This is a genomic window from Empedobacter sp. R132-2, from assembly GCF_030324375.1.
GTDB lineage: Bacteria > Bacteroidota > Bacteroidia > Flavobacteriales > Weeksellaceae > Empedobacter > Empedobacter falsenii_B.
Genome location: NZ_JACAGG010000017.1, coordinates 1 through 57,671, shown reverse-complemented (window position 1 = coordinate 57,671; position 57,671 = coordinate 1). Strand labels below are relative to the sequence as shown.

Genomic DNA, 57,671 nt, shown 5'->3' with positions numbered 1-57,671 from the left:
TAACATTGCAAAATAATCATCCGTTGCAATCGCACCATCAATATCAAGAGAAGGTTCGTCTGTAAAAGTTGGAAGATAATTTGTAAAATCCTTTACTCTATTTTTTGGATCATAGGTTGTTGCTCCAAACAAAACACCATATTCTAAATTTGGACTTGATCTATCTTTTAAGAATTTAAAGAAATCACGAATCGCAATAGGATCTTGACTTCCAGAAGAAAAATCGTTGTAAACTTGTTCCGTTGTTACAACTGCAACATTTATCTTATCATGTTCTTTTCTAAAATTCGCCAAGCGAGTAGCTTGATCCAAATATTTTGGATGCGTGACAATTATATAATTAATATCGGTTAAACTACGAATATCTTGATTTGCTACTTTCCCTACATATTTTGCATCTGTAAAAGCATTTTCATCCTTGAATGCGACAAACTGATTCAGATGATTTGTGCTAAACTTATACAAATTACTTTGCGGAACAATTGAAGAAATTAAATGAATATCAGAAACATTCCAAACAGAAACATTTGCAGCATTATTCAATGAAAAAGCATTCACACTTCCATTATTAATATCTTCTAAAAACTGAAAAGTGAATTGCTCATTGCTATATGTTAAACCATCTTTGAAACGCAATTGTAAATAATCCAAATAAGCTAATCCAGAAGGATTGGTTCCGCTAGAAGAAACCGCAATATCGATAGAATTTGAACCTAATGAAACTGTTTTATCTTGAATATTTCTATCAAATAAAGAGTTTCCTAAAGAATGAGTAAAAGTTTGTCCATTTAAATTAACGCTATATGATGTATTGTTTGCATTTTTTCCAACCACCGCATAACGCAAATATGCTTCTCCACCATTTACAGCATTCGCTTTGAACGATTTCTTGAAACCTCCATTTAAACCAATATTTTCTCCAACCCAAATTTGCCCAAGACCATTTAAGTTAATCGAATCTTTTTCATGAAATTGTAAATTATCAAAAGTAGAAAAAGTTTTTATAGGACTTGCTGTAAGCGCCTGTTCTCCTACTCTTTTGCCATCTTCTCCATTAAAACTGATAAAATAATAAGCAAAATCATCATACAAATTATAGCGAACTTTTGCATCTTTCAACGTTGTCGTATTATTTCTGTACCACTGATGCGGACCTTTCGCATAAAACAACGCGTAATCATTACTATCAAAACTTCCATCTTCACCTCCAACAAATTTTATTGGAATTTCATTCAAAGCTCCAGTTCTATCTTCCGTTAAATTCTCCATCAAACGCCCTTCTCCATTTCCATAGATTTTTAGCGATTTTGGGTTAAAATTGGTCGGAATTCCATTTTTAGTAAAGAAACTTTTATCTAATTTAAAAACTCCATCTTTCGAGACTTTTATTTTGTACCAATCTCCCGTTTTCAAAACACTTGTAGTCGAATTATCAATTAATTTTCGAGAAGATATTTTTCGAGATTGCGCTGATTTCGGAACAATTGAAAAAGATTCTATTTTTAAAATTTTATTATTTTGTTTGACAAATGGCACAACTTTAACAATTAATTTTTGCTGACCATTTTTATCGATAATATTGTATGAAGAAAAATTAATTTTATCTGTAATCGAAAAGGTGTTCAAATCAGCCAATTCGTTCTGTACTTCTTTAAATTGCACATTTGACAATTCAACTTCTTGATTTGTAGAATTTAACTCAACGACAAATTCTGGAAGAAAATATCCTCCAACAAAATAATTGTCTTTATTCGAGAAAAACGGCACATTTACCGTATTTCCATTCGTTAAAGAAATTGTTTGATTATTCTCCCAATTTATTTTGTAATTTTGACTAAACAATTGAGGAAATTGAAGCAAGGTTGCAACTAAAATAAAATATTTCTTCATGTCTGAATAACGCTATTTTGACAAATATATTTTCAATCGTAAAATAAAAAAATAATTCTTACGTTTGATACAAGAAATAAAGCATTTTTTCGTTGTAAGATTAATGTCAAATGCTTTTATTTGCATTAAATTTAATTTTCGAAAACCAGAAATATTCTATGAAAATGAATAAAGGACGTATTTTTTCTCTTGCTCTTGCAGCTGTTACTATGAGTGTATTCATGGGTTGTGCAAGCAGTTCAGGAAAGAAAAAAGGAGGTGGAACAAAAAATTTCACAAGTCGTACAGGATGGAAACCAAACGATAGTAAAGGTTGGTTTTTTTCAGGTAAAAAGAAAGAAAACATCAAAGCTTGGCCTGGAATGGTTTTCATCGAAGGTGGATCTTTTACGATGGGAATTACGAAAGATGACGTGTTACACGATTGGAATAATTCTCCTGTTCGTATGCAAGTGAAATCTTTCTTTATTGGTGAAACTGAGGTTACAAACTACGAATATAGAGAATATTTAACTTGGTTAAAAGTTGTTTTCCCACCAGAAGACACACAATACAGGGATATTTATAATGGAGCATTACCAGATGAAACGGTTTTCAATAATCAATTATCTCGTGATGACTTCTCTACAGAAAATTATTTATTTTCACCAGAATTCAGCTATTATCCAGTAGTTGGTATTTCTTGGTTACAAGCTGTTAACTATTGTGATTGGTTAACAGACCGCGCAAACGAAAAAGCCTTGATGAACAAAGGAATCTTATCAAAAGATTACTATGCTAATGAAGAATATAATTACGGAAATAAGACATTTAGTGCTGAGCAATATAAGTTAGGTGATACAAATGTAAACGAAGCGATTGATTCGACGAAAATTATGAGAACGAATCAAATCAAAACACAAAATACCCGTATCTTAAAAGCGAATCGCGCTACTAGTTCTTTAGAAGTGCAACCTTTCCGTTTACCTACAGAAGCTGAGTGGGAATACGCAGCATTAGCTTTACCTGGAAATCGTGAATACAACGAATACAAAGGAAAAGATGTTGCTCAAAACAACTTAAGAGTTACAAAAGGTGCTCAAAGAGGACAATATTTAGACAACTTCAAACAAGGACGTGGAGATTACTCTGGAATTGGTGGATTTGGTAACGATGGTTCTGCAATTACAAGTGATGTTCGTAAATATCCTTCAAATGATTTTGGTCTTTACGGAATGTTAGGAAATGTTGCTGAATGGGTTTCTGATGTTTATCGTCCAATTATTGATGAAGAAGCAAACGATTTCAACTACTACCGTGGAAATATTTTAAAAACAAAAATTGACAATGGCGCAGGTGGTTTTGAAAAATATGACGAAACAAATGTTGAATATGATACATTAGACAACGGACGTTTAGTTTATAGAGGATTACCAGGCGCTTACAAAAAACAAATAGAATACGATTTAACAAATTATCGTGATGGTGACCCTAATTCTTCTTTATCACCACGTATAGAGGAAGGTAAATCTGCTGATCAAGCAACAGAAGACATGTACAACGCTCCTCAACGTAAATTTAGAGTAGATGAAAAAGGTCGAGTAATCTTAGAAAAAGATTCTTCTAAACGTACTTCTGACATCTCTGATGAAACACGTGTTGTAAAAGGTGGTTCTTGGAAAGACCCTATTTACTGGATAGATCCAGGACAAAGACGTTACTTACACCAAGCAAGTGCAACAAACTGGATTGGTTTCCGTGTGGCACAAGAATACTCTGGTAGTTTCGAATCAAAACGTAAACGTAGAGGATAAAAATCTTTCTTAATAAAAAAAAACTCGGTACTATAGTATCGAGTTTTTATTTGTTAATTAAATTCTTTCTGTTCTCAAGATTGGATCAATGACCAATACACAAATTCTTTGTATTCAAAAATCTTTTCAAAACCAAGCTTTTTCAATAAATTAATCGATTTGACATTATCTGAAAAAGATTTGGCTGTTATTTCTTTTACTATTTCTTGAGAAAATGCCCATTTTATAAGACCTCTACACGCCTCTTCTGCAAATCCTTTTCTTCTTTCTTTACGGATGATTCCATAACCAATGTCTACACTTTGTTCCTCCGCATTATACCCTTTAAATCCTACATCACCTATTATTTCTTTCGTATCCTTTCTTATAATCATCCAGGATTCGAAGCCTGTCACGTAATTATGAATTAATAATTTCTGAATAATTTTAGGCACTGTATCCATCATATCTTTATCCGGCCAGTCTTTGCTTTTTACAAAACCTTTGTCATACAACATATTAAAATCATTATACAGCATATTTTCACAAATATCAATCGTAAAAGGAACAAGAATCAATCGTTCAGTTTCTAATTCGTTAATGGTAATTTCTTTTATTTTCATACTTTTATCAAAGTCCTAGAGATATTTTTTTAATATAATAAATAAAATAGAGAAACTTGTGCTACCAAGATTAATCTCATCTAATTTATTTGCAATTATCGTAAATTACTTCGTTAAATGTCAAAAATAGAATCATAAAATTTTATATTTGTACGAAATAAAAAGAATAATTTCTTTCTATTTTTTTTAAAACAGAATCTCATCTATTTTATTTAGATAACATGAATACAACAGAAATATTCGAAAAATTTCTTAAATCGAAAATCGTTACGACTGATACACGCAACATCTCACAAAATTGTATCTTTTTTGCTTTAAAAGGAGCTAATTTCAACGGAAATACTTTCGCTCAAAAAGCAATCAATCAAGGAGCTGCAATGGCAATTGTTGACGAAAAAGAATTTGAAAATACATCTCAAAATATTTTTTTGGTTAGTGATGCTTTAGAAGCTCTACAAGATTTAGCGAAAACTTATCGTAATTATCTTAAAATACCATTTATTGGATTGACTGGTTCCAATGGTAAAACAACGACAAAAGAATTGATTTCAGCTGTTTTAAAAGAGAAATTCAAAACGCATTATACTTTCGGAAATCTGAATAATCACATCGGAGTTCCTTTGACAATTCTTTCTATTCCAGAAAACACAGAAATTGCCGTGATAGAAATGGGTGCTAATCATCAAAAAGAAATCGAGTTATTAGCTTCAATTTCTCAACCAGATTATGGGTATATCACCAATTTTGGTAAAGCACATTTAGAAGGTTTCAGAGGAATTGAAGGTGTGATTAAAGGAAAATCTGAATTGTATGATTTTTTGAGAGCAAATAACAGAACTGCTTTTGTCAATTTTAATGATCCAATTCAAGTTGAAAAAACTGAAGATATTAATCGAATTACATTTTCTGATCAACATAATGCAGATGTTCAAATCGAATTGATAGAAAATGAAACTGAATATTTGGCGGTTAAATACCAAGATTTAAAAATTCAATCTCATTTAACAGGAAACTATAATTTTAGCAATATTTCGTGTGCAATTGCAATTGGACAACATTTCGGGATTAATGCTAAAACTATTCAACAAGGAATCGAAAATTATTTTCCATCAAATAATCGTTCACAAATTATCAATAAAGAAAATTACAAAATTGTGATGGATGCTTACAACGCAAACCCAAGTAGTATGGAAGCTTCGTTAAATAATTTTGCAAAATTTGAAGGTTCTAAAACAGTTATTATTGGTGATATGTTCGAGCTTGGAGAAGAATCAAAATCTGAGCATCAACGTATTTTAGATTTAGCTGAAAGTTTAGATTTTGATCAAATTTTTATTCTAGGACATAATTTTGGTGAAACAATTACGAATAATCCAAAAGTACAAAAATTTGAAAACCGTGTTGCCTTTGAAGAATGTTTGAAAGAAAATCCAATCAAAACTCAAAATATTTTGATAAAAGGTTCTCATGGGATGAGACTTGATTTGTTAGAAAACATTTAAAATCAACACCCTGATTATCTGATGAATAAATCAATATTCTTTTTTATAATTACTCTTTTCTGTTATCATTCTCTTCAAGCTCAATCTGTAATTGAATGGAAAAAAGATATGAAGCTTAATTACAAAAACTTCAAAAAGAAACCTATTCAAACAAAGGTTCCTCAAGGATTTTTAGATTCAAAATTAGGTTGGCAAATTGCAGAATCTACAGGAGAACTTCCTGAACTTTGGGTTACCAATAAATTTGATGAAAGTAATTCGTGGCTATCTATGCAACATACAGAAATTTTAAAAGAAATGCAGTTGCAATTTGACTTGTCTGAATTATATGCACGAAAAATTAGAAAAGATTTTAAAGATTTACAAGCCAAAAAAGTCATGAATAAAGATTCTTATCGAGCAAAATTTTTGTTAGGTTCTAAGAATTTTCAGAAAAAATTGAAATCGATAGCTGGAGTTTCTTTAAATCAACCTGACTTATACAAATTATTAAATAAACAAATTCAAGATTCATTGGTGATTTATCAAAATTACAGTAAATAATTTAACAATTAGTAAACTTTAAATTTCATAAATTTATACAAAGTACAAGCTGTGGAAATCACAGCTTTTTTTAGCTAAATTGTTTATGAAAAAAATTTTATGTTCTTTATCTATATTTACAGTAAGTGTTTTAGCGTCAGCGCAAGCACCAAGTAACTATTACGACACTGCAACTGGTAGCAGCTTTACCTTAAAAACACAGCTATATGAAATAATAAAAAACCATACAGATTTAACATATGGCGGATTATGGACACTTTATAATAGAACAGATTCTGATAATGGTTTTTTAGATAAATATGATGAAAAAGATAATTCTATTTATGATATTTATTCAGAGATACCGAAAAAAATTGATCCTTATAATTTTATAAAATCTTCAGATCAATGTGGCAGTTCTGGTTATAAAAATGAAGGAGACTGCTACAACAGAGAGCATATTATTCCTCAAAGTGTTTTTAATAAAAACTCTCCTATGGTTGCAGATGCATTCCATATCTGGCCAACTGATGGTTATGTTAATAATAAAAGAGATAATTTTCCTTATGGAGTTGTTGAAAGTGCAACATACACTTCTTTAAATGGCTCTAAATTAGGAAGTAATAAAAACTCTGGATACTCTGCGGGATTTTCTGGAACAGTTTTCGAACCAATTGATGAGTTTAAAGGTGATATAGCTCGTGCTTATTTTTATTTTGCTACTCGTTATCAAGAAAATGGTATTCAGAGTTGGTCTTATGCTATGTTTAATAAAACAAAAGATAAAGTTTTTACAGACACTTTCTTGAAAATATTAATGACTTGGCATTTAAATGATCCTGTTTCTGATCGTGAAAAAGATATTAATAATTTAGTCTACAGATACCAAAAAAACAGAAACCCATTTATTGATCATCCTGAATATGCAGAAAAAATTTGGGGTTCAAATTTAGGAACTGGAGATTTCGAATATCAAAAGCGTGATGATGTTTCAGTTTACAATGTAACAAATCGTTCGATTAAAGTTAAACTTGAAAATAATTCGAAATCAATTCAGAAAGTTTCTGTTTTTAATTTCAATGGACAATTAATTAATGAAGTTTCAAATTCGTCAAATCAAAAAGAAGTTGAAGTTAATTTCAAAAACCCAGGTATTTATATCATCAAAGTTGTTGGAAAACAAATGGAAATCAACAAAAGAGTTGTAATAAAATAATCATTAATCAAACCATCATAAAAAAATCCTTCGCTCATACAAGTGAAGGATTTTTTAATTTAGTAAATGGAAAAAATTATTAGTCATTATTGATATTTTTCTTAAAAAATGTGCTTCCATAAAGAAACATGATTAATAAAAAAGGGATACCAAGCGTGACTGATAATAAAATAAATGTTTTTAACATACTAATAAAAAATATTTTAGTTTCTAATACTTTTATCAATTTACAATTAATAATTTTATATTATTCATAATAAAACATCTTTTTTTATTTATTAACACTATTTTTATCAACTTGATAATTAAAAGCTTTTCATTAATATAAATTCATAAAAAAAGTCGCTTAAAATTAAGCGACTCATATATAGAAAATTCTATTCAATTTATTGATTTCCTTTAGCGTAATCAGCTAAGAATTGTGCTAATCCAGAATCTGTTAATGGGTGTTTTAACAATCCTAAGATTGATGATAAAGGTCCTGTCATAACATCAGCACCAATTTTTGCACAATTAACAATATGCATTGTATTACGAACTGAAGCAGCTAAAATTTGAGTTTCGTACAAATAGTTATCATAAACCAAACGAATTTCTTCGATTAAGTTTAAACCATCTGTCGAAATATCGTCTAAACGTCCGATAAATGGAGAAACGTAAGTTGCACCAGCTTTTGCAGCTAATAATGCTTGTCCTACAGAGAAAACTAAAGTTACGTTAGTTCTAATTCCTTTTGTAGAAAAGTATTTACACGCTTTTACACCATCTTTCGTCATAGGAATTTTAACTACGATTTGAGGATTTAAAGCTGCTAAAGCTTCTCCTTCTTTTACCATTCCTTCGAAATCAGTAGAAATTACCTCAGCAGAAACATCTCCGTCAACTAATTCGCAAATTGCTTTATAGTGATTCAAAATATTTTCTTGACCTGTAATTCCTTCTTTTGCCATTAAAGATGGATTTGTTGTTACACCATCTAAAACTCCTAAATCTTGGGCTTCTTTAATGTCAGCTAAGTTAGCTGTATCGATAAAAAATTTCATTGTTTGTTTGTATTTCGTTCAGGCAAAATTAAGGATTAAATTATAGAAAACCATTTAATCTTAAAGATTCGATCAAAAATATTTTAAACCGCTGTATATCCACCATCAACAAGGTAATAACCTCCTGTCATAAAGGATGCTTTGTCCGAACTTAAGAATAAAACTAATTCTGCAACTTCTTCTGGCTGCCCCAAACGACCCATTGGATGTTTTGTAACAAGCAATTCTAAATGATCTGCACTCAAATTATTCGATAATAAAGGCGTCATAATATAACCTGGCCCAACTGCATTACATCTTATATTTTTTGGTCCATATTCTGCACCAATATTTTTCGTCAAACCTACAACTCCATGCTTTGCAGAAGTATAAGCCGAACTCATTGGCGCAGCAACAGTCCCATGAATAGAAGCCATATTAACAATAGAACCTCCTCCATTTTTTTCCATTGCTTGCAATTGATATTTACATCCGTAAAAAACACCATTAAAATTAATATCTATTACTTTTTTCCAACCATCTAACGGATAATTTTCTGTCATCTCAGCAGGACCTCCAATTCCAGCATTGTTACAAGCAATATCAAGTTTTCCATAAACTTCAAGTGTTTTATTTACTAACGCTTCATTATCTTCTGGCAATGAAGTATCCGCTTTAAAAAATATCGCTTCTCCTCCATTCTTTTTGATGATTTCCACCACTTCATTTCCGCCTTCTTCATTAATATCCGAAACGACAACTTTTGCTCCTTCTTTGGCATATAATTCAGCAACAGCTTTTCCAATTCCAGAACTAGCACCAGTTACAATCGCAACTTTATCTTTTAAACTTGACATAATTTTATGATTTTAATTTAAATAAAGTTAATCATTTATAATCAGATCTATAAATCATTTCTTACAAATAATATTATTTTAAATGATTCAATTTTATTAACTAGTTTGGAATGAAAAATTCAGCATAACAAATATATTTAGGTTAAAACAATTCTATTTTTTTATATTTGATACAAATAACTTTTTAAATGAAAAATTTAATAGCTGCTATACTTTTATGTAGTTTTTCTACGATAAATGCACAAGAAACAAGTGATTATAAGTACATCAATATTCCTGAAAAATTTTCTAGTTTTGATAAAGATGAATATCAATTAAATAATCGATTAAGATATATTTTGACGCAGAAAAAATACGAAGTTTTACCTTCTGATAAATCTGCTTGGCCACAAGAAGTTGTGCAAAATCCTTGTTTAGCTTTGAATGCGGATATTTTAAAAGTTAAAAGTTTTTTGAATAATAAATTAGAGGTAAGTTTTACAGATTGTTCTAATAAAAATATTGAAAAATTTGAAGGAACTTCTAAGATTAAAGAATATGACAAAGGTTACCAAGAAGCAATAAAATTAGCTTTAAATCCTTTGAAATCTCAAAATGCAAAGGCCTCCGTTCCAATGGTGAAATTAGAAAAACCCCAAACAGAAACAACAGCTGCATATATGCCAGAACCAAAAGGAAATCAGGTCACTGCTACGAATTTATTGACAGATGGAACAACTACTTATCAAAAAATTGAACTACAAAATGGTGGTTTTATGTTGATGTCCGAAAATGGAAATCAAGTTGTTGCAAAATTTGAACCGACCCTAAAAAATGGAATTTACAGAGTAATTGTTACAAAAGGAAATTCGAATTATTTTTCGGTAGGATACATCAGTGGAAATACGATTTCCTATGAGGTTTCTGAAAATAATAGTTGGAAAGAAGTTAAATTATCGGCTAAATAATCTTGCTATGAAAATTATATTATCAAGTTTATTTCTTATTGCTTTATCGTCATTACAAGCACAAAATGTAGCTGATTACAAATATGTTATCATTCCTCAACTATTTAAAGATTTCGTAAAAGAAGATTATCAATTGAATACAGGATTGAAAACTGCTTTGAGAAAAAAAGAATATGAAATAGTAAATGAAAATTCTATTCCGTTAGATGTGCAAATCAATCCTTGTTTAGCTACAAAAGCAAATATTGAAAATACTTCTGTTGCTTTTAAAAATAAATTAAAAGTAACGTTTACAGACTGTAATAATAATGTGATTTCAACTTATGAAGGTTCGTCAAAGGAAAAAGATTTTACAAAAGGTTATCAAGAAGCCTTAACATTTGCTATGAATCAGGTTGGAAAACAAAATGCGAAAGATTTACCTATAACTAAAACAGAAAATACAACAACTACAACCGTTAAAGAAACAACGAATAAAGTCGTTACGCAAGTGTCAAATAAAACTGTAGAAAACAAAAACGTCTACAAATCAAACGGAAAAAATTACACTACAGCAAGTACAAATAACAACGAATTTGTCTTAATAGATCAAGAAAATTCACAAGTTATTGCACAATTTTATCCAGCTGCTCAACAAAATATTTTCCATGTGACAGTGATTTCTCAAAACGGAAATTACCAAACAATTGGCTATTTGAACGAAAATAATATCATCATCGAATATAAAACAGGTGATAAATCTTGGTCAACTACAACTTATTCAAAGTAAGTTTTTATAGTACATTTGCACCTTAAATTTTAGAAAATGCAAGCACCTATTGCGAAAAAAATAGAACAAAAATTAGAAAAACACGGAGATATCCGCATCGATAATTATTATTGGTTGAATGATCGTGAAAACTCTGAAGTTATCAATTATTTGAACCAAGAAAACGAATACACAAAAGCTATTCTACAACCAACAGAAGCTTTACAAACCAAACTTTTTGAGGAAATGAAAGCGCGAATCAAAGAAGATGATTCGTCTGTTCCGTACAAATTGAATGGTTATTGGTATTTGACGGAATATCAAAAAGGAAAAGAATATCCAATTCACAAACGTCGAAAAGATAGTTTAGAGAATCCAGATGAAATTCTTTTTGATGTCAACACAATGGCTGAAGGTCATTCGTACTATCAATTGGGTGGAATTTCGATGGCACCAAATAATCAATTGGTTTCCTTTGGGGTTGACAATGTTTCGCGAAGAATTTATACGATTCAAATCAAAGATTTAACAACTGGAGAAATTCTTTCTGATAAAATAGAGAATACAACTGGAGGTTCTGTTTGGGCCGCTGATAATAAAACCTTGTTTTATACAAGAAAAGATGAAACATTGCGTGCTTATCAAATTTGGAAACACAAATTAGGTACAAAACAAGAAGATGATATTTTAGTTTTTGAAGAAGTAGATGATACGTTCAATGCGTTTGTTTACAAATCAAAATCAAGAGATTACATCATTATTGGATCTTCAAGTACTGTTTCTGACGAGTTTAGATATATTCCTTCTAATCAACCAGATGCTGAGTTTAAAATCTTTCAAAAAAGAGAACGTGATTTAGAATATTCAATCGAACATTTTGGTGATTCATTTTATATTCAAACCAATAAAGATGATGCTTTTAACTTCAAATTAATGAAAACTTCTGTCGAAAAAACAGAACAAGAAAATTGGATTGATGTAATTCCTCATCGCGAAGAAACATTGATTGAAGGTTTCGAAATTTTCAAGAATTATTTGGTTATCGAAGAGCGCACAAATGGTTTATTGCAGATGAATATCAAAGCATGGGATAATTCAACTGATTATTATTTGCCATTTAACGAAGAAACCTATACAGCAAATGTTGGCACAAATCCAGATTTTGATACTGACATTTTGCGTTACGGATATACATCGTTGACAACTCCTTCTTCTGTGATTGATTTTAACATGAATGATAAAACATTCGAAATCAAAAAAGAGCAAGTTGTTATAGGTGATTTTGATAAAGAAAATTATATTTCTGAACGTATTTGGGCAGAAGCTCGCGATGGAGAAATGGTTCCAATCTCATTAGTTCGTCGAAAAGATACACCTCTTTCTGCCGAAACCCCTCTTCTACTTTACGCCTATGGTTCATATGGTTACACGATCGAGCCTTATTTTAGTTCGGTTCGATTAAGTCTTTTGGATAGAGGTTTTATCTATGCGATTGCGCATATTCGTGGTGGTCAATATCTTGGTCGCGAATGGTATGAAGATGGAAAAATGTTAGAAAAGAAAAATACATTTTTTGATTATATTGATGCAGCAAAATATTTGATTCAACAAAATTATACTTCATCAAAACACTTGTACGCGATGGGTGGTTCTGCTGGTGGATTGTTGATGGGAACTGTGATTAATTACGAGCCAACATTATTCAATGGGGTAATTGCGCAAGTTCCTTTTGTGGATGTTGTGACAACAATGTTAGACGATTCTATTCCATTGACAACAGGGGAATATGATGAATGGGGAAATCCGAACGAAAAAGAATATTACGATTACATGAAATCGTATTCGCCATACGATAACGTGGAAGCAAAAGCTTATCCAAACCTTTATGTTTCGACAGGTTTGCACGATTCTCAAGTACAATATTGGGAACCTGCAAAATGGGTAGCGAAATTAAGAGATTTAAAAACAGATAATAACATTCTACTTTTAGATACAAATATGGATACAGGACACGGTGGTGCTTCTGGCCGATTTGAATCGTTGAAAGAAGATGCAAAAGAAGATGCTTTCTTATTTATGTTAGAAGGGATTACAGAATAAATTTCAATACAAAAAGTCAACAAATTTGTTGGCTTTTTGTATTTTTTAATGAATGAAATTCCACTTTTTGTAAAATATAGAAAAGGTATAATCGATTAATTCTTCTAATAAATCACAGATTTTACCTAAATTTACAACAAAGCTTTGTAATTTGACACCAAAAGAAATTCTTTTTAAGTATTGGAATTATCCTTCTTTCAAAACGCCGCAAGAGGAAATCATCGCAAGTGTTTTGGAAGGGAAAGATACATTAGCAATTTTGCCGACTGGTGGCGGAAAATCTATCTGTTATCAAGTTCCTGCGATTATTTTTGATGGATTAACATTGGTCATTTCGCCGCTTATTGCGTTGATGAAAGATCAAGTTCAGAATTTACAATCCAAAGGAATTTCTACGGCATATATTACCAATGAAATTGACCAAAATACGATTGGAAAAATTTTGGACGATTGTCAAAACAATAAAATCAAATTATTATATGTTTCGCCAGAGCGTTTGCAAAGTAGAATTTTTGTCGAGCGATTGAAACAAATCAATATTAGTTTGCTAGCTGTTGACGAAGCACATTGCGTTTCTGAATGGGGACATGATTTTCGACCTGCATATCATCGAATTTCAAGATTAAAAACTATTCTTCCTAAAGTTCCAATCTTAGCTTTGACTGCAACAGCGACAGAGAAAATTCAGCAAGAAATTGTTGAAAAATTAGAGCTAAATAATCCTGAAGTTTTCAAATCTTCTTTAAAAAGAGAAAACCTTTCGTACAATGTTTTCCTTTCTGCTGACAAGAAAAATGATTTGATTTATTATTTAAAAAAATATCCTGGTTCGAGTATTATTTTTGTTCGAAATCGAAAATTAACCTACGAGATTGCAAGTTTTTTAAGTCAAAATGGATTTGATGCCGATTTTTTTCACGCCAAATTAACCAAAGACGAAAAAGAGCAAAAACAGCAAGATTGGATGTTAAGTAATTCGCGAATTATGGTTTCGACAAATGCGTTTGGAATGGGAATAGACAAACCAAATGTTCGTACCGTTTTTCATATCGATTTGCCACAAGGAATAGAAGCGTATTACCAAGAAGTTGGGCGCGCTGGACGTGATGAACAGGAATCGTATGGAATTTATTTGTACAATCCTGATGATCGAATTCAAGCAGAAAATATTTTCAAAGCGAATTTACCTTCGCAACAAGATTTTATCAAAATTGGGAATTGTTTGTTTAGTCAATTGCAATTAGCGGAAGGCGAATTAACGGAAATGAATTATCAATTGGATCTTCCAAAATTTGCCGAAAAATTTGGTTTAAATCTTAAAATGGTTCTTCAATTTTTAGAGTTTTTAAATACGAAAGAAATCATTCAGCAAAAAAATTATTCACAAAATAGTAGCATTCAAATTTTGGCGTCACCACATTCAATTAATTTGAATGAAAACCGAATTTTTGATTATTTACAACGTCATTACCCTGGAATTTACACTTATAATAGAGAAATTTCGGAAAGTAAAATGGCGTTTGAATTGCATATGAGTATTGGCGACATTAGGAATAGCTTACACGAATATGCAAAAAATGGTTCTATTGATTATTCGGATCGATTTTTAGCGCGATTTAGATTTCTTGTTCCGCGCGATTCTAATGCGTTTAAAAATAAATTGTGGAAAGATTTCGAAGCAATTCAAGTGAATAATTGGAAACGTTTGCAAGCTATGGCTTATTATGCCGAACAAAATACAATTTGTAGAGAACGTTTATTATTTGGATATTTTAATCAAAAATCTGATCAAAATTGTGGTAAATGCGATGTTTGTCAATCCAAAAAACAAAATGAAAACTTTAATTCAACCGATTTAATTGAATATTTGAAAGAAGGTACAAAAACGCAAGCCGAAATCCTTTCAAAATTCATAAATTCGCCAAAAGATAAAATCGTCGAAGAATTGCAATATTTGATAGACGAAATGCGAGTTCAACCAATTGGATTCAATTCTTATAAACTAATAGAATAAAAATGCGAGTAGTCTTTATGGGTACGCCCGAATTTGCGGCGACATCTTTGAATGAAATCAATACAAATAGTCATCACGAAATAGTTGGAGTTGTTACTGTTCCAGATAAACCGTCTGGTAGAGGACAAAAAATGAATATTTCTGATGTCAAAAAATATGCAGTTGAACATAATTTGCCTTTGGCTCAACCAGAAAAATTACGAGACGAAGCTTTTATCGAAACATTAAAAAGCTGGAATGCTGATGTTTTTGTTGTTGTAGCTTTTCGTATGTTGCCACAAGTTGTTTGGTCAATTCCGTCGAAAGGAACATTCAATTTACACGGTTCACTTCTTCCTCAGTATCGCGGAGCTGCACCAATTAATTGGGCTGTGATGAATGGTGATCAGGAAACTGGAGTAACAACTTTCTTAATTGATGAAAAAATTGATACCGGAAATATCTTAATTTCTGATAAAGTAGAAATTGGAGAAAATGATAATGTTGGTAAAATTCATGACGAATTGATGCATATCGGTGCGAAATTAGTCGTGAAAACGTTGGATGGTTTAGAAAATGATTCATTAAAACCTCATCCGCAAGATGAAACAACAGAATTAAAACATGCTCCAAAAATCTTTAAGGAAGATTGTAAAATAGATTGGAACGATTCAATCAATACTATTCACAATAAGATTAGAGGACTTTCTCCTTATCCATGTGCATGGACAACTTTTGGAAATGGCGAAAATTATAAATCGTTAAAAATATATGCAGGTCTAAAAACGGATATTGTTGTTGAAGGAGAAGATTATCAATTAATTTTACAAAAAAATAACCTTTATATCAATCTACCTCAAGGAGTTTACGAAATTTTAGAACTTCAACCGGAAGGAAAGCGTCGTATGACAGCCAAAGATTTCATCAATGGACATCAAAACGAGGATACCTTATTCGTAAAATAAGTACTTATTTACTGATTTTTGACACAGATTTCATAAAATTTTGCATTTTTCTTGAAATTTTTTGCGTTGAAACTTGCACAAATAAAGGGAAAGAGTATATTTGTGTATAAATTAATTTAAAAAGTTACAACTATGAACAAATCAGAACTTATCGATGCGATTGCAGCTGACGCTGGAATTTCTAAAGAAGCTGCTAAAAAAGCCTTAAACTCATTTACAGAAAATGTAACTAAAGCTTTAGCAAAAGGAGACAAAGTTGCTTTAGTAGGATTCGGTACTTTCTCAACTTCTGAGAGAGCTGCAAGAACAGGTATCAACCCACAAACTAAAAAAGAAATTAAAATTGCTGCTAAAACAGTAGCTAAATTTAAAGCTGGATCTGAATTATCAGGAGCAGTTGATACAAAAAAGAAAAAATAATATTTCTGATACAATAAAAAAATCCATTCGTTTGAGTGGATTTTTTTTGCATTGAAATTTAATTCCTCTAAAAAAATCCTTCAAGAATTACTTGAAGGATTTTTACATTTTGTCTATTATTGATTTTAATTATCTTCTGTTAAATCTGTTTTGTATGTTTCTGGAATTGTAAAATAATTCACTAAAATCGCAATAAAGATTAATATCAATGGATAAGCTAATCCAATATAAGGCGACATAGCAGCCGAAACGATAATCGTACTTTTGATTAATTCCGTTACAAAAGTTGTTGCTCCACCAATAAATCCATTTCCCATATTTTGTGCAAATCCCATACTAGTGTATCGAATCTTTGTTGGGAAAATTTCTAACATAAAAGCTCCAAGCGGACCATATGTTGCTGCTCCTGCAATTGAAGTAATTAAACTTACAACTACAATTCCTAAAACTGCTAAATTCGAAATATCATGAACTTCTTTCAATCCTTCAGGATTTCCTAATTTCATGTACAAAAAAAATGATAATGGAATTAAGATAAAACTACAAATCATTCCACCTAACATAACAGGTTTACGACCAATTTTATCACTTAATGCACCAAACCATTGATAGAAAAATGAACTAAATAATGTAGAACATAAAACAACAATTAAAACTGTTTCGTAAGGTAAGTTAACTGCGCGTTGTAAGAAGAAAAGCGTAACGAATAACGTTGTTTGCATAATTGTACTTTGCGCCGCATTTCCTCCAAAAATAGCCTTTAACATTAACTTTACGTTTCCTGGAGTTGTAAAAGCATCTTTAATTGGAGTTTTAGATGTTTTTCCTTCTTTTTTTAATTGTTCAAAAATTGGACTTTCATGTAAGCGTTGACGAATAAAGTAACTCAAAATCACTAATATTCCACTAAATAAGAATGGAATCCTCCATCCGAAACTTGCAAAAGCCTCTTCTGATAAAAATGATTGTGTTAAGAAAACAACTGTTAAACATAATAATAATCCAATTGGAACAGTTGCTTGAATAAACCCTGTGTAAAATCCTCGCTTCTCTGCTGGCGCATGTTCTGCTACATAAATTACAGCACCTGCATATTCTCCACTAATTGCAAGTCCTTGCATAATGCGGCAAAACAATAATAAAACAGGAGCAAACCAACCTACACTATCAAAAGTTGGAATACAACCAATCAAGAATGTAGCTGCTCCCATCATAATTAAAGAAACTAAGAATGAATATTTTCTACCAATACGATCTCCAATACTTCCAAAAATTAATGATCCAATCGGACGGAACATAAATGATGAAACCACTACTGCAAGTGTTTCTAAGAAATGCGACGAACCATCGTTAGGAAATAATTGTGTTGATAATACACTAGCTAAGATGATTGCCAAGAACATATCGTACCATTCGATTAAGGTTCCGACAGATGATGCTAAAATAATTTGGAAAATATTATCCTTCTTCGCTACTGTTTGCGAAGTATCTAAAGTATTTGTACTCATGTTTTTTGTGTAATATTAGAAGTTAAATAATGTTGTCAGTTGAAATCTATTGTTATTTGCTAAATATTTATTTTCGGTTCCCGTACCTTTTATCGTCGCATCTGCCCATTGCGCTGTGCTTCGATCATATTCTAATCTAAATTTTAAGGCTTTGCTTAAGGTAAGATCTAAACGAGGAACTACTTTGTACAAATAATTTACAGTGCGTGTACCTGGAGTTGCCGAAATTGCGCCCCAATTTGTCGTTACACCATAAGATATTGATGCAATTGCTCCTTCTACTGGATTTTTCACACCATTATTTCTAACATAACCTGCAAATAGTCCGAACGAAAATTTACCTGTTGAGTTTTGTTGCAAATCAATCCACATACTATGCGTATTCATTGGTTTATATGTTTCAACAGCCGTCGGACTTGTTTGATATCCTACAATTCCACCAAGTTGTACAAAAGACGACGCATCTTGCATCAAATATCCAGCGAAAGTTACTTGTAAAGGTTTTGTATTTAACTTAGAATAAGCCATAAACGAAACATTTTCAACTCGTTCATTAGACTTAACAGGAGGATTTCCTGAAGATAATTTTGGCTTCAAATTTTCATATTGCGCACCAATTCCGGCAGTAAAAACTTGTGATTTATATTGAAATTGAAGATGAGCCGCTGGCATTCCACTATTTCGAAAGGGCTCTGTATTTGGAGTAAAATCTCGTTGAGAATGTAAAGCAGCAATAACTTTAAATTTGTCTGTGAATTTATGCGTTAAACGAACTTGAGGATTACGATTTAAAGCATAAACAGGCGCACCAGTTCCATAATTTGCAACATTTGGCAAAGCTTCTAACACAACGAAAGGATGCCAATATTGTCCAATCCCTAATTGCGTTTTCTCCCAATCCAACATCACATATGCGTGACGCAAACGAAACTCGTTGATTCCTCCTTCTGTTGCTCCAAAAAATTCTCCCTCTAAAATACCAGAAGTTTTAGCTCCAAGTAATTCTGGACCTTTCAAATTAACACCAGCTCTCGAAACAATCGATAACATGTGAAATTTAGAAGCTGCATTGATATCAGCACCGTTTACATCCGATAAACGATCTTTTGGATAAAGCGGAACCAAAGCCTCTCCTGCTCCAATCATTTGACGCGTATCCATAAAAATATCATTCCTGATAAATCCATAAAACTGCACATCAACTTTGTCTTTGTTTTCTCTTGGTTGTATTAATTCTACTTTTTCTACAACCACACTATCTGTCGTTTTCTGTTGAGCAGAGACATAGCTATAGCTGCAAAATATAGCTAGACAAGCCAATTTTGTTAAATTTTTACTCATTTTTTTTGTGATAATTTGAACGACTAAAATAATCAAAAGAAAAAAACTAACAAATGTTCGTTAATCATTTTTTAATAATTTTTCAAAGCTTTATTAAATTCATCATATGTTTAAATATTTTTTGAGAAATAGATATTTTGAAATAAGTTTTGGAAAGAAATTTTGAGAATTTGGTATTTTAATTAGTGTAACAAATACACTTTACTTGAATTCTTCGAGGAGTATTTTTCAAAAAAAATCGAGAGAAGAATAATTGTTTCAACAAATGAGGAGAAAGTTAGACTTCTCTCGTAGTTTTAGTTTTAAAAATGTATGCAAATTTATTGATTACAGAATTTTCTTCAGCATAATCAATAATAAGCTTATGTTAAATCATAAAAAAAAGAAGTTTTCTTAATTCTATTTACCATCCTCTACACTATTTTTAAAATTTATGTATAATTATTCAGTCAATATTATTAAATAAATTATATTTTTATCAAATTCGGATTACATAGTTCAAATAAAATTCAATCTTTACTAATTTTTTAAGATTTTTTTTAGAAAAAACTTAAATGTTGGGGCTATTTTTGCTTTGCAAATTACAGCTATGCAAACAAACATTGAAATACACTCATTAAATCATGTTGATTTGGAAGAATTATCAGCCTTATATAATCTTTCTTATCAAAATTATTACGTTTCTATCAATCTTTCAACTGAACAATTTCAGGGAAAATTAAAAATGGAAGATATCAATCTAGATTATTCTGTAGGTGCTAGTATTGATGGAAAATTAGTTGGCTTTTTACTTTATGGAATTAGAAATTATAACGAAGTAAAAACAGCTTATATTGGTGGAACGGGCGTTTGTCCTGAACATCGTGGAAAAAAAATCACACAACAAATGTTAGATTTTAGTTTTCCAAAATTGAAAGAACAACAAGTAAAAAACATATTTTTAGAAGTAAATATTAAAAATGATTTTGCTATTAACGCTTATGAAGCTTGTGGTTTCGAAAAAACAAGAACTTTAAACAGTTATAAAGGAATTCCTATTTTGGTCGTAAATCCATTACATGAAATTATAGAATTTAGTGATTTAGATTTGATTACAAGTGAAAACTTTTGGGATATAAAACCTACTTGGAAAAATGATATTCAAAGTGTAAAAAATATCATCGAAGATTGTCAAATAAATGGAATTTATGAAGATGGAATTTTAGTTGCTTACAAAATTATCAACAAAAATAATACACGTATTTATCAATTTGGTGTTCATCACGATTATAGAAATCGTTATTTAGCTTCCATCCTTTTCAGCGATTTGAAAAATAAAGAGATTAAAATGATTAATGTTGACGAAAGAGAAATCTCTACAAATGATTTTATTCAATCGATGGGATTAGAATTGTACGACAAACAATACGAAATGAAAAAAGAATTATAATGAAAAGCCTCTATTTAAGAGGCTTTTTTTGTATATTATATTCAAATATTTCTACTCAATTCTCAACTTATTCAAATTACTTCGATAACTTTCTAATAATAAACTTTCGGTTACATAACCTTCAAATTTACCTTTTTTAGTGAGTAAAATATAATCTATTTTTTTTGCTTCCATCATTTTCATCACGTTAGCAGCATTCGTAAAAATAGATGTCGAAGTTGCTTCTGTTATACATTCTAAGTAACTTTTATCAATATTATCATTAAAAATAAATGATCGAATATTATCTAAAACTATAATTCCATGAATCGATTTATCTTCATTGAGGACTGGAATAAAATCTTGTGTTGTAGTAGAAAAAATTTCTTTTATATCTTCAATTGAATTGTAAACCGTCAATGTTTTGATATTCTTGATATAAATCGAAAACAAATCAATTTTATTAAACAAATTTCGGTCTTTATCAGATGTAAAAACAATTCCTTTTTCTGCTATTGCGTATATATCCATCGAATATTTGTCGTATCGTTTTGAAATTGCAAAACTTATCGAAGAAACAATCATTAAGGGAATAATTAATCCATAACCTCCCGTAATTTCGGCAATTAGGAAAATTGCTGTTAATGGCGCATGAAATAACCCACTTAAAACAGCTGCCATTCCAACAACAGTAAAATTACCGACTGGAACTTCTTTGAAACCGATTAAATTAAAGAATTTTGCAACGAAAAAACCAAGATATGACCCAACAAATAACGAAGGCGCGAAGTTTCCTCCGTTTCCTCCACTTCCTAAAGTTAAACCTGTTGCAATAGATTTGATTAAAATTGTGACAAAAACAAATCCTAAAACTATCCATTGATTCGTTCTAAAACTCTCTAACAATGAATTATTTAAAATAAAACCAGCTTCATCATTTGCTAAATATTTTATACTCTCATAACCTTCACCAAATAATGTTGGGAAAAAGAAAATCAATATTGCTAAACTTCCCGCTCCAACAATCGCTCGCCAATATACATTATCCGAATAATTCCCTATCAAATGTTCAACTTTACGAAATAATCGAGCATGGTAAACTGAAACAAACCCCGCTAAAACACCCAAAATCACATAGAAAATAACATTATGATAATCAAATCCTAACGCATAACGAAAGGATAATAACATATTGCTTTTTAATGTTAAATTGGCAATTAAAGCTCCTGTTGCAGAAGATAACAATAAAGGAATAAAAGCAGTAACACTCATATCCGCTAATACAATCTCTATCGCGAACAAAACACCTGCAATTGGTGCATTGAATGCAGTCGCAATACCAGCTGCAACACCACAAGCCAACAAAAGTGTTCTTTCTTTGTATTTGAATCTGTAATATTGTGCATAATTAGAACCAAAAGCTGCACCAGTAATTGTAATTGGAGATTCTAAACCAGCCGAACCACCCATACCAACTGTTAAGGAACTCGTTAAAATCTGAGCATACATCTGTTTTTTAGGCATTATTCCAGACTTTTTAGCTACAGCAATCATAATTTGAGAAGTTCCCTTTTCTATCGAACCATCCAAAAATTTCTGCACAACAAAAACCGTCAACAAAATACCTATAATTGGCAATATACTATTGATATAAGGTAGTTTGACTAAATTATTAATATAAATAGTAAATTGAAAAACATTGTGCGCAAAAGTTTTTAGCACAATCACTGCAAAAGCAGATGAAATAGCTACTAAAATACACGATAAATACAAAAATTGTCGCTCTGATAAAACCAATTTTAACAGGTTCAACAAGTTTTGAAAAAAATTAAATGATTTTTTAATGTATTGAAAAAACTTTTGTTTTGTAGAAAGTCGCATACTTCAAAAATAGTGTACCTTTTGTTTATTGCCTAATTTAACTGCCACGAATTACACAAAAAGTAAACCAATAATACATAAAAGAATAAAATTTTTGAGAAAAAATCATTTCTATCATTTTAACTATTTCAAATTGATTATTTTTACTATTAAGCACACTAATATGAAACTATTTACTTTTCTTCTTTTATTTATTTTTTTGTTGAATTCTTGCGAATCAACTAAAACTTCTGCTGATAAACCAAGTTTTGATTTTTTGGTTGGAGAATGGATTAGAACAAATGAAAAATCGGATCGAAAAACGTATGAAAACTGGAAAAAAGTTGATAAAAACACTTTTTTAGGTTGCGGGTTTACAATCAAAAATAATGATACAATTTCGCAGGAACATCTTACTATCACAAAGATTGATGATAAATGGATATTGAAAGTTAATTTGGACAAAACTAAAAAAGAGACAACTGATTTTGAGTTAATCAATTCTGATAGAAATTCGTTTACATTAGAAAATCAAGAGAATGATTTTCCTAAACTTATCAAATATTGGAAAATTGGTCATCAGTTAAAAGCTGAAATTAGCAATGATGAATCAAGTAAAATTGCTTTTACTTTTGAAAAAGTAAAAAAATAATTAAGCAACATTTGTGATCATCGCGTAAGCAAACGTTAGAACAGATAAAATAGTTCCAATCATAAAAATTGTGTAGGTTATGCTTAACAAACGATATTTTCGTTCCAAAACTTTTCCTAAATAATACAAATCCCTTGTCAAAGAAGTATATACATAATCTCTGTCTTTCATCAACTCTTGCATAGCATCATCGTAGGCTTCAAGTGACATTTGATAAAAATTACCAAAGAAAAGCAAATTCACTTTTTTGTTTTTGACATCTTCTTCGTTAAAACTTTCGTATGTTACATTTGGTTTAGTTGCTAAAATTGCAAAAATAATTGAAACAACACTTGATAAAAGCATTACAATTGAAGGTAAAAGTAAATACTCATTCTTTGGACTTCCTAACTTTGGAACCAAAGTAGAAAGTGCAATCGAAATCACGATCGCGTTTACAGACAATAAAATATTGGCTTTACTATCAGCAATATCACTTAAACGAGTATGATTGTTCAACGTTACACGAAAAAGTGTATCAACACCACGATCTGGTTGTTGAATCTTATCGTTTTTCTTTTTCTTGATTTCATACTTATTGGGAATATCACCAATCAACTCTATCTCTTTGATTTTATTTTGGGTAAAGATCAAATTTTCTTCTTTTCCTTTCTGCCAAAGCTTTTTTGCGGCATCCGTATAAAAATGATGTATGTTTAGAAAAAAATTTCTATTCTCTACATGCCATTCATAATCAGAAAATTCTTTGTGACATATTTTAGCTATTTCATCACGTAATAACTCAGAAATTTTAGGATATTCAGTTTGTCCTAAATGATAGTTATCTGCATCTTTTACAATTGCTTCACCTATATTTTTTGGAACATTATTTAGCGCTGTGATTAAAATATAATCTTGGACTTCTTTGATGTAATTTTCGTCAAAATTATGCTCAATCAAATACTCTTTTGCAATGTTTGCACTCTCACTTTCATGCCCTTGCACGATTTTTGTGTAACCCGTATCATGAAACCAACCCGCTATTAATAATTTTTCTCGTAAATCTGTAGATATTTGCTCATCAGTAGACAACGTTTTTATTGCTTCTACAACTTTTACGGTATGCATAAAATTATGATACGTAAAATCTAAAGAAAGATTATCTTTGAACAGATTGAAAACATAGTTTTCTATATTTAATAACAATTGGTTCATCACAAGTTTTTAACGCTTAAATGTATGAAATTATTACCAACACTAAACAACAAAAAATTGAATTATCCTTTTTTGGCTTTAGTAGGTTCTTGCCTTTATATGACATCTTGCGCTACGCAACATCCTCAATATGGGAAAAACATTAAGACAGAAAAAGTACAAAATGTAGAAGGAAATAAAATTCAATCTATCTATTTAATAGGCGATGCAGGAGATCTTGATCAACCAAAAAATAAACAAAATTTAGAAATTTTAAAGAATCAATTAGCGAAAGCTGACTCTTCTTCTTATCTTTTCTTTTTAGGTGATAATGTTTACGAAAATGGAATTGTAACGGATTCTACAAAAGCTGAATATACAACAAGTAGAGAGAAACTTCAATTTCAGATTGATTTAGCGAAAGAATTTAAAGGAAAAACCCTTTTTATTCCAGGAAATCATGATTGGCGAAATGGTGTAAAAGGATTAAAAGAACAAGAAAAATTAGTCAAAAAACAATTGGGTAATAAAAAATCATTTTTACCAAAAGATGCGTGTCCAATTGATAAAATAAATGTAAATGATAGTATCGGAATTATTGCGATAGATTCTGAATGGTATTTGCAAGATTGGGACAAACATCCTGGTCTAAATGAAAAATGTGATATCAAATCGCGAGAAGCTTTCTTCGAAGAATTAGAATCGCAGTTGAACAAATATCAAAACAGAACAACTGTTATCACAATGCATCATCCGCTATATTCGAACGGAACACATGGTGGACAATTTGATTTCAAAAAACAGTTTTATCCATTAGGAGATAATTTCAAAGTTCCATTACCGGTAATCGGATCTTTTATTAATTTATTAAGAAGTACAACAGGTCTTAGTCCTCAAGATGTTAATAATTTCAAATACAGAGAAATGGCTTCTCGTATTGCAACACTTATCGAAAATAGAAATAATGTAATTGTTGTTTCTGGACACGATCACAACTTGCAATATATTCAACAAAACAATGTCAAACAAATTATCAGCGGTTCTGGTTCTAAAAAAGAATCTGCAAAAGCGGTTGGTAAAAACGATTTTTCTTACGGAGATAATGGTTTTGTTGTACTAGATTTATATGATAATGGCGCTTCTAAAGCTAATTTCTATGGTTTTAAAGACGATGGAATCGAATTATTATTAACAAAACAAATTACAGAAAAGAAAAAGGAATATTTGGCACAAGTTTATGATGATAAAAAAATGCCAAAAACGAAAGAAACAAGTGTATATCCATTAGACGTTACACGTAAATCTGATCCGTATAAATTCTTTTTTGGTCGTCATTATCGTCGAACATATGGACAAACAATTACTGCTAATACTGTTAATTTAAGTCAACTAAATGGAGGTTTAACCCCTGTTAGAATGGGTGGTGGACATCAAACGCAAAGTTTACGATTGGCAAATGCAAAAGGTGAAGAATACAATATGCGCTCGGTGAAGAAAAGTGCCACGCAATTCATTCAGCAAGTAGCATTTAAAAATAAATATGTTGCAGATGAATTTGAAGATTCTTTCACAGAGAAATTTTTGATGGATTTCTATACAACCAATCATCCATATTATCCATTAACAGTTGCTAATTTGATGAAACCAATCAATATTATGCATTCTACGCCAAAATTATATTACGTTCCAAAACAAGAAGCCTTGAAAGCATATAATGAGAATTTTGGTGATGAATTATACATGATAGAAGAACGACCAATGTCCGGATATCAAGACGGTGTTTTCGGAAAACCAAAAGATATTGTTAGCACAGATGATATGTTGGCTGCGATTCACAAAAACAAAGATGTTGTCGTGGATAAGCAAGCCTACATTCGTGCACGACTTTTTGATATGTTAGTTGGAGATTGGGATCGACATTCTGACCAATGGCGTTGGGGCGTTTACAAAGAGAATAAACAAACTGTTTATAAACCAATTCCACGCGATAGAGATCAAGCATTTCCACGTTATGATGGACTTTTCTTTCATTTAATTATGAAAATTCCTCCTTTGAGACATATGCAAGATTATAAAGATGACATCAAAAATGTAAAATGGTTCAATAGAGAACCTTATCCATTGGATTTAGCCATTTTAGAATCATCCGATCTTGAATTATGGATAAAAGAAGCAAAATATATTCAAGATAATTTGAGTGATGATTATATCAAACAATCATTTGAATTAATTCCTGAAGAAACAAAACAAGAATACGATCAAGAAGTAATCAATAATCTTATTGCCCGAAAATCTAAATTAGAAAAATTTGCAGAAGAATATAATAAAGTTCTTCGCAAATTAATCATTCTGAAAGGAACAAACGAAGATGAAGATTTTGTGATCACTCGTTTACCAAAGGGAAAAACAAATGTAAAAATCTATTCAGGACAAGATCGAACTTTAATTCTTGATGAAGATTTTGATAAAAAAGAAACGAAAGAAATTCGTTTATATGGATTAAACGGAAAAGATAAATTCAAGGTTGAAGGAAAGCCAAATAACGCTATTTTAGTTCGTATTATTGGTGGAATAGATGACGATATATACGAAGTAAAGCGTTCTGCAAAAGTAAAAGTATATGATTACGCAAACGGAAGTGATGCATCAGAATCTACCTTTTTAACATCGAAAAATTTTGTCAACGATTACGAGGTTAATACATACGATTACAAACAACCGATGTATAATTTCTTTACTATGTTACCTAATATTGGCTACAATCCTGATGACGGAATAAAAATTGGTTTATCGCCAACCTACACTGTCAACGGTTTTGATCGTAAACCATATTCGCAACGTCACAATTTGCAATTAAGTTATTATTTTGCGACAGGCGGTTGGGATGCCAAATATAAAGGAACGTTTACAAAAGCGTTGGGTAAGTGGAATTTAGATCTTAATGCAGCTTACACGAGCCCGACTTATAGTACAAATTTCTTTGGTTTAGGAAACGAGACCGTGAATAATCAAGAAGAAATTGGAATGGATTATAACCGTGTTCGATTAGAAAGTTATAGCATTGGACCGTCTATTTTCAAGATTATGAATAACAATGGTCGTTTAGATTTTTCTGCAATTTATAGTTACAAAAAGATTGAAGAGAATAAAGATCGTATCGTCGAAGATTTCCCATCAATTAATAGAGACGTTTTCAAAGGACAACATTTCGGAGAAATTGGAGCTAAATATTTGTTCAAAAATTACGATAACGAATCATTGCCAAAATTAGGCATGACATTTTTAGCAAATGCAAAGTGGATTTCTAATTTGACAGATTTTGAACGTAATCATTTTTATACCGAACTTAATTTAGGTTTCACACATAAAATTTCTGCAAATGGAAGATTAACAGTTGCTTCTATGCTAAAAGGTAAAGCAGTTTGGGGTAATTTTATGGAATTCTATCAAATGGCTAATTTAGGTGGAGATCAGGATTTACGTGGTTATCGATTAGGTCGTTTTGCAGGAGACAAAGTTTTCTTACAAACATCTGATTTACGATTTGATGCTTTACGTTTCAAAGCTGTTGTTCCACTTCGATTAGGTCTTTTTGTTGGAGCTGATTATGGACGAGTTTGGTTAAACGGAGAAGACTCAAATAAATGGCATTCATCTATGGGTGGTGGACTTTGGATAAACGGAGCACAATCTATTACCGCAACAGTTTCATACTTTAAAGGTGAAGATCCAGGGCGAATCGTTTTTGGTTTGAATTTCGGATTTTAACATATAAAAAAATAACCTTCAAAAATTTGAAGGTTATTTTTTTTGTACATATTTCTTGATTGCTTGCATCATATTTATCCACGCATTCTCTGAATGTGAGCGTTCAAAATCATCCGCAAAATCTTTTCCTTCAATTGATAGATAAGTAAAATTACCTGAAGATTTTAGATTAAAAATTACTTCAATCTCATGGTCTGTATTTTGTTTTTTATAATTATATCGCAAACGTTCATTCTCCATAATAGATGTAATCAAGGCTTCATCTACCAACGTTTCATTATTTTTTTGCGTTACAAACTTTATCCTCTCTCCTACTTTCCATTCGTTACAAGTCATTTTTATGTTTTCAAAACATTCATTAAACGCTTGTTCATCTGTCAAAACTTTCCAAATATTTTCGGCAGTACTATCTATCGAAATATTAAGCAATACATCATCTTTTTCCATTCTTTATTCTTCTATTTTAGTATATTTTTCGAGTTTATTTTTATAATTAATCGAAACTCTAATTGCTTGCAAACCGCTTATACCCTGCAAATCATCAATTTCCAAATATTCAACATCTTTTTTCAAAAATTTCTTATCAATTAATAAATTGATATAATTTGAGTATTCTTCTTTTAGGATATCTTCGGTATAAATAATACAAATTTTGTGTGGCAAATTGATTCGTTCATTTGTTCCTTTCACAAAAGCTTTACTCAATCTTTTCTTAATTATTTCATATTTTGCATTGTTGTATCCATTAACATCAAAACGTTTCTCATCTAATTTGAACAAAATATCTATAGTGGTATTCGTTGCAAAAATCAACGAAGCAACCTCTACTTTTAGCGGTGTTTTTTTCTGAATTTCTTTATACGATTGCTCCATCGAAATCATCGCCTGTAATTGCCAATATCTAATTTCACGAATATTTTGATAGGAGAATTTTTTGAACGGCGCAATACTTCGTCCAACATACAAATTATAATCAATTCCATCTGTCTTGAAACGTTCGTAATAATGCGGAAATACACCTTGAGCATCTTTCTGAAAAGTATCTAATTTGTTCGACAAAAGTGAATTTGTCATTACAATTGTTTGGTCAAATTTTTTGCGATCTACATAAAATAATCCCGTTGTAGAATCTAATTTTTTTAGATATTCTTCGATAATTGATTTCTCATTGTCCTTTACATATTTGGGAATTTCAGGATGAATATGCAACGTAATGTAATCAAATAATTCGCTTTCGAAATAGATTTTATCTACATTATCTATTCGTTGCAAAAAATCAGTCAAATCGTCAATATAATCCAAAAATTTATTCTTTTTTGTACGATTATATAACTCGTTACAAATCAAAATCAAGTAATTAATCTGATTAGTATAATCCATTTTTAAACATTGATTTCGAATCACTGACGAATTTCTCACATCCAATTCACCATAAATTGGATATACATTTTGAAAAGAGATCTGCAATTTTTGTTTTGTATTTCCCGGATGCAATATATGTTCGCGAGCTTTTTCTCTAAATTTCCAATCTACACTTGGATGCAACGACGTATATTCGGTTTGTATATAAGCATTGATTTGATTCTCAAACTCTACCGTATAGCGATAAATAGATTCTTCTAAAAGAGGCGTGATTTCGCGCAAAAGGTTTGCATTAATTCGATTGAAAACTCCAGCTTCTTTCGAGCCTATTTCTAAAATACCTAAATGAGATTTTCCGTTTTTCAATGGATAAAGAATCAAACTTTTCAGACCAGATTCATTTGCCATTCTCAACATTTTATCTTGCGGAAACTTCTCCAAAGCTGCGTCAATATTAGAAACAACATAATAATCTGATTTCGATATTTTGTTCTCTAAATCAGCACAAAAAATTTCATTCAGTTTTATTTTTTTATGATTATCAATCAATAAACTATCATTCAATTGTAATAAATGACTAATTTCCAATTGATTTTTATCCGAATTATAAGCCGAAAAACCAACTTCTAAATTATTGATTCTAAAAATAGATTTTAATGCAGAAATAATATCATTTCGAACAATATTAAAAGGTTCTCCATAAGATAATAATTTAGATTTTAAGTTAGAAAGTGCAATTTCAGTCGTATTATCAAAAAATGAAACAAGATTAAACCCTTTTGCAATCCAAGATCCAATTGGAATTTTTCTCATCCACAAAGCTGTATCTTCATAATTATTCAACAACTCTTCAATTTCATCTTCAGTCAATTTAAATTTATCTTCGGATGGATAAATACGAAAATAATCATGGTTTATATCAGTCCCAAGATAAATTCTGTAGCCATTTTGATTGTCTATCACCAACTGATTTGATAGATTAAAATCTAAATTTTTATGATAATATTTCGATAAGATGAAGCAACAACAAAACTTATATAATGTATCATAATCTAAATCTTCAAAATTGAATTTTAGTCGTGATTCATTATTATCAATCAACTCTTTAAGTCGATCTGTTGCAAAAATAAATTTGTCAGAAAAAGGAAAAGTTATCGCTTTTAAATTATATTTTACAAATGGTTTAGGAATAATTTTCTCAATAATTGGCTCAACATCTTTAATAATTTTCTGAAAATCTTCAAATGTTTCAACACCATCAATCAACTCTGGTCGAGTAGCTTTCAGATATTCTAAAAAAGCTTTAAACTCTCCAAAGTTGTATTCAGATCGTTCTAATTCTTCAATCAGCGATTGGAACGAGTAAATAATTTTGAGGGGTAATTTATCGATAAAATTTTCTTTCATATATTATTTAAAAATAACAAAAGACTACTAATAAAGCAGTCTTCAAGTTATTATTTTTTTAGTCATTATCTTGTAAATACCAAAATTTCTTCGGTAGAAAGATTCTCATCAAAACGATAACCATCCACGTCAAATGCTTTCACTTGATCCAAAGTTTCAACTTTATTTTCTGCACAATAACGCGCCATTGCACCACGAGCATGTTTAAAATACATCATGATTTTTTTCAATTCACCGTTCTTGTAATCTTGAAACTCTACATCAATCATCGGAACTTTTAACGATTTTCTATCCAAAACTTTTGCATATTCATTGCTTGCTAAATTTAAGATAAACTCGCCTTTCTTCAATTTTAAATTTAGAAAAGGTGTCAAAATTTTTTTCCAAAAACCATACAAATTTTTCGAACCATGAACATCCAATTTCGAACCCATTTCCAAGCGATACAACATTACTTTATCAGAAGGACGCAACATCCCATAAAGTCCAGATAACAAAAATGCATGTTTATTAAAGTAATCAAATGCTTCATCATCTAAAGTTTCAGCATTCAAACCTCTATAAACTTCACCTTTGAAAGCTAAAGCTGCTGGAATAGCTTGTTTCGCAGTAGGTTTAACATTCCAAACCTGATTACGCTCCACATTCATTTCTGCAATATCTTTCGAAATTTTCATTAATTTTTCAAGATCTGTTGTACTCATCTCTTTCATAACATCCATAATTTCTTGTGAATGTTCCAAAAATTGAGGTGTCGTTGCTCTCCATTTAGCATTCGTTTCCAAATTCATCATCTTCGCTGGAGAAAGTAATATTTTCATGTATCAAAAAATCTTAATTAATAAAAAAAGTATTCTGTTAGAATAAAATCTAATTCAACTTTTCTCTAACAAAGATAAGAATTCTTTGTTTTAGAAAAAGTGTAATTATATTGATTAAAAATATTCATAGATTACAAATAACTATTACTTAATATCAAAAAGGATTTCAATTGAAATCCTTTTTTCGTATCTTATTTTTGTAAAAACATTTCATTAAATTTTCGGTTTTCTTCTTCAACCATTTCTTCAAAATCGGCTTGACTTATCTGTTTTCCTTTGGTTGGTTTATTTATTTTGAATTTATCACTCACTTCAACTTTTGTTGCAACGTAAATTTGCTTATTCAACTGATTTCCTTCTTTATTGTTTAAAATAATTTTTAGAATTACACCAGGTAATCCGCCATAATTTGTTGGTCCATTTTTATAATTGAGCTTTGGCGCATACCAAGCTTCTACAAATGTATTCTCTGATTCTTGTAAAATTGCTTTTTTGACATCAAATCCTAAAATTTTAGAATTTTCTTTTTTAAGTATCCATTTATATTGTGGAATTGAATCAGAAATAAGGAGATTTTTACCATTAAAATTAATTTCAGAAAGTGAATTATTGTCTTTTAAATTTTTATAAAAAAATCCTCCAGGACCACTAACAAAACTTATTGACATTCCACTTTTATTTTGTGAATTATCTACTCGATCAATTTTATTAAAAGTAGATTCGTCTTTAGATGTAATCAATTCAAAATACAACCGATTATCATTACTATTTTTGTACATATCTCTACTCTTAGCATCTGAGGCATTTTGATAATCAAATTCATTTCTGAATTCATACTCTATTTTTAAATTTTCTTGCGCATTCATAACATAAAATGTTAAGCAAAAAAACAGCGTAAAAATATTTTTCATTCAATATTAATTATTTGAAGTTGTAAATCCTTTATCAATTAAATCATAATTTATTCTTTCACCTTCATTTGGACGTTTTATCTGAATCGTATTATTTTCTTTAAACTCCAATAAATTATATTCGGTTACCATTTTAGCTTTATTGTTTAGTGTTTCTTTATAGGAAATGATATATCCTGGAATATCAAAATAATTAATATCCTGATCAATTGGGGAAAATCGGATTTCAGATGGACAATACCATATTTCTATCGTATGTGTTAATTTGCCAACTTCAAATTGAAAGTCTGCACGTTTCGCATTACAATTATTAATAACTTTTGTCTCATCTTTAAAAACCCAATCAATTTTCTTAAAATTACTGAAGATTATAGCTCTTTTATCTTTATAATTTCGCTGTGTTTCTGCTATCTTATCTCTGTAATTTACATAATTGTATATTTGTCCATCATAAAATCTATCATTTTTTCTGATTTCAAAATTAGCTTCATCTCCTTTTTTATTAAGTTCATAAACTATTGAAACACCATTTAAGTTTGAGTTAAGAAATGAAGTTTTGTATTGGTAATAAGCAGTTAAATTTTCTTGCGCATTCATAACATAAAATGTTAAGCAAAAAAACAGCGTAAAATATTTTTTCATTCAATATTAATTATTTGAAGTTGTAAATCCTTTATCAATTAAATCATAATTTATTCTTTCACCTTCATTTGGACGTTTTATCTGAATCGTATTATTTTCTTTAAACTCCAATAAATTATATTCAGTTATCATTGAAACCTTTTTCACTTTATTGTTTAGTGTTTCTTTGTAAGAAATTACATATCCTGGAATATCAAAAAAATTAACCTCTTCAACAATTGGAGAAAAACGAACTTCAGATGGACAATACCAAACTTCTATCGTATGTGTTAAATTACCTTCTTCAAATTGATAGTCTGCACGTTTCGCATTACAATTATTAACAACTTTTGTTTCATCTTTAAAAGCCCAATCAATCTTATTGTAATTTTTATAAATTACAGCTCTTTTACCTTTATAATTTCGTTGAGTTTCTGAAATCTTATCTTTATAATTTATATATTGATAGAGCTTACCATCATAAAATCTATCATTTTTCTTGATTTCAAAATTCGCTTCGCTACCTTTCTGATTTAGTTCATAAACTATTTTTACTCCACCATCCATATCCTTAAAAGATGTTGAATATTGGTAATAAGCAGTTAAGTTTTCTTGCGCAAAACCAATATTAGAAAAAAGTAAACATCCATAAAGTAAAATTCGTTTCATTTTGTTGTAGTTTGATAATTAATACTCTAAAATAATTTTAATTTTATAATTCTTTAATAATTGAACTAACATTTAACACAATATTATAAAAGAGAAAAATTAATCATATTTACTATTCTCAAACTTTACTATAAACTTAATTTTTATCCACTCCTTGACTATTCATTTCTTGTTGTTTCTTAAAAAAAGCATCCATTTCTGCTTTATACGTTTTGAAATCAACAATTTTCCCTTTCTTAGGTTGATTTATTGTTACATTTTTCTTCGCTTCTTTTACAGATGTTGCTTTGTATGTAATAACCATATCAGCATCGTCGTTCGTTTTTCTTTCTAATTCTAAAATCAAACCAGGTAATCCCATATACTTATCTGGCCCCGAAGGAAAAGACAAGGAAGTAGCAAACCAAGCTGTAAACTCTTCTTTATTGATTTTTGCGGTTGCTTTACGAACATCAAAACCTAAGACTTTTTTCTTCTCGCGTGTTATAATCCAATTAATTTTAGGAATAGAATCTTTGATAATTCGATCCATTCCAAAACCAACCGATTCGTGCATATAATAATTTTCAAGCAAGTCTTTGTAATACAATCCATTTCCTTGTGTCGAACTATAACTTATTGAATTTCCACCATTTAGTGTTGGTTTTTGATTATAATTAGAAGCCGTTTTATCCGTTATTAATATATAAGGTCTAGGAATTTTCATTTGTTCAGTGAAATACCTAATCGTTTCATCTTTACTCAATTTTCGATTGTCAATTGTAACTGAACCTTGAGTTTTACTTGCATCATATACTGTATATACATCATATTCTACTTCTAAAATATCTTGCGCATTTGCAAAATAACACAAGCTGCTTAATACAATCAATAATAATTTTTTCATAGTTTATATTTGGTTATTCTTTATCTACTCCTTGATGTTCATTCGAACTTTGTTGGTTATAATCAGCTCTCAATTTTTCAAATTCGGCTTTAGAAATTTCCTTTGCCTTGAATAATTTCTTAAATTCTAAATGATCTTTCGTTGTAACAGAAGTTGCTTTCAAAGAATAAGATGGATCAATAATTCCATTTCGAATAGATTCTACTTTTAATACCAAACCTGGAAGATTAATAAATTCTTTTGGACCAAAACGTTTGGGTAAACTTGGTGCATACCAAATAATTGATTTATTATTATCATCATATTTTACAACTGCTTGTTTAACATCAAAACCCAAATAAGTAGATTTTTCTTGCGTTAATTCGTATTTATAATGTGTAGAAATGGTATCAGTTACAAGGTATTTTTTATTCTCTATCATCCATTCTTGTTTCATTTTATTTTGATTGAAATCTTGTTCAAAATTATACGAAAAAATACCATACATCGTAACCGATGCGTTACCTTGTGAATTATTAATTTTCTCAATCTTGGAAAAAACACTTTTTCCTTTTTCTATTTGTAGCACATAATTTTTTGGAACAGAAAGTGCTTTTATAAAATCATCATCCAATTTTTCTTCCTTCCCATCTTTTCCTATAATTCTAGGAATAGAAACTTCTTCATATACAATCTCTAGAGCTTCTTGCGCTTGAACTAAACTACAAAAAAAACTAATGAAAATTACTAAATATTTCATTCAAAATTATTTTTTGTCCACTCCAATCGAAAAAGATTCTCTCATTTTTTGACGAGATTCATCTTGCAATTTTTTAAATTCTTCTTGTGTTATTTCTTCACCTTTTAAAGGTTTAGTTTTAGACATTTTCTTAGGGTTTAAGGTAATTTTATCCGCTTCATAAGTCATAATCGAACCAAATTTACCGCCCGTTTCGCTCACCGTTTTCAGAATCAAACCTGGCAATCCATTCACTTGATTTGGTCCTGCATCAACCTTAATATCTGGCGCAAACCAAGCTGCTATTTGCTTACCTTTATCATTACCAATAGCTTTTTTTACTTTGTGACCCAAAATCGTATCTTCAATATCTGTAATTTTCCATTCATAATCTTTATATGGAGTAACCACAATAAAATTTTGTTTATCTAAAACGACTTCTTGGCGAAACGCTTTCTTACTTATTTCATTAATCAGATCTTTATATTCTCCTCCAATATTAATTGAAAAAGCCCCCATAGAGCTACCATTTTGATCATTATTGATAGTTTCTATTTTTTTGTAAATGGACTGATTATCATTATATTCTAATTGATAATAAATATTTGGAGACCCTCCAATTTTTATTGTACCTCCTCCTTTTTGTGCTTGCTCTCTTTCAAACTCCTTTATTTTTTCTTCATCATGCTTTATATCGTATTTATAATCGACAATAAGCTTTTCTTGCCCAAAACCAAAATTCGAAAAAAGTAAAAATCCAGCTAATAATAATTGTTTCATTATGTTGTAGTTTATAATTAATACTCTAAAATAATTTTTATTTTTCAATTCTACAATAATAGAATATATAATTAACACAACATTGGGAAAAGAAAAAAATCCAACCGAAGTTGGATTTTTTCTATATAAATTAAAATAAGTTTCTAAATTATCTCAAAGTGTTTCAGCGCATTCCATATTCCGTGATTATCCGCAGAAGTTGTATAATAATCCGCAGCTTCTCGCACATTCTCCTTCGCATCGCCCATTGCTACACCAATTTTACAACCTTTCAACATACTAATATCGTTACCTCCATCGCCAAAAGCCATTGTTTTAGATAAATCTAAATTATCGCGATCAGCCATTCGTTCTATTCCGCGCATTTTACTAATATCCTTCGGATTTATATCAGCAAAATATTCTATCCAACGTGTTCCTACACTATTTGTCAACACATTTTTCATCAAATAATCTTCTTGTTCTTCGTTTACAAAAAAGTTCATTTGCATGATATTATCTTTCGGTAAAGTTCGAGGATCAACCACTTCTGGAACTTCCATTCCAAAATATGCAAACGATTTTTCTACATTATCATTCACACGATTAATACTAAACGCTTCTTTCGTCATATACGAAAATGAAAATGGATTTTCATCATCATATTGCAACAAAGCCTCTATATCATTAGGATTAATATAATCTACAAAAAATGATTGACGGTTTTCGTCCGAGCACATTCCACCATTATTATTGATATAACCATCAAAACCGTAATCAAAAATATGTTCGGGCATATCCACCATATTTCGTCCTGTTGCGATGTATATTTTTTTATTTTTTTGTTTTAATAATTTCAACGCTTCGATTGTCGAATCACTGATTTCATGGTTTTCAAAACCTTGTAATGTTCCGTCAAAATCGAAGAAAAAAGAATCTATCATACCTTAGTTTTATCTTTTACAAAATTAAAAAAGCAACCTTTGCTTGGTTGCTTTTGCTGTTTATTTTAACGCTAATTTAATAATTTCTATTGCTTTATTGGTATCTTCTTCAGAAATATTGAGATGAGGGCGCATTCGCACAGAGTTTTCACCACAAGGAAGAATAATCATGTGATTTTCGAAACATGTTTTGATGAACTCTGAACGATCCAAATCTGATGAAAAATCAAACGCAATGAACAATCCTAATCCACGAACCGAATGAATTTTCTTCGTCTCTTTTGCTATTTCATTCAATTTTGATAAAATATATTTACCTTTTTCTGCCGCATTTTCTACTAATTTTTCTTGTTCGATCACTTCTAAAATTAATTTGAAACGCAACATATCGATATAATTCCCACCAAAAGTCGAATTAATACGGCTTGATTCCTTGAAAACATTATTCGGAATTTGATCTAACTTTTCTTTATTCGCTAAAATTCCACAAACTTGTGTTTTCTTTCCAAACGAAATCACATCAGGAATCACATCATAATGCTGAAAAGCCCACATTTTACCAGTCATTCCCATTCCTGTTTGTACCTCATCAAAAATCAATAAAATCTCTTCTCTATCACAAATTTCTCTCAATTTCTGAAAGAATTCTTTTCGAAAATAATTATCTCCTCCTTCACCTTGAATCGGCTCAATAATAATACAAGCAACTTTATTTTTGCGTGTTTCTAAAACATTTTCTATTTGTTCAATCGCTCGTTTTTCAGCCTCAACAACCTTGCTTAAATTATCTTCCGTAACAGGATAAATTCGTTTTGGATTTTCAATTCTTGGCCAATCAAATTTTGGAAAATATTCGTATTTACGAGGATCTTTCGTATTCGTTAGCGATAATGTGTAACCAGAACGTCCATGAAACGCTTGCTTAAAATGAATGACATCACTTGCTTCTTTCTCAATTCCTTTCGAAAAATTTAATCTTGTTTTCCAATCAAAAGCCGTTTTTAGTGCATTTTCTACTGCCAATGTTCCTCCAGAAATAAAGAATAAATATTGCAATTCTTTCGGCATCGCAACACGCTCAAATGTATCAATTAAATCGGCATAATCTTTTGTATAAATGTCTGACATCGCAGGTTTATTGACAGCATTTCGACCTAAAAAATCAATTTTCGCCATCAAATGTGGATGATTATAACCAATCGCCGTCGAAGCAAACATCGAAAATAAATCTAAATATTCAATGCCATTTTCGTCTACAACATAGGAACCATGCGACTTATCCATATCCATTACAATCGGATATCCATCTGCCAATATATGTTTTGCTAATCTTTCGTGTACTGTACTCATCTCTGTAAATTTTTAAAAATCAAACTTAATTCCTTGCGCCAATGGCACTTCTGTCGAATAATTAATTGTATTCGTTTGTCGTCGCATATATGCTTTCCAAGCATCCGAACCCGACTCACGTCCACCTCCAGTTTCCTTTTCACCACCGAAAGCACCACCAATTTCAGCACCAGAAGTTCCGATATTTACATTTGCAATTCCACAATCAGAACCTTGTTGACTCAAGAATAATTCAGCTTCGCGAAGATTATTTGTCATGATAGAAGACGATAAACCTTGCGCTACATTATTCTGAATTTCGATAGCATTTAACACATCTCCAGAATATTTGATTAAATATAAAATTGGAGCAAAAGTTTCGTGCTGAACAATTTTATAATGATTCTCAACCTCAGCAATTACAGGTTTTACATAACAACCGCTTTCAAAGCCATTTCCTTCTAAAACGCCACCTTCAACGATAATCTTTCCTCCTTCTTGATTGATTTTTTCTAAAGCATTTGAATACATTTCAACCGCATGTTTATCGATCAATGGACCAACATGATTTGCTGTATCCAACGGATTACCTATTTTTATTTGTTTGTAAGCATTTACCAACGATTCTTTTACTTTATCATAAATCGACTCGTGAACAATCAAACGTCTTGTTGTTGTACAACGCTGTCCAGCCGTACCAACTGCCCCAAAAACAGCCGAAGTTAGCATAACTTTTAAATCAGCATCTGGCGTAACAATAATCGCATTATTTCCACCTAATTCTAAAATTGTTTTACCCAAACGAGCAGCAACAACTTTATTCACTTCAATTCCCATTCGCGTAGAACCTGTTGCAGAAACCAAAGCCACACGAGCATCTTGCGCAATTAATTCACCGATTGTTTTATCGCCCATTACCAAAGAAGAAACGCCTTCTGAAATATTATTTGCTTTTAAAACTTCTGCTAAAATATGTTGACACGCAACCGCACACAAAGGTGTTTTTTCACTTGGTTTCCAAACTACAACATCACCGCAAACCATCGCTAAACATGTATTCCAAGACCAAACTGCAACTGGAAAATTGAACGCAGAAATCACGCCTACAATTCCAAGCGGATGATATTGATCGTACATGCGATGCAAAGGTCTTTCCGAATGTATTGTCGAACCATATAATTGACGCGATAATCCAACAGCAAAATCACAGATATCAATCATTTCTTGCACTTCACCCAAACCTTCTTGATAAGATTTTCCCATCTCATACGAAACCAATTTTCCCAAGGAAGCCTTTTTCTCACGAAGTTTCTCTCCGAATTGACGCACAATTTCTCCTCGTTTCGGAGCAGGAATCATTCGCCATTCTTTGAAAGCAACTTGTGCTTTTTTTATCACTTCTTCATAATCATCTTTTGTTGATGACTTAACTTTTCCAATCAATTTTCCGTCTACTGGCGAGTAAGAAGAAAGCTCTTCACCTTTTCCAAACCAAGTATTTCCTGTTGATGTTCCAAGATTTTCGGAAGAAATACCTAATTCTTTTAATTCGTTTTCTATCATTTTTTTGTGTTATTTTGTGTTTTTAACTTTTACCTAAATTAGTCAAAAGTTTCATAAATTAAAATTTTTAATAAATATTATTCAGAATAATTTTTAATTTAGTGAATAATCGTTAGATTTAATAAAATAAAACCGCATAAAATGAATTCAACTACAGATTATTTTAAGATTGATGATTTATTGACAGAAGAACACAAATTAATTCGTCAATCTGTTCGAGATTTTGTGGACAACGAAATAAAACCTGTGATAGATGATGCTGCGCAACATCATAAAGATATTCCAGATTTAATGAAAAAATTAGGCGCAATTGGTGCTTTAGGACCTTATATTCCTGAAGAATATGGAGGTGCAGGATTGGACCAAATGTCGTATGGATTAATCATGCAAGAATTAGAACGCGGCGATTCGGCTGTTCGTTCTGCTGCATCAGTACAATCTTCGTTGGTGATGTATCCAATCTTTTCTTTTGGATCTGAAGAACAAAAACGCAAATATTTACCAAAATTAGCTTCAGGAGAATTCGTTGGAAGTTTTGGATTAACTGAACCAAATCACGGTTCAAATCCTGGCGGAATGGAAACTCGTTTGACTAAAAATGGTGATCATTATATCTTAAATGGAGCAAAAATGTGGATTACAAATTCACCAATTTGTGATATTGCAGTTGTTTGGGCAAGAGATGAAGAAGGAAAAATTCGTGGTGTTATTGTAGAACGCGGTATGCAAGGTTTTACAACGCCAGAAACATTGAATAAATGGTCATTAAGAGCTTCAAAAACAGGTGAATTAGTTTTCGAAAATGTCAAGATTGAAGCTTCTCAAATTTTACCAGAAGTAAGTAGTTTACGCGGACCATTATCTTGTTTAAACTCGGCTCGATACGGAATTTCTTGGGGTGTAATTGGCGCTGCAATTGATTGTTACGAATCTGCTTTGAAATATTCGTTAGAACGAACACAATTTGGAAAACCGATTGCTTCTTATCAATTGCAACAGAAAAAATTAGCTGAATTTATTACAGAAATTACGAAAGCTCAGTTGTTATGTTGGCGATTAGGAACGTTGAAAAACGAAAATAAAGCAACTCCTGAACAAATTTCTATGGCAAAACGCAACAATGTAAAAATGGCTATTGATATTGCGCGAGAATCTCGTCAAATTATCGGTGCAATGGGAATTGTAGGCGATTTCCCTATGATGCGACATGCAGCAAATCTTGAATCAGTGATTACTTACGAAGGAACGCATGATGTCCATTTATTGATTACTGGAGCAGATGTGACAGGAATTAATGCTTTTGTGTAAGATATTTTTTCATACAATCATATATTTTTATAGGTTTACAATTCGTTTGTAAACCTTTTTTATTTATCACACATGAAATTGAAATCAATTCTACTTATCATTTTTTGTATTCAGGCTATTGTTCTTGATGCACAGGAAACCTACAAAATTACGTACGAACGCTTTTCGAATGGAAAGAAAGTCGAAGAAAATAACCCCATACAAGTTATTGCGAATACAAAAGAAACCGTTATTGGAAAGCAACAAAGTTTTAGTAATTCTTCAAATTATCCTGATGAAATGTTTTATTATACCAAAACAAACCCATCAATTATTTCCTTGATTACACAATTTGACCCGACTAATTCTATTATTACAAATGATTCTGTCGCGTTCAATAAATCTGTTTTTACAATTTCTAAAGAAACAAAACGAATTTTAGGTTTACGTTGTAAAAAAGCAACAACAAATATTAATTCGAATACAATAGACGTTTGGTTTGTTGACAATATGGAATTGAATGCTTCTCCAACAATGGTTGGAATGAATTTAGGTTTTGTGTTAGAACTTACACGAAATAATAATTCAACGATTCGAGCTTCGAAAATAGAACGCGAAAAAGATTTGATTCCAAGTCAATTTATCCAAAAAGAATTGCATCAAAATAGAGTTGATTTATTGACATATAAAGACATTATTTGGAAAAGTAAATTCGTTGATATTCCACTTTTATCACATCAACAAGTTAACTTTAGTAAAGATTTTTCGTCAAATGATTCAATTTATCGCTTTGCTAATGGAACTGTTGTGGTTCGAAAAATTAAAATTCCTCAAATTAAAGTAGGAAGCCAAGTTTTCTTAAATGTTTCGCAACAATCAAATGGTGATGCTTACGACAGAACTGGTTCTGTGTTTTTGATTCCCCGTGATTCTAAAATTACATTTATGGATGGTTTACAAAAAGGAATTAATCAATTACCGATTTTTACATCTGCAAATAATAAGAAATATCAAGGTTATTTTTTGACAGAAAATTATTCGCCAACTATTGAATTAATGCGCTTTTTCACACCTTTTGGAATTAAAAAATTCAATCATATTCAATTAAAAAATCAAACATGGGAAACCGAAGCAAAATATCGTCAAGAAATCACAGAATTTCAAGGTTTATTATCTGATCAAGAAGTTTTGATTGGTTTCTTCATTGGAAATTATGATCAAGGCGGACATATTATTTCTGCCAATATTTCTGTTCATCCATCAGGTTCTACAACAATGCCAATTAAAAAGGTTTTACCAATTTTCAATACTGCAAATGTGATGGAAATGGCTGGACAAGAATACCCTACTTTGTTCGAAAATCCGAATGGTTTTACAGTAGAATTCACGTTGAAAGAAGATTACAACAATGCTAAATTACGTTTTACAACAACTGGACATGGCGGTTGGGAAAATGGTGATGAATTTGTTCCGAAAGAAAATAGTATTTTTCTTGATGGACAAAAAGTATTTAATATAGTTCCTTGGAGACAAGATTGTGGTTCGTATCGCGCTTACAATCCTGCTTCTGGTAATTTTGACAATGGTTTATCATCATCTGATTATAGTCGTTCTAACTGGTGCCCTGGAACAATCACAAATCCATATTTTATAGATTTGGGCAATTTAAAAGCCGGAAAACATAGTATACAAGTAAAAATTCCGCAAGGAAAACCAGAAGGAAATAGTTTCAGTTATTGGAATGTTTCTGGTGCTCTTTTAGGAGAATAATTTTTTTGGAGCAAAAAGATTTATTAAACGTCTTTTTGCTCTATTTTTTTATGATTTATCAAAACCGTTAACCAATCTACAATATCTTGATATACTTCATCTTTGATAGATTCATTCAATATTTCATGTCTCAAGTTTGGATATAGTTTCATTGTTACATATTGAAATCCATTTTGCTTTAAATCTTTATACGATTGCAAAACTCCTTTACCAAAATCACCAATTGGATCATCTGCTCCACTCACAAAATAAATAGGTAAAGATTGCGGTATATCTTTTGTCCAATTCTTTTTTGTTGCTTGTATATTTAAATTAATCAAAGTATAAAAACCGTTAACAGTGAAAGGTATTCCGCAAAGAGGATCTTTCAGAAAATTTAAACGATTTAACTCATCTAAACTAAACCAATTAGTCTCATGAAAATTTTCTTCATTTTGAAAATGTTTATTATTCGATTTTAAAAAAATAGTATTAAGTAATTGACTTCTTTTATGAGGAATCAATTTATTTAGAAGACTTAAAAAACTACTCAATAATTTAATTCCAGGAATCCTACCTCCTGTTCCCATAATTATAGCACCATCAAAATGATTTCCATATTCTTGAAGTAGGCAACGTGTTATAAACGATCCCATTGAATGTCCCAAAATAAAATGTGGTAATAAAGGGTATTTATTCTCTAACAAATTAGCTAACTCTTTTGCCGTATTTATTAAATTTTCTTTTGGATTGTCTAAGCAGAAAAAACTGTAATCTTCTTCTATTTTAGCTGTTTGTCCATGTCCTAAATGATCATATAACAAAACTAGAATTCCTTTGTCAGCCAAATACTTTGCAAAATTTTCATATCGCCCACTATGTTCTTGCATACCATGGACAATAAGTAAAGTAGCTATAATCTCATCTTCTGGAAGAATTACTCTATTATAAATATTCTCTGGTATTGACATTTTTATTAAGATTTAATAATTAATTTACAGTTTTACTTATTCAAAATCAACATTTTTATGAATAAATCATTGACTTTTTCAACAAATTTCAAGCCGATAAATAAGATCTAAAATTTCTAATTTTATAACTAAAAAAACGAGGTAAAATAAAAATTAACCTCGTTTTTTTATGATGTATGATAATTTTACTTTTTCGTTTTAATTGTATTCTTATAAATCTGACCATCTTTAATAATCACTAAAAAGTTTTTATCAGGATTAGCTATTAATGATAAATCTTTCAACGGATTTCCATCAACCAAAATCAAATCTGCTAAAGCTTGTTCTTCTACAACACCTAATTTCCCTGGATATGGGCTTCTTAAACCAGATAATTGCAACAATGGTACATGCCTATACGCCGAGAGCTGTGCAACGTGCTGTGGAAGCAGGAGTGAAGTCAATTGAGCATGGTCAAATGTTAGATGAAGAAACATTAAAAATTCTTGCCAAAAAAGGAGTTTGGTTAAGCCTTCAAAATTTGATGGATAATAATGAAAACATGGACGAGCAGCGAAAAGAAAAACGTAAACCAGTTTTGGATGGTCAAGATAAAGTTTGGCCTTTAGCAAAAAAACTTGGTGTGAAGCTTGCATGGGGAACGGATTTCTTGTTTGAACCTGAGTTGAATGATGATCAAAATAGTTACATATTACGTCTTCAAAAATGGTTTACAAATGCCGAAATTTTAAAGATGGTTACGCAAGATAATGGAGAATTACATACGTTCCCCAATCTTCAGCAGCATCAACTGCAGCTTTCATTTCGTCAAAAGTATATTGTGTAACATCAATCGGATCATAAGCAGAAGACGTTCCTCCACCTGCCATTAATTTGATTTGACTCGCACCAAAACGTAAATTCTCTCTTGTTGCAGTCAAAACTTCATCTCTTCCATCAGCAATAAAAGTAGCTCCTAATTCCTCTGCACGAGATGCTTTACCAAAAAAACGACGCGAACGTTCATCAGGAGTTCTAAAATCTCCGTGACCAGCTGTTTGACTAATCGTTGCACCCGAAGGCCAAATTCTAGGCCCTGCAACTTTACCTTTATCGATGGCTAATTTCAAGGGAAAAATTGGCCCACCAGCATCACGAACACTCGTAAAACCACGCATCAACATTTTGTGGGAAGCTTCGCCAACCTTATTCATTAACATTTCTTCGGACATATCTGGCGACATCATTTGCGCCATCGTCAATGAACCAAATACCATGTGTACATGAACATCTATCAAACCTGGCATCAACGTTTTTCCTCCTCCATTAATTTTTACAACGTCTTGATTAGGTGAAGAAATTTTTGCAGAACTAATTTTTTCAATTTTTTGCCCAGAAACCAAAACATTCATCGGCGATGTTAATGCTTGAGTTTGATGATCTAAAATTCTAACATTTTCAATTAAAATCTGTTTTGTTTGAGCAAAAGTAAAAGTGGTAGCGAGAAAAAAAAGTGCTATTATCGACTTTATTTTCATAATTTATTGTTTAATTGCCCTAAAGATACGTTGAATGCGTGTAATTTGAGGATAAAGTTTAAATTAAAAATATATTCATTTAAATCATTCAAACAAAAACCCAAATTTACTTTTTATTAAAAGAAAATACTATATTTGTTGACAACCAAAAGGTTTTAACTTAATTTTCCTTGGTGATAAAGATTTTTAACTGTTTTGAATTAAATAGACAAAATCTTGTTTTACGGCTTATCTTCTTCCGACTATAATCGTTTTTTAAGGAATAAAATTTAATAAAAAATTAGCAATCAATACACCTTTTCTACCCAAATAATCGGATAGAATTTTGTAAATTTGTAACCAATACATTAGAAAATTTAATGGAATATAATACACTTCGTTCGCAATTGATTATTCCAGAATATGGTCGTCATATTCAAGAAATGGTAAATCATTGTAAAACAATAACAGACGAAACAGAACGCAACGGATTTGCCGAAATTATAATTGAAGTAATGGGAGAATTAAATCCTCACTTGCGCGATGTACCAGATTTTCAACATAAACTTTGGGATCAACTTTTTATCATGGCAGAATTTGATTTGGATGTAAAATCTCCTTATCCAATTCCGACAAAAAAAGATACGGTAAATAGTAAACCAAATAAAGTAGAATATCCAAAAAGCATCTATAAATACAGATATTACGGAAACAATATTCGTAAAATGATTGATGTTGCTGTAACGTGGGAAGAAGGCGAAAAACGCGAAGGTTTGTACTTTGCGATTGCCAATCACATGAAAAAATGTTATTTACTTTGGAATAAAGATACTGTTGATGATCAAGTTATTTTTAATCATTTGTACGAATTATCTGATGGTAAAATTGATTTGAGAAAAGTTGATGATCATTTGGTTTCTCCTGATCGTTTAAATTCGAATAATAATCATTCAAACAACAATCAAAACAATAGAAGTTACCAAAACAATAATCGTAATCATCAAAATAACAACAATCGAAATAATAACCAAAATTCGAATAATCGTCAAAACAACAATAACCGAAATAATCAAAATAACAACAATCGAAACCAAAACGTTCGAAACAATAAAGGTTAAATCAAAACTATTTAATACAACTAAATGGCTACATTTCAAATAAAGGGAGGGAAACCTTTGAAAGGAGAAATTACTCCGCAAGGTGCTAAAAATGAAGTACTACAAATTTTATGTGCGGTTTTATTAACCAATGAACAAGTTCGTGTTAAAAATATTCCAGACATCCGAGATGTCAATCGTTTGATTGAAATTTTGGGTGATTTAGGCGTAAAAACACAAAAAAATGGAAAAGGAGATTTTACTTTCCAAGCCGACGAATTACGATTAGATTATTTAAAAGGAAAACAATTTCGTAAAGATGGTGCTGCATTACGTGGATCAATCATGTTAATGGGACCACTTTTAGCTCGTTTCGGAGAAGCTTTTATGCCGAAACCTGGAGGAGATAAAATTGGGCGTCGTCGTTTAGATACGCACTTCGAAGGTTTCTTTGCGTTAGGAGCAAAATATCGCTTCAATCCAGACGAAGATTTCTACGGTGTAGAAGTAGACGAAAACGGATTGCAAGGTTCTTATATGTTATTGGAAGAAGCTTCTGTAACAGGAACTGCAAATATTATTATGGCTGCAGTTTTAGCAAAAGGAACAACAACTATTTACAACGCTGCATGTGAGCCTTACATTCAACAATTGTGTAAAATGTTGAACCGAATGGGTGCTAAAATTTCTGGAATATCTTCGAATCTTTTAACGATTGAAGGAGTTGAGAAGTTAGGCGGAACTGAACATACATGTTTACCAGATATGATTGAAATTGGATCATGGATTGGTTTAGCTGCCATGACAAAATCTGAATTAACAATCAAAAATGTTTCGTGGGAGAATTTAGGTGTTATTCCAGATGTGTTCAAAAAATTAGGAATCAAATTAGAGCGTCGTGATGACGACATCTATATTCCAGCACAAGAACATTACGAAATCGAGCGTTTTATTGACGGTTCTATCTTAACAATTTCTGATGCGCCTTGGCCAGGATTTACACCAGATTTATTATCAATTATCTTGGTAATTGCCACTCAAGCAAAAGGAAGCGTTTTGATCCACCAAAAAATGTTCGAGTCTCGTTTATTCTTCGTGGATAAATTAATTGATATGGGAGCGCAAATTATTTTATGTGATCCACATCGCGCAACTGTTATTGGTCTTAATCACGAAACTCCTTTAAAAGGAGCCGAATTAACTTCTCCAGATATTCGTGCTGGTATGTCTTTATTGATAGCTGCCCTTTCTGCAAAAGGAAAAACTGTTATTCATAATATCGATCAAATTGACCGTGGTTATGAAGATATCGATGTACGTTTACGTGCTATTGGAGCTGATATAATTAGAGCTTAAAAAATAAAAAATGCAATCTATTATTGAGTTTATCACTAATTTTGTTCAACGCCCAGACAAGGTATTAATGGACATTATCAATAATTACGGTTATTGGATATATGCTATTTTATTCTTGATAATTTTTGCTGAAACAGGCTTAATTATCATGTCATTTTTAATGCCTTTTTTACCTGGAGATGCACTAATCTTTTCGATTGGAATGATTGCAGCAAGCGATGATCAAAACCATTTGCATATCGAATATATTATTCCATTACTGATGGTTGCAGCAATTCTTGGTGATAACGTAAATTATTATGTTGGACGAAAATTTGGTGGCTGGATTTTAGGACGAAAAGACTCGTGGTTTCTTAAAAAGAAACATATCGAAAAAGCAACAGAATTTTTTAACGAAAATGGTAAAAAAGCAATTATTATCGCTCGTTTTATGCCTGTTGTTCGTACAATAATTCCATTTATTTGCGGTGTTACAAACCTTAATTATCGCACATTTATTACCTATAGTTTTATAGGCGCGGTACTTTGGGTTGGTGTTATTTCTCTTTTGGGACACACATTAGGTCAGTTTGACATTGTAAAAAATAATTTAGAGAAATTCATTTTCGGAATTATATTATTGGCGAATATGCCGTTGATTATCCAAATTGTGAAAGCTCAATTCAATAAAAATAAAACAGAAGAATGAGACAATTTGGATTAATCGGAAGAAATATTTCCTATTCATTTTCTAAATCTTATTTTGCTGAAAAATTTAAAAACGAAAACATTGTAGACGCTGTCTACAATGTTTTTGATTTACAGCAAATCGATGAAGTAGAAAAAGTATTCGAAACCGAAGGTTTAGTGGGCTTTAATGTTACAATTCCTTACAAACAAGAAATCATTCCATTTTTGGACGAATTATCACCAGAAGCTAAAGCAATTGGTGCGGTTAATACAGTTTTGATACAAGATGGAAAACGAATCGGGCATAATACAGATTGTTATGGTTTTCATCATTCGATAGAACCTATTTTAGAACCTCATCATAAAAAAGCATTGGTGTTAGGAAATGGAGGTGCTGCAAAAGCGGTTTTTTATATTCTTGATTTATTGAAAATTGAATATAAAATAGTTTCAAGAACAAAAACTGAAAATCATTATTCATATGATGAATTAAATAAAGAAATCATTCATAATCATCAAATTATTGTGAATTGTTCGCCAGCTGGTACTTTTCCAAATACTGAAATCGCTCCACTTCTACCCTACCAATTTATCAACGAAAATCATTTATTGTACGACTTGATTTACAATCCACCATTGACAAAATTTTTAGAAAATGGTCAACAAAATGGAGCCAAAATAAAAAATGGTCACGAAATGTTGGTTCTACAAGCCGAAAAAGCTTGGGAAATTTGGAATAATCGTACAAAATAGACTTGATATTGTCCTCAAATTTTATTAGATTTGAGAAACAAAACTTAATTTCTTATGAATACTGAAATGGATAACCTGCAAAATGCAGACGGAGAACAATTACCTAAACCTGCAAATACAAACGACTCTAACACGGAATCTTACAAAACGGTAGAGTTAACGAACCAAGAAAAAATAAGCGATATTTCGTTCAAAGATTACGAAAAATTTAGTTTTGATGTTTTGATTAACGAAGCAAAAAATCTATTAAGCAAATATGATGTTCAAGAGATTCGCGAGCATTTTAATCAAATTCGTGATGCATTCAAAACTAAATTAGAAGAAGATGAAGCTGCAAAAAAAGAAGCTTTCTTAAGTGAAGGTGGTGATGAATTAGATTTTAAATACGAAACATCTTTTAGAGCAAAATTTAACGCTGTTTACAACGATTTTAAAAATCAATTAGCAGTTTTTCATAAAGAAAACGAAAAAAAGGAATCTGATAATTTAAAGGAACGTTTAGAAATTATTGACGAATTGAAAGCCTTGTATCAAGAACCAAGTGATTCTTCGGCGGCAATGTTCAAGAAATTTCGTGAGTTAAAAACTCGTTGGCACAATGCAGGAAGAATTCCGAGCAAAAATGCTGAAAATGTATTCAAAAATTATTTTTTCCACTTAGATAATTTCTACACATATTTGGATATGAATAAGGAATTGCAAACATTGGATTATGCACATAATCTGGAAGTTCGTCAATCGATTATTAAACGTGCAGAAGAATTAATTGGAGAGCAAAACGTGCAAAAAGCTTTGAATGAATTGCAATATTTGCATCGTTTATGGAAAGAAGAAGCCGTCCCTGTACAAGAAGATTTGCGCGAACCAACGTGGCAAAAATTCAAAGAATTAACAAATAAAATTCATGACCGTAAAGGGGAATTGAATGAAAAAATAAAACAAGAGCAAAAAGATAATTTAGAAAAGAAGAATCAAATTATCGCTCGTATCAAAGAAATTTCTGAGCAAGCAACAACAAAATCGCATGGCGATTGGCAAAAAGCTATTTCTGAAATAAACTCTTTGCGTGAGAACTTTATCACAATTGGACGTGTTCCGAAAGATAAAAATTCTGCAACTTGGGAAGCTTTCAAAGAAGTGACAAGACAATTTAATCACATCAAAAATGATTTCTATAAAAATCTAAAATCAGAGCAACAACTGAATCTTGAAAAGAAATTGGCTTTGTTAGAAATTGCAAAACAACATACGGAAAGCACGGATTGGAATGCTTCTGTACAAGTGATTAAAAAAATCCAAAATGATTGGAAAAAAATTGGACATGTTCCAAGAAAAAATTCAGACAAAATCTGGAAAGAATTCAAAGATACATGTAATCAATTCTTTGATCGTTACAAAAAACGTCACGAACAAGCGAATCAAAAAATGGAACAAAATTTAGAAAAGAAACAAGCTTTCTTAGACGATTTCAAAAATCAAACGATTTCTGAAAACAAAGAAGAGGCGTTGAAACAACTAGAAGAAATCCAACATAATTGGACAAGTTTAGGAAAAGTTCCATCAGAAAAAACTTCAATCAATCAAGAATTTACAGATGTTTACCACAAAAAATTAGATGCTTTAAATCTTTCTAAAAATGAATTGAACGATTATAAGTTGAAATCATTTGTCAATAAAGTAAAATCTGGAAATAATGGAAATTTATTGGATGACGAGATTAGAAAAACACGTAAAATAATTGAGGATTTAGAAAAAGAAATCAATCAATTGGATAATAATGTACATTTCTTTTCGAATGCAAATGAGAATAATCCTTTATTAAAAGACGTTTACAAACAAATTGACGATAAACGTAAAAAATTAATTGAAGCAGAAATCAAACTGAAAACATTATTCAATATTGATTTTAATGCATAATTTTTAGGCATGACACAACAATCTATCGATGAGCAATATATGGCTCGTTGTATACAAATTGCAACAAACGGGTTAGGAACAACATATCCTAATCCGTTTGTTGGTTCTATTATTGTACATAACAACAAAATTATAGGCGAAGGTTTTACGTCAGAATATGGCGGACCGCACGCCGAAGTGAACGCTATTAATTCGGTTAAAAATCAAGAATTATTAAAAGAATCTACGTTATATGTTACGTTAGAGCCTTGTTCGCATCACGGAAAAACGCCTCCTTGTGCGGATTTGATTATAGAAAAAGAAATTCCAAAAGTCATAATTGGAACTTTAGATCCTTTTGCGAAAGTAAATGGGCAAGGTTATTTACGTTTGTTGAAAAATGGTGTTGATGTAACGCTTGGTGTTTTGGAAAAAGAATGTATCAAACTCAATAAGCGTTTTATAACATTTCATCAGAAAAAACGTCCATATATTATCTTAAAATGGGCGCAAACAGAAGACGGATACATGGGGCGTGATGATGTACAATTGTGGATTACAAACCAATATACAAAACAGTTAGTACATAAATGGCGAACGGAAGAACAAGCTATTTTGGTTGGAAAAAACACCGCTTTGATTGATAATCCACAACTTAACACACGATTATGGAAAGGAAATAATCCGTTGAGAATTGCGATTGACAAAAACTTAGCGATTCCGAGAAGTTTCCATTTGTTTGATCAAACACAACCTACTGTAATTTTCAATTCGATTGAAAATTGTTCTGAAGAAAATTTAGAACTTGTTCAATTAGATTTTACGCAAAAAATATTGCCACAAGTGATGGATTATTTATACGAAAACAATGTTCAATCCTTAATTATTGAAGGTGGAAGTGATACCATACGACATTTTATTGATGCTGATTTGTGGGATGAAGCACGAATTTTGAGCTCGGATACTATTTGGAATGAAGGAATTTTAGCTCCTCGACTGAAAGGAACACGAACTGAAAAACATCGTTTTCTGAATGATGAATTAAATATTTTCGAAAATAGAATAGAAATTGAAGAGCCTTAGATTTTAAGGTTCTTTTTTTATTTATGATTTATTTGAATTTATTAAAATTTTCGTTTAATAATTATTTCAGAAAATTTATTCTTCTCAAATTCTATGTTATTTATTGATTCAACAAGAAAACTCATTTTATAAAATTTATTTTGTAGCTTAAATATTAATTTCCCACCAACATTATCAATTTTATAATTAAAAATATTTTGTTTTTTTGTTACATAGCAAAATGATGGTTCATTACAATTTTGGCAATCAATTAAATTTACTTTATTATTTTTCAAAAATCTAAATTCTATTGTACGACGAAATTGAAATTTAGATTTTCCAATTGAACTATTATAAATCTTCAGATTTTCAGTTTTGTAAAACATACTATCTTGATTATCTGTAATAATTCTATAATTATAATCTATCATTGAATTATTAATGATCCTTTTAAATTCCTTCTTTGAAATACTCTGGCAAAAAGAATACTCGAACACATTAGTATGAATAAAAATAAATAAGCTTTCATTTATATTAAATTTTTTCATCATTCATAAATATAAAACCTTTTTTCTTTAAAAGTACTATTTAAACTATCTTTGCGCTACTTTTCAATACAACATGACGGACAATTATCGTACAATCGAGAAAGCGGTGGAAGATGTAATTTTCAAAGAATTGGGTAGTAAGTTTATTAATTTTGCTTATCCAATTGAAAATGAAGATGACATCAAAATTTATTTGGATCAATTACGCGAAATTCATCCCGATGCAAATCATCATTGTTACGCGTACGCTCTTGGTATAGATGGTAAAAATCATCGTGCAAATGATGACGGTGAGCCAAATGGTTCGGCTGGTTTACCAATTTATAATCAAATTTTATCAAGCGAAATCACCAATGTTTTAATTGTTTCTGTACGTTATTTTGGTGGAACAAAATTAGGAATTCCTGGTTTGGTAAAAGCCTATAAATATGCGGCACAAGTTGTGTTAGAAGAAGCAAATATTGTAGAAAAATTTGTTTCAAAACGTGTGAAAATGGTTTTTAACTATGATCAACAAGGAATTGTAGAACGCAATGTCTATCGGATTTCTGGAGAAATTAAAGACAAACATTTTTCTGATAAATGTATGTTTACAATTTCAGTAAGAGAAAGTAAATTGGAAGAATTTATTCGCATGTTTGACGAATATTATCAAATGGAAATTAAAATTATTGACTAATGCTAAATAGCTTAACTTCTTTACGTTTTTTCTTTGCTTTTGTCGTTTTCTTAAGCCATTTAACGTTTGTAAAAACTGATTTAGCTTGGTATAATTATCTAAAAAATAACGTCTTTTTCGAAGGTTATCTTGGTGTTGGTTTTTTCTTTATTTTAAGCGGATTTGTTATAGCGCTTAATTACGAAAAGAAAGTCATCGACAATCCAAATTTTGATAAAAAGAAGTTTTATATCGCGCGAATTGCTCGAATTTATCCACTTCATGTCCTAACCTTTTGTGTCATGTTACCATTTGTTATCATCAATGTTTGGCAAGGTTATTTTCATTGGGATATTGCAGGTGCGAACTTATTTTTATTGCAATCTTATATTCCGGTAAAAGATTTTTATTTCTCTATTAATAACGTTTCCTGGAGTATTTCGACCGAATTATTTTTCTATTTGATGTTTCCTTTTTATGTGATTTGGTTGCATAAATTCCCGAAACTGAAATATATTTTATTACTAATTATTCCGATTATTATTTTTGCAGAACCTTATTTCAGAACAAATATGAAATTGGAAAAAGCGATTTTTTACATCAATCCAATTGTTCGCAGTTTCGATTTTATTTTAGGAATTATTACCTGTCAAATCTATAAAAAGATAAAAGATACGCCTATCAATTTTTCGAGAGGAACTTTAATAGAAATCGCTGCAATTGCTGTTTTGGCAATCTTTTTCTACTTCCACAATGATGTTGCGAGAGCTTTTCGTTACGGAATTTATTATTGGATTCCGATGGTTGGAATTGTCCTAATTTTTGCTTTACAAAAAGGTTTCTTTTCGAGAATTCTTCAACATAAAACATTGGTTTATTTAGGTGAAATTAGTTTTGCATTTTATATGATTCATATGATTGTGATAAAATATGGAAATCAATATTTACCGAAAATCAATGATTTTCAGAAAATTGGAATTTATTTCGTAATTGCTTTAATTTTAAGTGCATTAACGTTTGAATATTTTGAGAAACCCGTTGCGAAGTGGATCAAAGATAAAGTGAAGTAGTAGCGAGTATTTCTAAAAAATTAATTCAAATAGTTGATTATAACTGAGATTGTGACAATAATAATTGAAACAACAATCAAAATATCTAAGTAATTTATTTTTTTTGAACCAAAATTTGTAGTTCGTTTGCGTTTTCTTGAATACACTATTTCTTTGTTCATTTTTTTAAGAAAGTAAATAAGCCGCGAGACACCACGACTTATTTGTCAAATAATTAATAGTACATTATATAGTTTAATAGTTCTCAGTAATCCTATTGGTACTTGTAACAGCTTCCTGTTTTCTTCGCCGATTTACCTGCCATTTTATCAGATAATAATAAAATAAATGGGCATCTAACCTCTGCAGCTTGTTGTTTTAAAACTTTTTCTGCACGTTCATCTTTTCCATTTCCTGATCTGAAATTGATCATACCTGTTTTAGATTTCAAATCATCTCCTTTTTTTAGACCTGCTACTAAAGCCTTATCTTCCAAAATAATCACTTTCCCCCAATCTTTATCATCAGTAATTTCAATTTTATTAGAAACATCCTCAATACGCGTACTTTTCCCGTAAAATACTTTATTAACAGAATATTTACTCAAAGACTGTATAGCATCTTCTCCATCATACGTATACTCTACCGTAAATTCACCTACACGTTTGATTTGACCTTCGATAATTTCTCCAGAATGTTTGTAAATTTTATCTACTTGTCCAAAAGCTACCGAAGCCATAAGACCTAATCCTAAAATAAAAATGTTTTTCATTGTTAATTGTTTTTAATATTGACTTAATTTTAATTGATTTCTAAAATACTTTCAGTTTCGTTGATTGTAATTATGGTTTTTAGAGGACTAGATTCCATTAAACCATAATTTTCTTTTAGATTGGTGGTCGGTTTTTTCAATAAATCAATTAATTGATCAATTGATTCTTGATAGATTTTCTTTTTTGTTGAGTTCTTAACTAATGAAATATAATACGTCTTATAGTTTTTCTTAATTGGAGCTTCTTTTTCTATTTCTTCTGCAATATTTTTAAAGAAACTAGTTCTATTTTCAGAATTTTTGACCACAATACGTTTTATATTTTTACCTTCAGTTTCTACCTCAATATTCAACGTATATGGTTCTATTTTTACTGAATTGAACATTACTTTTTGATTTCCAAAATTGTCTTCAATAGATGTAGAAGAAACCTTATAAAAATCTTCAAACTCATTTACACGATTTCCAATAAATTGTTTTAAATTTTTGTAATCCAAATTTTGAGAAAAACCCAAACTACACAACAGTACTAATAAAGTAGATAAAATAGTCTTCATTTTTAATAAATAATTAGCTATTAACACCAGATTTATGTGTTAAATAAATTCTTTGCAAATTTTAAGATTCAGTACATAAATTCCTATTTTTGCAGGAGTAGTTAAAAGGTAGTTTCATAATTACTACCTACGGGTAGTTGAATTACTTTACTAAATATCAGTTATATAATAAAAATGAACAACAAAATACTTTTTATCTTCTTTACATTATTTTTTACCCAGGTAGGGATAGGAAATACAATAAATTCCGAAATTCTAAAGAAAGAAATCTCATATTATAATGAAATCGGTTCATTTGATAAATCAATTATCAAATTAGATAGTATTATACATTCTAAAAACGTAACGAATTACGATTTATATAATTTGTATTTGTTAAAATATCTTACGTATAAAACATTATTAAATTATCCAGAAGCAGAAGAAAATTTAAACGTTGCTGAAAAATATGGTTTAAAAAGTTCAAAATACAAAGCCGAAGTTGAGACAAGAGTTTTGATTGAACGAATATTTATCCAATTTGATTATTTAAAATATGATAAGGTTGAGGAATTGCTCCAAAAAGTAAATAAATCCAATTTAAAATATTTGGATGCCGAAACGTATGGTTTTTATATTTCTGTTCTAGGCACAATGAATAGTTTAAATAAAAATTATATTCAAGCAGAAAAAGATTATTTGGATGGTATAGAAATTTTGAAGCAAAAATCTCCCAAACATTTACCTAATATTTATAGAAAGCTTTTACACTTATATACAGAAACAAAAGATAATAAGAAGGCTTTAGAAGCTTTTAACAAAGGGTTGTATTATGCAAAACATTATGGTATAAAACTTTATATTTTGAATATGTACGAATCTCTTACTTGGCATTATGCTCAGAATGAAGTTTGGGAAAAAGCATATAAAACAAGATTAATTGTGAATGATCTTGCAACTGATTATGATGCAATTAATCAAAGTGGAAAATTACAAAATTTAGAAAGAGAAATCATTAACAAGCGAAATGATTTAGAAGTTCGAAATCAGAAAAATATCCGACTATTTCTGGTTATTATTTCTGCAATTTTGATCATATTATTAATTGTTCTTTATAAATTCTACAAGATAAACATCGAAAAAAGAAAACTTGTTGAAAACGAAAATGAACGGATGAGAAATAAACTTTCTAATTTGATTAATCATTCAAATAATGCAAATCAAGTTGAAAAGAAAATCATTTTAAGTGATTATAATCTTTCGGAAAGGCAATTGGATATCATCGAATTAGTGAAGAAAGGATTTACAAATAAAGAAATTGCAACTGAACTCTATATTTCTGAGAATACAGTGAAATATCATTTGAAGGTTATTTACAATACTTTGGGAATAGAGAGTCGTAATTCGTTGTAAATAAAGGCAATATCCAAAAAACTGTGTAAACATAAATTAAGGTGGGTTTAGTAACTCACCTTATTTATTTTATTAAATTTAT

General features: G+C 30.5%; 51 protein-coding genes (1 of these 51 running past the window's edge). 25 read left to right on the top strand and 26 right to left on the bottom strand.

The genetic code is table 11. The features are described 5' to 3' along the window. Window positions 1–1,890: the beginning of a type IX secretion system sortase PorU gene (porU, locus tag HXZ69_RS09335; RefSeq protein WP_286495784.1), read on the bottom strand. Its footprint begins 1,974 nt before the window's first position; 1,890 of the gene's 3,864 nt are visible here — the first part of the coding sequence; the start codon lies at window positions 1,888–1,890; the stop codon falls past the left edge of the window. Between the two features lie 158 nt (window positions 1,891–2,048). On the opposite strand from porU, the gene gldJ reads away from it, so the two are divergent. Then, entirely contained in the window at window positions 2,049–3,683 is a 1,635-nt protein-coding gene (gldJ, locus tag HXZ69_RS09330; protein WP_502875740.1) for a gliding motility lipoprotein GldJ, read from the top strand. 74 nt (window positions 3,684–3,757) lie between these two features. Here the strand turns inward: gldJ and HXZ69_RS09325 are convergent, their stop codons facing one another. Further along, on the bottom strand, window positions 3,758–4,285 hold the full coding sequence (locus tag HXZ69_RS09325) for a GNAT family N-acetyltransferase (protein ID WP_286495783.1): 528 nt from the start codon (window positions 4,283–4,285) through the stop codon (window positions 3,758–3,760). A 221-nt stretch (window positions 4,286–4,506) separates the two neighbouring features. Between HXZ69_RS09325 and HXZ69_RS09320 the strand changes: the two genes are divergently transcribed. The 3 genes from HXZ69_RS09320 to HXZ69_RS09310 all read left to right on the top strand — a co-directional run bounded on the left by HXZ69_RS09320 (window position 4,507) and on the right by HXZ69_RS09310 (window position 7,525). Further along, window positions 4,507–5,787, top strand: a complete 1,281-nt coding sequence (locus tag HXZ69_RS09320; RefSeq protein ID WP_286495782.1) for a UDP-N-acetylmuramoyl-tripeptide--D-alanyl-D-alanine ligase — start codon at window positions 4,507–4,509, stop codon at window positions 5,785–5,787. Between the two features lie 21 nt (window positions 5,788–5,808). Beyond that, on the top strand, window positions 5,809–6,330 hold the full coding sequence (locus tag HXZ69_RS09315) for a hypothetical protein (protein ID WP_115000770.1): 522 nt from the start codon (window positions 5,809–5,811) through the stop codon (window positions 6,328–6,330). A gap of 85 nt (window positions 6,331–6,415) precedes the next feature. Further along, window positions 6,416–7,525 carry an endonuclease gene (locus HXZ69_RS09310; RefSeq protein ID WP_286495779.1) on the top strand — a complete coding sequence of 370 codons (1,110 nt, stop codon included), beginning with the start codon at window positions 6,416–6,418 and terminating at the stop codon, window positions 7,523–7,525. Between the two features lie 386 nt (window positions 7,526–7,911). Here the strand turns inward: HXZ69_RS09310 and fsa are convergent, their stop codons facing one another. Together fsa and HXZ69_RS09300 are read right to left on the bottom strand one after the other, a co-directional pair. Continuing rightward, window positions 7,912–8,568 carry a fructose-6-phosphate aldolase gene (gene fsa / locus HXZ69_RS09305; RefSeq protein ID WP_125349844.1) on the bottom strand — a complete coding sequence of 219 codons (657 nt, stop codon included), beginning with the start codon at window positions 8,566–8,568 and terminating at the stop codon, window positions 7,912–7,914. Window positions 8,569–8,651: 83 nt separating this feature from the next. Next, entirely contained in the window at window positions 8,652–9,404 is a 753-nt protein-coding gene (locus tag HXZ69_RS09300; RefSeq protein ID WP_280051417.1) for an SDR family NAD(P)-dependent oxidoreductase, read from the bottom strand. Between the two features lie 188 nt (window positions 9,405–9,592). On the opposite strand from HXZ69_RS09300, the gene HXZ69_RS09295 reads away from it, so the two are divergent. The 6 genes from HXZ69_RS09295 (at window position 9,593) to HXZ69_RS09270 (ending at window position 16,577) form a co-directional block, all read left to right on the top strand. Then, window positions 9,593–10,351, top strand: coding sequence for a hypothetical protein (locus HXZ69_RS09295; protein WP_125349842.1), 759 nt, complete (start codon window positions 9,593–9,595; stop codon window positions 10,349–10,351). Window positions 10,352–10,358: 7 nt separating this feature from the next. Next, window positions 10,359–11,120: a hypothetical protein gene (locus HXZ69_RS09290; RefSeq protein WP_280036346.1), complete on the top strand. Its 762-nt coding sequence runs from the start codon at window positions 10,359–10,361 to the stop codon at window positions 11,118–11,120. Window positions 11,121–11,156: 36 nt separating this feature from the next. Beyond that, window positions 11,157–13,199, top strand: coding sequence for a S9 family peptidase (locus tag HXZ69_RS09285; RefSeq protein ID WP_286495778.1), 2,043 nt, complete (start codon window positions 11,157–11,159; stop codon window positions 13,197–13,199). 151 nt (window positions 13,200–13,350) lie between these two features. Beyond that, on the top strand, window positions 13,351–15,213 hold the full coding sequence (locus HXZ69_RS09280) for a RecQ family ATP-dependent DNA helicase (RefSeq protein ID WP_286495777.1): 1,863 nt from the start codon (window positions 13,351–13,353) through the stop codon (window positions 15,211–15,213). 2 nt (window positions 15,214–15,215) lie between these two features. Then, window positions 15,216–16,157: a methionyl-tRNA formyltransferase gene (gene fmt, locus HXZ69_RS09275; RefSeq protein ID WP_257468211.1), complete on the top strand. Its 942-nt coding sequence runs from the start codon at window positions 15,216–15,218 to the stop codon at window positions 16,155–16,157. Between the two features lie 132 nt (window positions 16,158–16,289). Continuing rightward, window positions 16,290–16,577, top strand: a complete 288-nt coding sequence (locus HXZ69_RS09270; protein WP_019975917.1) for an HU family DNA-binding protein — start codon at window positions 16,290–16,292, stop codon at window positions 16,575–16,577. 125 nt (window positions 16,578–16,702) lie between these two features. Here the strand turns inward: HXZ69_RS09270 and HXZ69_RS09265 are convergent, their stop codons facing one another. Continuing rightward, a complete protein-coding gene (locus HXZ69_RS09265) occupies window positions 16,703–18,085 on the bottom strand; it encodes an MFS transporter (protein ID WP_125349838.1) in 1,383 nt (460 codons plus the stop codon). Window positions 18,086–18,100: 15 nt separating this feature from the next. Further along, complete coding sequence (locus tag HXZ69_RS09260) at window positions 18,101–19,426, bottom strand: DcaP family trimeric outer membrane transporter (protein ID WP_125349837.1); 1,326 nt, start codon at window positions 19,424–19,426, stop codon at window positions 18,101–18,103. Between the two features lie 589 nt (window positions 19,427–20,015). Between HXZ69_RS09260 and HXZ69_RS09255 the strand changes: the two genes are divergently transcribed. Next, window positions 20,016–20,855, top strand: a complete 840-nt coding sequence (locus HXZ69_RS09255; RefSeq protein WP_221855927.1) for a GNAT family N-acetyltransferase — start codon at window positions 20,016–20,018, stop codon at window positions 20,853–20,855. Window positions 20,856–20,906: 51 nt separating this feature from the next. Here HXZ69_RS09255 and HXZ69_RS09250 read toward each other — a convergent pair whose 3' ends face one another. Beyond that, on the bottom strand, window positions 20,907–22,715 hold the full coding sequence (locus tag HXZ69_RS09250; RefSeq protein ID WP_125349835.1) for a chloride channel protein: 1,809 nt from the start codon (window positions 22,713–22,715) through the stop codon (window positions 20,907–20,909). A 163-nt stretch (window positions 22,716–22,878) separates the two neighbouring features. On the opposite strand from HXZ69_RS09250, the gene HXZ69_RS09245 reads away from it, so the two are divergent. Then, entirely contained in the window at window positions 22,879–23,346 is a 468-nt protein-coding gene (locus tag HXZ69_RS09245; protein WP_219034918.1) for a DUF6265 family protein, read from the top strand. Here the strand turns inward: HXZ69_RS09245 and HXZ69_RS09240 are convergent, their stop codons facing one another. Beyond that, window positions 23,347–24,540 carry a Pycsar system effector family protein gene (locus HXZ69_RS09240; protein WP_219034917.1) on the bottom strand — a complete coding sequence of 398 codons (1,194 nt, stop codon included), beginning with the start codon at window positions 24,538–24,540 and terminating at the stop codon, window positions 23,347–23,349. Between the two features lie 24 nt (window positions 24,541–24,564). Here HXZ69_RS09240 and HXZ69_RS09235 point away from each other — a divergent pair, with 24 nt between their 5' ends. After that, window positions 24,565–28,287, top strand: a complete 3,723-nt coding sequence (locus tag HXZ69_RS09235; protein ID WP_286495775.1) for a metallophosphoesterase — start codon at window positions 24,565–24,567, stop codon at window positions 28,285–28,287. Between the two features lie 33 nt (window positions 28,288–28,320). Here HXZ69_RS09235 and HXZ69_RS09230 read toward each other — a convergent pair whose 3' ends face one another. The 12 genes from HXZ69_RS09230 to amaB all read right to left on the bottom strand — a co-directional run bounded on the left by HXZ69_RS09230 (window position 28,321) and on the right by amaB (window position 40,277). Continuing rightward, window positions 28,321–28,734 carry an SRPBCC family protein gene (locus HXZ69_RS09230; protein ID WP_286495774.1) on the bottom strand — a complete coding sequence of 138 codons (414 nt, stop codon included), beginning with the start codon at window positions 28,732–28,734 and terminating at the stop codon, window positions 28,321–28,323. Between the two features lie 3 nt (window positions 28,735–28,737). Further along, entirely contained in the window at window positions 28,738–31,056 is a 2,319-nt protein-coding gene (locus tag HXZ69_RS09225; protein WP_286495773.1) for a hypothetical protein, read from the bottom strand. Between the two features lie 65 nt (window positions 31,057–31,121). After that, window positions 31,122–31,877 carry a peroxide stress protein YaaA gene (yaaA, locus tag HXZ69_RS09220; protein WP_286495772.1) on the bottom strand — a complete coding sequence of 252 codons (756 nt, stop codon included), beginning with the start codon at window positions 31,875–31,877 and terminating at the stop codon, window positions 31,122–31,124. Window positions 31,878–32,068: 191 nt separating this feature from the next. Beyond that, window positions 32,069–32,788, bottom strand: a complete 720-nt coding sequence (locus HXZ69_RS09215; protein ID WP_286495771.1) for a GLPGLI family protein — start codon at window positions 32,786–32,788, stop codon at window positions 32,069–32,071. A 6-nt stretch (window positions 32,789–32,794) separates the two neighbouring features. After that, the gene (locus HXZ69_RS09210; protein WP_286495770.1) at window positions 32,795–33,385 is read right to left on the bottom strand and encodes a hypothetical protein; all 591 of its coding nucleotides are present in this window, start codon (window positions 33,383–33,385) and stop codon (window positions 32,795–32,797) included. Window positions 33,386–33,436: 51 nt separating this feature from the next. Beyond that, a complete protein-coding gene (locus HXZ69_RS09205) occupies window positions 33,437–34,078 on the bottom strand; it encodes a hypothetical protein (protein WP_280051431.1) in 642 nt (213 codons plus the stop codon). Window positions 34,079–34,214: 136 nt separating this feature from the next. After that, the gene (locus HXZ69_RS09200) at window positions 34,215–34,964 is read right to left on the bottom strand and encodes a GLPGLI family protein (protein WP_286495769.1); all 750 of its coding nucleotides are present in this window, start codon (window positions 34,962–34,964) and stop codon (window positions 34,215–34,217) included. A gap of 13 nt (window positions 34,965–34,977) precedes the next feature. Then, window positions 34,978–35,703: a GLPGLI family protein gene (locus HXZ69_RS09195; RefSeq protein WP_286495768.1), complete on the bottom strand. Its 726-nt coding sequence runs from the start codon at window positions 35,701–35,703 to the stop codon at window positions 34,978–34,980. A 6-nt stretch (window positions 35,704–35,709) separates the two neighbouring features. Then, window positions 35,710–36,462, bottom strand: coding sequence for a GLPGLI family protein (locus tag HXZ69_RS09190; RefSeq protein ID WP_052217824.1), 753 nt, complete (start codon window positions 36,460–36,462; stop codon window positions 35,710–35,712). Between the two features lie 143 nt (window positions 36,463–36,605). Continuing rightward, window positions 36,606–37,385 carry an HAD family hydrolase gene (locus tag HXZ69_RS09185; RefSeq protein WP_286495767.1) on the bottom strand — a complete coding sequence of 260 codons (780 nt, stop codon included), beginning with the start codon at window positions 37,383–37,385 and terminating at the stop codon, window positions 36,606–36,608. Between the two features lie 60 nt (window positions 37,386–37,445). After that, a complete protein-coding gene (gene lat / locus HXZ69_RS09180) occupies window positions 37,446–38,735 on the bottom strand; it encodes an L-lysine 6-transaminase (protein ID WP_286495766.1) in 1,290 nt (429 codons plus the stop codon). A 12-nt stretch (window positions 38,736–38,747) separates the two neighbouring features. Then, the gene (gene amaB, locus HXZ69_RS09175; RefSeq protein ID WP_286495765.1) at window positions 38,748–40,277 is read right to left on the bottom strand and encodes an L-piperidine-6-carboxylate dehydrogenase; all 1,530 of its coding nucleotides are present in this window, start codon (window positions 40,275–40,277) and stop codon (window positions 38,748–38,750) included. Between the two features lie 141 nt (window positions 40,278–40,418). Between amaB and HXZ69_RS09170 the strand changes: the two genes are divergently transcribed. Both HXZ69_RS09170 and HXZ69_RS09165 read left to right on the top strand, forming a co-directional pair. Next, window positions 40,419–41,585, top strand: coding sequence for an acyl-CoA dehydrogenase family protein (locus HXZ69_RS09170; protein ID WP_286477688.1), 1,167 nt, complete (start codon window positions 40,419–40,421; stop codon window positions 41,583–41,585). A 72-nt stretch (window positions 41,586–41,657) separates the two neighbouring features. Further along, entirely contained in the window at window positions 41,658–43,334 is a 1,677-nt protein-coding gene (locus HXZ69_RS09165) for a PNGase F N-terminal domain-containing protein (protein ID WP_286495764.1), read from the top strand. Window positions 43,335–43,357: 23 nt separating this feature from the next. Here the strand turns inward: HXZ69_RS09165 and HXZ69_RS09160 are convergent, their stop codons facing one another. Together HXZ69_RS09160 and HXZ69_RS09155 are read right to left on the bottom strand one after the other, a co-directional pair. After that, window positions 43,358–44,284, bottom strand: a complete 927-nt coding sequence (locus HXZ69_RS09160; RefSeq protein WP_286495763.1) for an alpha/beta fold hydrolase — start codon at window positions 44,282–44,284, stop codon at window positions 43,358–43,360. A 185-nt stretch (window positions 44,285–44,469) separates the two neighbouring features. Further along, complete coding sequence (locus HXZ69_RS09155; RefSeq protein ID WP_286495762.1) at window positions 44,470–44,667, bottom strand: hypothetical protein; 198 nt, start codon at window positions 44,665–44,667, stop codon at window positions 44,470–44,472. On the opposite strand from HXZ69_RS09155, the gene HXZ69_RS09150 reads away from it, so the two are divergent. Continuing rightward, the gene (locus HXZ69_RS09150; RefSeq protein ID WP_286495761.1) at window positions 44,667–45,110 is read left to right on the top strand and encodes an amidohydrolase family protein; all 444 of its coding nucleotides are present in this window, start codon (window positions 44,667–44,669) and stop codon (window positions 45,108–45,110) included. The two genes, HXZ69_RS09155 and HXZ69_RS09150, sit on opposite strands and share 1 nt — an antisense overlap. Here HXZ69_RS09150 and HXZ69_RS09145 read toward each other — a convergent pair. Beyond that, window positions 45,022–45,801, bottom strand: coding sequence for an amidohydrolase family protein (locus HXZ69_RS09145; protein ID WP_286495760.1), 780 nt, complete (start codon window positions 45,799–45,801; stop codon window positions 45,022–45,024). The two genes, HXZ69_RS09150 and HXZ69_RS09145, sit on opposite strands and share 89 nt — an antisense overlap. A gap of 359 nt (window positions 45,802–46,160) precedes the next feature. On the opposite strand from HXZ69_RS09145, the gene HXZ69_RS09140 reads away from it, so the two are divergent. The 6 genes from HXZ69_RS09140 to ribD are packed head-to-tail and all read left to right on the top strand — an operon-like array spanning window position 46,161 to window position 52,634. Continuing rightward, window positions 46,161–46,898: a DUF4290 domain-containing protein gene (locus tag HXZ69_RS09140; protein ID WP_038336666.1), complete on the top strand. Its 738-nt coding sequence runs from the start codon at window positions 46,161–46,163 to the stop codon at window positions 46,896–46,898. Between the two features lie 24 nt (window positions 46,899–46,922). After that, complete coding sequence (murA, locus tag HXZ69_RS09135) at window positions 46,923–48,233, top strand: UDP-N-acetylglucosamine 1-carboxyvinyltransferase (protein ID WP_115000020.1); 1,311 nt, start codon at window positions 46,923–46,925, stop codon at window positions 48,231–48,233. Between the two features lie 10 nt (window positions 48,234–48,243). Then, entirely contained in the window at window positions 48,244–48,921 is a 678-nt protein-coding gene (locus tag HXZ69_RS09130; RefSeq protein ID WP_286495759.1) for a VTT domain-containing protein, read from the top strand. Then, entirely contained in the window at window positions 48,918–49,655 is a 738-nt protein-coding gene (locus HXZ69_RS09125; RefSeq protein WP_219034901.1) for a shikimate dehydrogenase family protein, read from the top strand. Before HXZ69_RS09130 ends, HXZ69_RS09125 begins: the two co-directional genes overlap by 4 nt. 54 nt (window positions 49,656–49,709) lie before the next feature. After that, window positions 49,710–51,572, top strand: a complete 1,863-nt coding sequence (locus HXZ69_RS09120) for a DUF349 domain-containing protein (protein ID WP_286495758.1) — start codon at window positions 49,710–49,712, stop codon at window positions 51,570–51,572. 9 nt (window positions 51,573–51,581) lie between these two features. Continuing rightward, window positions 51,582–52,634 (top strand): bifunctional diaminohydroxyphosphoribosylaminopyrimidine deaminase/5-amino-6-(5-phosphoribosylamino)uracil reductase RibD, encoded by a 1,053-nt coding sequence (gene ribD / locus HXZ69_RS09115; protein ID WP_219034899.1) that lies wholly within the window; start codon window positions 51,582–51,584, stop codon window positions 52,632–52,634. Window positions 52,635–52,675: 41 nt separating this feature from the next. Here ribD and HXZ69_RS09110 read toward each other — a convergent pair whose 3' ends face one another. Further along, the gene (locus HXZ69_RS09110; protein ID WP_219034898.1) at window positions 52,676–53,044 is read right to left on the bottom strand and encodes a hypothetical protein; all 369 of its coding nucleotides are present in this window, start codon (window positions 53,042–53,044) and stop codon (window positions 52,676–52,678) included. A 190-nt stretch (window positions 53,045–53,234) separates the two neighbouring features. Between HXZ69_RS09110 and HXZ69_RS09105 the strand changes: the two genes are divergently transcribed. Together HXZ69_RS09105 and HXZ69_RS09100 are read left to right on the top strand one after the other, a co-directional pair. Beyond that, complete coding sequence (locus tag HXZ69_RS09105) at window positions 53,235–53,840, top strand: IMPACT family protein (protein ID WP_219034897.1); 606 nt, start codon at window positions 53,235–53,237, stop codon at window positions 53,838–53,840. Continuing rightward, window positions 53,840–54,889 carry an acyltransferase family protein gene (locus tag HXZ69_RS09100; RefSeq protein ID WP_219034896.1) on the top strand — a complete coding sequence of 350 codons (1,050 nt, stop codon included), beginning with the start codon at window positions 53,840–53,842 and terminating at the stop codon, window positions 54,887–54,889. The genes HXZ69_RS09105 and HXZ69_RS09100 overlap by 1 nt, the downstream gene beginning before the upstream one ends. Before the next feature lie 253 nt (window positions 54,890–55,142). Here HXZ69_RS09100 and HXZ69_RS09095 read toward each other — a convergent pair whose 3' ends face one another. Continuing rightward, window positions 55,143–55,640, bottom strand: coding sequence for a hypothetical protein (locus HXZ69_RS09095; protein ID WP_286475213.1), 498 nt, complete (start codon window positions 55,638–55,640; stop codon window positions 55,143–55,145). Between the two features lie 29 nt (window positions 55,641–55,669). Further along, window positions 55,670–56,197 (bottom strand): hypothetical protein, encoded by a 528-nt coding sequence (locus tag HXZ69_RS09090; RefSeq protein ID WP_280051840.1) that lies wholly within the window; start codon window positions 56,195–56,197, stop codon window positions 55,670–55,672. 174 nt (window positions 56,198–56,371) lie between these two features. Here HXZ69_RS09090 and HXZ69_RS09085 point away from each other — a divergent pair, with 174 nt between their 5' ends. Continuing rightward, window positions 56,372–57,589, top strand: coding sequence for a LuxR C-terminal-related transcriptional regulator (locus HXZ69_RS09085; protein ID WP_286495756.1), 1,218 nt, complete (start codon window positions 56,372–56,374; stop codon window positions 57,587–57,589). Window positions 57,590–57,671: the final 82 nt, after the last annotated feature.

Excerpts from the sequence above, each read along its gene's own strand:
- gldJ (WP_502875740.1), top strand. The coding sequence starts at position 2,049 with ATGAAAATGAATAAAGGACGTATTTTTTCTCTTGCTCTTGCAGCTGTT.
- HXZ69_RS09325 (WP_286495783.1), bottom strand. The coding sequence starts at position 4,285 with ATGAAAATAAAAGAAATTACCATTAACGAATTAGAAACTGAACGATTG.
- HXZ69_RS09320 (WP_286495782.1), top strand. The coding sequence starts at position 4,507 with ATGAATACAACAGAAATATTCGAAAAATTTCTTAAATCGAAAATCGTT.
- HXZ69_RS09315 (WP_115000770.1), top strand. The coding sequence starts at position 5,809 with ATGAATAAATCAATATTCTTTTTTATAATTACTCTTTTCTGTTATCAT.
- HXZ69_RS09310 (WP_286495779.1), top strand. The coding sequence starts at position 6,416 with ATGAAAAAAATTTTATGTTCTTTATCTATATTTACAGTAAGTGTTTTA.
- fsa (WP_125349844.1), bottom strand. The coding sequence starts at position 8,568 with ATGAAATTTTTTATCGATACAGCTAACTTAGCTGACATTAAAGAAGCC.
- HXZ69_RS09300 (WP_280051417.1), bottom strand. The coding sequence starts at position 9,404 with ATGTCAAGTTTAAAAGATAAAGTTGCGATTGTAACTGGTGCTAGTTCT.
- HXZ69_RS09295 (WP_125349842.1), top strand. The coding sequence starts at position 9,593 with ATGAAAAATTTAATAGCTGCTATACTTTTATGTAGTTTTTCTACGATA.
- HXZ69_RS09290 (WP_280036346.1), top strand. The coding sequence starts at position 10,359 with ATGAAAATTATATTATCAAGTTTATTTCTTATTGCTTTATCGTCATTA.
- HXZ69_RS09285 (WP_286495778.1), top strand. The coding sequence starts at position 11,157 with ATGCAAGCACCTATTGCGAAAAAAATAGAACAAAAATTAGAAAAACAC.
- fmt (WP_257468211.1), top strand. The coding sequence starts at position 15,216 with ATGCGAGTAGTCTTTATGGGTACGCCCGAATTTGCGGCGACATCTTTG.
- HXZ69_RS09270 (WP_019975917.1), top strand. The coding sequence starts at position 16,290 with ATGAACAAATCAGAACTTATCGATGCGATTGCAGCTGACGCTGGAATT.
- HXZ69_RS09265 (WP_125349838.1), bottom strand. The coding sequence starts at position 18,085 with ATGAGTACAAATACTTTAGATACTTCGCAAACAGTAGCGAAGAAGGAT.
- HXZ69_RS09260 (WP_125349837.1), bottom strand. The coding sequence starts at position 19,426 with ATGAGTAAAAATTTAACAAAATTGGCTTGTCTAGCTATATTTTGCAGC.
- HXZ69_RS09255 (WP_221855927.1), top strand. The coding sequence starts at position 20,016 with ATGCAAACAAACATTGAAATACACTCATTAAATCATGTTGATTTGGAA.
- HXZ69_RS09250 (WP_125349835.1), bottom strand. The coding sequence starts at position 22,715 with ATGCGACTTTCTACAAAACAAAAGTTTTTTCAATACATTAAAAAATCA.
- HXZ69_RS09245 (WP_219034918.1), top strand. The coding sequence starts at position 22,879 with ATGAAACTATTTACTTTTCTTCTTTTATTTATTTTTTTGTTGAATTCT.
- HXZ69_RS09240 (WP_219034917.1), bottom strand. The coding sequence starts at position 24,540 with ATGAACCAATTGTTATTAAATATAGAAAACTATGTTTTCAATCTGTTC.
- HXZ69_RS09235 (WP_286495775.1), top strand. The coding sequence starts at position 24,565 with ATGAAATTATTACCAACACTAAACAACAAAAAATTGAATTATCCTTTT.
- HXZ69_RS09230 (WP_286495774.1), bottom strand. The coding sequence starts at position 28,734 with ATGGAAAAAGATGATGTATTGCTTAATATTTCGATAGATAGTACTGCC.
- HXZ69_RS09225 (WP_286495773.1), bottom strand. The coding sequence starts at position 31,056 with ATGAAAGAAAATTTTATCGATAAATTACCCCTCAAAATTATTTACTCG.
- yaaA (WP_286495772.1), bottom strand. The coding sequence starts at position 31,877 with ATGAAAATATTACTTTCTCCAGCGAAGATGATGAATTTGGAAACGAAT.
- HXZ69_RS09215 (WP_286495771.1), bottom strand. The coding sequence starts at position 32,788 with ATGAAAAATATTTTTACGCTGTTTTTTTGCTTAACATTTTATGTTATG.
- HXZ69_RS09210 (WP_286495770.1), bottom strand. The coding sequence starts at position 33,385 with ATGAATGCGCAAGAAAATTTAACTGCTTATTACCAATACAAAACTTCA.
- HXZ69_RS09205 (WP_280051431.1), bottom strand. The coding sequence starts at position 34,078 with ATGAAACGAATTTTACTTTATGGATGTTTACTTTTTTCTAATATTGGT.
- HXZ69_RS09200 (WP_286495769.1), bottom strand. The coding sequence starts at position 34,964 with ATGAAAAAATTATTATTGATTGTATTAAGCAGCTTGTGTTATTTTGCA.
- HXZ69_RS09195 (WP_286495768.1), bottom strand. The coding sequence starts at position 35,703 with ATGAAATATTTAGTAATTTTCATTAGTTTTTTTTGTAGTTTAGTTCAA.
- HXZ69_RS09190 (WP_052217824.1), bottom strand. The coding sequence starts at position 36,462 with ATGAAACAATTATTATTAGCTGGATTTTTACTTTTTTCGAATTTTGGT.
- HXZ69_RS09185 (WP_286495767.1), bottom strand. The coding sequence starts at position 37,385 with ATGATAGATTCTTTTTTCTTCGATTTTGACGGAACATTACAAGGTTTT.
- lat (WP_286495766.1), bottom strand. The coding sequence starts at position 38,735 with ATGAGTACAGTACACGAAAGATTAGCAAAACATATATTGGCAGATGGA.
- amaB (WP_286495765.1), bottom strand. The coding sequence starts at position 40,277 with ATGATAGAAAACGAATTAAAAGAATTAGGTATTTCTTCCGAAAATCTT.
- HXZ69_RS09170 (WP_286477688.1), top strand. The coding sequence starts at position 40,419 with ATGAATTCAACTACAGATTATTTTAAGATTGATGATTTATTGACAGAA.
- HXZ69_RS09165 (WP_286495764.1), top strand. The coding sequence starts at position 41,658 with ATGAAATTGAAATCAATTCTACTTATCATTTTTTGTATTCAGGCTATT.
- HXZ69_RS09160 (WP_286495763.1), bottom strand. The coding sequence starts at position 44,284 with ATGTCAATACCAGAGAATATTTATAATAGAGTAATTCTTCCAGAAGAT.
- HXZ69_RS09150 (WP_286495761.1), top strand. The coding sequence starts at position 44,667 with ATGGTACATGCCTATACGCCGAGAGCTGTGCAACGTGCTGTGGAAGCA.
- HXZ69_RS09145 (WP_286495760.1), bottom strand. The coding sequence starts at position 45,801 with ATGAAAATAAAGTCGATAATAGCACTTTTTTTTCTCGCTACCACTTTT.
- HXZ69_RS09140 (WP_038336666.1), top strand. The coding sequence starts at position 46,161 with ATGGAATATAATACACTTCGTTCGCAATTGATTATTCCAGAATATGGT.
- murA (WP_115000020.1), top strand. The coding sequence starts at position 46,923 with ATGGCTACATTTCAAATAAAGGGAGGGAAACCTTTGAAAGGAGAAATT.
- HXZ69_RS09130 (WP_286495759.1), top strand. The coding sequence starts at position 48,244 with ATGCAATCTATTATTGAGTTTATCACTAATTTTGTTCAACGCCCAGAC.
- HXZ69_RS09125 (WP_219034901.1), top strand. The coding sequence starts at position 48,918 with ATGAGACAATTTGGATTAATCGGAAGAAATATTTCCTATTCATTTTCT.
- HXZ69_RS09120 (WP_286495758.1), top strand. The coding sequence starts at position 49,710 with ATGAATACTGAAATGGATAACCTGCAAAATGCAGACGGAGAACAATTA.
- ribD (WP_219034899.1), top strand. The coding sequence starts at position 51,582 with ATGACACAACAATCTATCGATGAGCAATATATGGCTCGTTGTATACAA.
- HXZ69_RS09110 (WP_219034898.1), bottom strand. The coding sequence starts at position 53,044 with ATGATAGATTATAATTATAGAATTATTACAGATAATCAAGATAGTATG.
- HXZ69_RS09105 (WP_219034897.1), top strand. The coding sequence starts at position 53,235 with ATGACGGACAATTATCGTACAATCGAGAAAGCGGTGGAAGATGTAATT.
- HXZ69_RS09100 (WP_219034896.1), top strand. The coding sequence starts at position 53,840 with ATGCTAAATAGCTTAACTTCTTTACGTTTTTTCTTTGCTTTTGTCGTT.
- HXZ69_RS09095 (WP_286475213.1), bottom strand. The coding sequence starts at position 55,640 with ATGAAAAACATTTTTATTTTAGGATTAGGTCTTATGGCTTCGGTAGCT.
- HXZ69_RS09090 (WP_280051840.1), bottom strand. The coding sequence starts at position 56,197 with ATGAAGACTATTTTATCTACTTTATTAGTACTGTTGTGTAGTTTGGGT.
- HXZ69_RS09085 (WP_286495756.1), top strand. The coding sequence starts at position 56,372 with ATGAACAACAAAATACTTTTTATCTTCTTTACATTATTTTTTACCCAG.